The following is a 57671-nucleotide window of genomic DNA, read 5'->3' as shown; positions in this document are numbered from 1 at the left end:
GTTTTCCACCGTACCACCGTATTCGTCGTGGCGGCGGTTATAGTACTTGCTGAAAAACTGGGCGATGAGGTAGCCGTGTGCCCCGTGGAGTTCGACCGCATCGTAGCCTGCTTTTTTGCAGCGCACTGCCGCATCAATGAATTTCTGCTGGATCCGGTGGATATCATCTTTGGTCATCTCCTGCGGTACGGGTTTCCCCGGCGCAATCGGTACGGCACTGGGAGCCAGATTGGGCCGGCCCGTCAGTGCCGGATTGGACGTAGCACCAGCGTGATGGAGCTGGGCTGCGATTTTACAGTCATACATATGGACGGCATCGGTCAGTTTTTCCATTTCCGGGACATGATACTCCCGGGCTATTCTCAGGTTATGAATCGATGGGATACTGTCTATATCATCGACCCCCGTATACTCTTCGATGATCATCCCCACGCCGCCTTTGGCCCGTTCCTGATAATAGCGGATCTGCCGGTCGGTGACGACGCCATGGCGGTCAGCCAGATCGGTTGCCATGGGGACCATGACGGCCCGGTTTTTGAGACGCAGTGGACCAATGGTTCCCGGTGACAGCAATACTTGATAGTTCATAGGAAATCCCTCCCCGTGTAGTCAGATGTTTTTTCACCAGCACCAACGTGTACTGATACCTATACTATATCATCAATAGTTCATTTTTGCTAATAATAATTATCTTATATTAGCTATAATGGAAAACTAGTACAAACGGCATCATTCCTGCCGGGAAATCCGGATAACACCTTTTTCTGAAATGACCAAGTCCATCCGTTCATCGTGATCCTCCATGGGAATCTGACCGGTCATTACCTGATGACGGCATAAGACAGCCCGGGCGAAAGGGCTGTCATGAAGATAGATATCATAGAAACCTCCGCCATAGCCCAGACGCTGGCCTTTTTCATTGCACGTGCAGCAGGGGATAAGGCCCAGGTCGATTGTATGGGCGGCCATGACAGGACAGGTCGTATCCGGTGCCAGTATGCCATAGCGCCCGGGCTTCAGGTCGGACAGAGAGCGGATCTGCCGGACTTCCATCTTTCCCAAGGAAATACAATAGGGTACGCCGACTTCTTTTCCGTCGGAGAGCATCTGCGCAATCAGCGGCAGTGTCTGGATTTCTGATGGCGTACCGGCATAACAGAAAATGCGCCGGGCCTGTCCGTATTCCGGCAGAGACAGTACATACTGGCGGATAGCGGCATCAGATTTCTGGCAATAGTCTTTTGGTAGTTGTGCCACCCGTTCTTTTACCTGCCGTCTGAGAGCCTTTTTTTCTTCACTCACGGTTCTTGTCATGATGGGTTCCTCCTGTGCATTCTATATTCTATATAATATAGGATATCATATTTTTTCCGGAATACCGGCCAATCATTCCACATGTTCCCGCAGTTTTAGTATAAAAAATATTTTTTTCCCGTTCCGTTGCATATACAACGACATTTTTTTGTTTTTTCACTTATACTATAAGAGCAGTCAGGAACTGCCGCAATCAAGATTTTAATTTAGTATTGTATTTGAATAGATACTCAGGAGGTAATGATGATGGAAAATCAGATGTTTTGCTTTCAATGTGAACAAACGGCGCGGGGTACGGGATGTACCGGTTGTGCTGGTGTCTGTGGTAAATCCGCTGCCGAAGCGGGTCTGCAGGATGCTTTGACGGGCGCTCTCGTCGGTCTGGCACGTACCTGTCAGACTGCCGCTCCTACAGCCAAGACGTACCGTGCCATTCTCGAAGGCATGTTCACGACGATCACTAACGTCAACTTCAACACGACGACGACCCAGGCCATGATTGATAAAATCCATGCGGAAGCCGCTGCCCTTTCGTCTACTCCCGCAGCTGACTACGACATGAACCAGATGTGGAACGCCGATGAAGATATCCGTTCCCTCAAATCCCTCATCCTGTTCGGCATGCGCGGCATGGCTGCTTATGCTTACCACGCTCTCATGCTCGGCAAATCGAGTGAAGAAGTCGATTCCTTCTTCGTCAAAGGCTTGTCGGCCATCGGCGAAGACTGGGGCATGGACGAACTCCTTCCGATTGTCATGGAAACAGGTAAAGTCAACCTGACCTGCATGGCCCTCCTCGACGAAGCCAACACGACGACTTATGGCACACCGGTTCCGACAACGGTTCCCCTGACCGTAGAAAAAGGCCCGTTCATCGTCGTCACCGGCCACGACCTGAAAGACCTGGAACTCCTCCTCAAGCAGACCGAAGGTAAGGGCATCAATATTTACACTCACGGTGAAATGCTCCCGGCCCATGCATATCCGGAACTAAAAAAATACAAACACCTCAAAGGCAACTTCGGTACGGCCTGGCAGAATCAGCAGAAAGAATTCGACGGCGTTCCCGGCGCATTCCTGTTCACGACAAACTGCCTCATGCCACCCCGCAAATCCTACATCGACCGCGTCTTCACGACAGAAGTCGTTTCCTTTGACGGCGTAACTCACATCGGCGAAGACAAAGACTTCACGCCGGTCATCGAAAAAGCTCTGGCACTCGGCGGCTACAGCGAAGACCAGCACTTCACCGGCATCAACGGCGGCAGCACCGTAACGACAGGCTTCGGCCATGGTACGGTCCTCTCCGTTGCTGACAAAGTCATCGACGCTGTCAAAGCTGGCGCTATCAAACACTTCTTCCTCGTCGGCGGCTGCGACGGTGCCCGCCCCGGCCGTAACTACTACACGGAATTCGTCAAACAGACCCCGGCTGATACGGTCGTCCTCACCCTGGCCTGCGGCAAATACCGCTTCAATGACCTCGACCTCGGCACCATCGGCGGCTTGCCGCGCATCATGGATATGGGCCAGTGCAATGACGCTTACAGCGCTATCCAGGTAGCTGTCGCTTTGGCAAAAGCCTTCGATTGCGGCGTCAATGACCTGCCTTTGTCCATGGTCCTCTCCTGGTACGAACAGAAAGCCGTCTGCATCCTTCTGACGCTTCTCTCCCTGGGCATCAAGAACATCTACCTCGGACCGACACTGCCGGCATTCGTCTCCAAGAATGTCCTCAACTACCTCGTAGAAAATTTCCAGATTTCTCCGACCAGCACGCCGGAAGAAGATCTGAAGAAAATCTTAGGATAATCTCCCCTACCCGAAACAATCCACCTCTCCTATATACGAAAAGGACTGCCCCCCCAGGCAGTCCTTTTTGTGTTTGAAGTTTGAAGTGTATCGCCGGCGTGGCATCAGAAGGCAAATACAAATTCCGCCCGTGTCTGTTCTTCCGGATCGGCTGCGTTCTTCTTGTTGTCTTTCCACTTGGAAGCGAAGGTCTGATATACGTTGAACTGGGCATTTTTGGCTACGACGTAGCTGCCGCCGACACCCCACGATTCGATGTTTCCCAAAGCTTTTTTATCAAAGCGCCAGCTGTTCGTCGAACCGCCGAGGTAAGCGCCATCTTCGACATTGAGGTATTCCACCCAGGCACTCCATGTACCCGGCTGGGATTTGATGGCTTTGCCATAGGTCAGCTGGGCAATCCAGAGGTTGCCATTGTCGTCATTATTGATGGTCTTGTATCCGTTTGTCAGGTTGACCTTTTCATAGTTGACGAGGAGATTCCATTTGCTTCCGAAATTGTAGGATACGTAAGCGCCCCAGAGGTCATCGCCCATGAAGGAATCACCTCTATTTTTACCACCGGCACGGCTAAAGGCGTTGTAGTATACGCCGACTTTGGAACCATTGCCGAAGAAGCCTTCGATTTCGCCATAGCCGGTCTTTACGCCATCGATTCCCTTATCATCATCACCAGCAAAGGTCTTATCCGAGCCGTTGATTTTAAATTTACCATAGCCGGCAGTGACGGCAAAATTGTCGTTCTTGTATTGTAACTGAGCACGGTCGAAGACATCGCCGTAGTTGAGGCCATAAGCATTACCCATGACATATTTATCCGTACGGCCGGCGTTGATTTTGAAATTCCCCAATTTCGTTTCTACTTCTGCCCGGTCGGTATAAACGTCACCATTGTCACTGCTGGCCGTTTCATTATCCGAGAAAGCAATGGAGTCCGTGCTGAGGCCGTATTTGACCGTCGTTTTGTCATTGACTTTGGCCGTTGCGCGGAGTCGTACACGATAATCCCAGGAATCATCGTTTTCCTTATTGCCCTGCTGATAACGGTAACGGACACGGGCATCACCAGTCAGTTTAACGTTGCCCACTTTCTTTTCCAAATTGGAAACGCGGACGCCGAGGCTGTTGAGTTCATCGGCATATTCGTCAGCCAGTTTATTGATGAGGGCACGCTGTTCGACCGAGGCTTTGTCCATGTGAGCCATAGCCTTGGCAGTCATTTCGGCTGCTTCGTACCGGGTAATATTGCGTTCCCCCTGGAAATACGAGCCATCGACACCCTGGATAACGCCGGCATCGGCCAGTTCGACGACCGACTTATAAGCCCAACTATCAGTCGGTACATCGACAAAGGGATTGGCGGCAAAGGCGCTGGCTGCGCCCAGTGTTAGAACGGCTGCAAAGGCAGCGGCAATTTTAGATTTCATCATGATAGATTCCTCTCTTTCCCAAAAACAACAGGCAGGATCATTGCCCGGGAGAGGCACGCATGACTCAGGCGAGTTTTCCTCGTTTCCTCTCTGAATCTACATTTCGCGCTCTCACAGCAGTCCCGCGCAGACGGATATCCGCCTGCACCGCTAGTATAGAGGAAATGTTTTCTCCTTGTCAAAATACCTATAATCCGCATAAATACGCCACTTATCGAGTCTTTTTACAGAGTGCTTACCCATATTTTTCTCTTTCCATCCCAAACTTTTACACGGCCTTCGCCCTACTGCTTTTGTATCGTATTAAAAGACAAATTACATTTTACTGTTTTATTACCCGTGCGTAACGGTTTGTTTACAGCCCAGAGGTAAGGTTATGACAGAAATCAATTTTGGTAACTGTCGTTACCTTACAGGAGGCATGTTCAACATGAAAATACATCATCCACGAACCTGGAAAAACCACGCAGCCGTACTCATGGCTGTCACCGCACTCTGTACAGCTGCCGCACCATTCACGGCCCTGGCCGCCGGTCCTGTCACAGCTAGTGAAGTCAATATTTCCATAAAAGGCGGCACACGGGGTCTTACCGAATCGGGCATCACGCCGCGGTGCCGATGGCTGGAGTGAAGGAGCGGCTGGCGATACGAATTCCGTCGCTATGGGCGGTGGGCAGGTCGGTTCCATGAGTACGCCAGCTTCCGTACGGGGCCAGAACAGCGTTGCTGTCGGTGCCGGGGCTTCTGTCGATGTCTCGACCAGCCAGAACGATTTCAATTCTGCCAATGCAACGGCTATTGGCGCTGGATCCAGTGTCTCGGCCATGCAGGGCACGGCCGTCGGCTATGGCAGCAAAGTAACAGGGGCCCAGGGGACGGCTATGGGTGAACAGAGTTCTGCCGAAGCTGAAGGTGCTGCTGCATTCGGCGAAGGCAGTCACGCTAAAGCTACTAAGTCAACGGCCATCGGTACAGGAGCAAACGTCGGTGATGGGGCTAATAACTCCGTTGCCATCGGTGCTGGCAGTACCGTATATAACTCTGATTTGAAATCTACGGACAAGAACGGCGTCGTATCCCTCGGCACCGGCAATGCCGAACGACGCATCATCCACGTTGCCGACGGCGTAAACGATAGCGATGCCGCTACAGTCGGCCAGCTTGCCAAAGCCACAGAAAAGAGCAATGCAGCCGTAACCGCCAATGCGAAAAAAATTGGCTCGGCGAACCTTTCCAATGGTTCGGCTGACCTCACGGAAGGTATCAATCTAATACGGCATCAATCCAGCAGAACAGCAACGCCATTACGTCACTGAATACGCACGTACGCAGCCTCGGTCAGGAAATCGACAGTGTCGGCGCCTTATCTGCCGCTCTGGCCGGTCTTCATCCCATCGATTACGATGGCAGCGGTTCCCGTTTCCAGATCAGCGCTGCGGCTGGTACCTATGATGGCAAGCAGGCTGTCGCTCTCGGTGGTTTCTATCATGTAAACCGCGATGTCATGTTCTCTCTCGGTGCCTCCAGCACCTTCGGCAATGACCGCAAGGCCGCCGGCAATTTCGGCGTTACCTTCCGCGTCGGCCCCGGTGCTTCCCAATCTCCATCCCAGACTTCCAGCGACGTAGAAGAACTCAGGGCCGAAGTCGAAGCCCTGAAAGCAGAAATCCAGGCTCTCAAAGCCCGATAATCCCTGCGGCAGACAAACCGGCTTTTTACCGAATTCCTCTGTTATGACACATCGGAGCTATTCGCTGTACTGAATATATCCTGACCGGTCTGCCACGCAGATTGTATACAAAAAGGGACTGCCCCAGCAGGATCAAAAAGATTCTGTTACGGCAGTCCCTTTAAAATGCCCATCTTAAAACAGAGGATATTCCATTACGCATTTGAGGCGTAATGGAATATCCTCTGTCTGTATTATCAGTTCACATTACCGGGCATTGGCTTTGCCACGGAAAATCGTACCGCGGCTGGCATCGACGGTCACGACTTCTCCATTTTCCAGGACATCGGCGGCATGTTCTGCCCCGACGATAGTCGGAATGCCGAAGGTGATGGCTACGATAGCCGATTCACTCGTAAGGCCCGCTTCTTCCGATACGATAGCGCTGGCCCGTTTCATATAGTCTACATATTCCGCACTGGCCGAACGCATGACCAGGATGGCGCCGTCGGTGAAATGAGCCTTCAGATCATCGAGACTCCCGGCTACGCATACGGGGCCTATAGCCGAATTGCGGCCGATGCCGGTACCGCGGAGAAGGACATCTCCTACGACCTGCACGCGCACCATGTTGGTCGATCCGGCTTTGGCCACGGGAACACCTGCTGTGAGGACGACGAGATCGCCGGCATTGATGAGGCCGGCATCAAGAGCGGCGTAAATGGCATTATCGACGACTTCATCGGTCGTATTGCTTTCTTTCCCCAGGATAGCCTGGACACCCCAGTTCATCTGCAGGCGGCGGACAATATTTTCATGCGGGGAGACGGCAATAATTGGGCATGCCGGACGGTACTTGGCTACCATCTGGGCCGTGCCGCCCCGTTCGGTCGAGGCGATGATGGCCGCCGCATGGAGGTCTTCGGCGATTTTGACCGTCGCCTTGCCGATGGATTCGGTCGTCGTCGCCGGGGCCTTATTTCCTTCCTGATGAGCCTGCGGCGGGAACTGGCTTTCCGTGAAGACTGCCACCCGGGCCATAGTCTGGACAGCTTCTACGGGATACAGGCCGCCTGCCGTTTCACCGCTGAGCATGACTGCATCGGTCCCGTCGAGGATGGCATTGGCTACGTCACTCGTTTCGGCCCGGGTCGGACGGGGATTGTTGCACATGGATTCCAACATCTGCGTTGCCGTAATGACCGGTTTGCCGGCCGCCTGGCATTTGCGGATCAGGAGTTTCTGCAGCGTCGGCACTTCTTCCGCCGGTACTTCCACACCCAGATCGCCGCGGGCTACCATGATGCCATCGCTCATGCTGATGATTTCATCGATATTGTTGACCGCAGCCTTGCATTCGATTTTGGAAATAATCTTCATATGGCTGTCGTGATTTTCCAGAATCTTACGAATGGTCAGCACGTCTTTGCCACGCTGGATGAAAGAAGCGGCAATCCAGTCCATATTCATGTGGATGCCAAATTCGATATCGGCTGCATCACTTTCCGATACGGCCGGCAGATTGATGGGAATCCCCGGTACGGCAACGCGCTTGCGGTCACTCATCTTGCCGCTGTTGAGGATTTTCGTGTGGATGTCTTCGCCTTCAATGGACGTGACTTCCAGATTGACCAGGCCGTCCGACAGGAGGATATGGTCACCGGGTTTGACATCCTGGGGCAATTCTTTATAGTTCATAGAGGCGATAGTTTCATCACCTTCTACGTCACGGGCCGTCAGGGTAAAGTCATGACCGGCTTCCATCATGATAGAGCCATTTTTAAACTTGCCCAGACGGATTTCCGGACCTTTTGTATCGAGCAGAAGGGCAATGGGCGTGCCTAATTTCCGGGAAACGGCACGGACCATTTCAATGCGTTTTTTATGTTCTTCATGGCTGCCATGAGAGAAATTGAACCGGGCTACATTCATGCCAGCACGGACCATGCCTTCCAGGATGTCCGGCGTATTTGAACTGGGACCCAGGGTACATACGATTTTTGTTCGTTTCATCAGTTATGCTCCTTTTACAGGTTAAACAAATCAGGCTTTTCATCCAGTGCCGAAAGCAGGATACGGGCACTGGTCACATTGGTAGCAACAGGCACAGAATGGACATCGCAGAGGCGCAGGAACGCCGACACATCCGGTTCATGAGGCTGGGCTGTCAAGGGATCGCGCAGAAAGACGACGCCAAGTACTTCATCGGAAGCGATCATGCCGCCGATCTGCTGGTCGCCGCCCATCGGGCCGGGCTGCATCTGTTTCACTGTAAGTCCCGTTTCGTTTTCAATGCGCCGTCCCGTTTCACCGGTTCCTACGAGGGGATACCGGGATAATACGTTTTTAAACTGTGTTGCCAGTTTGACAATGGCATCTTTCTTGGCATCATGAGCGATGAGTGCAATGTAGGTTCGCATAAAATACCTCCTTGTATAAACTCCATACTGTGTCTGCGTAAGTGCTGTTGCATTTTTGTTCCCAGTGGTACAAAATTTGTCCCACTTGGGGAACATACCATAAAATCCATGGCATGCTCTTCTCCTGTGATTGTATCGTATCACCTGCGATAATGCAAGGGAAAACGATGTCTTTCCCCTGCATTATCTATGTGGACAGGTATTTTACCAAAGTTTTACCCGGTCTTTTTCGGCAATATACATGCCGTCTCCGTCAGTAATGCCATAGGCACCGTAAAACCCGTCCGTAGACGACAGGGCACCATTGACCCGGGCCCGCCCTTCCGGATGGGGATCGAGCATAAGCAGCTGATGGAGAAGCTGATCTGTATACTTGGAGGCGAAAATAGACGCGAAATTACGATACAGGTCCTGGAGGACCGTCTTGTCGCCTGCGGCAATTTCCGTCGCGGCTGAAAGGCCGCCGCAATCGGCGATGGCCTCATTCATGACGAGCTTGCCGTTTTCATACTGCCCCGGTGCCAGCTCATAGCGGCTGTAATAAGGGGCAAAGGCGGCAGCCCGCTCCTGGAAGGCGTCATAGTCGGCTTTCGTCCACCAATCACGGACATTCCCGTCTTTATCGGTATGACTGCCATTTGGGTCAAAAGCATGGGATATTTCATGGCCGATGACGACGCCAATACCTCCCAGATTCGCCCCCCGCGAAGCACGGTCATCGTAGAATGGGGGCTGGAGGATCCCTGCGGGGATGGTGATGCTGTTATTGTCAGAAATATACGCTGCATTGACATCCTGCGGATCGAAGGCGTACCACTTATCGGGGTTGAAATCCGTACCTATCAGTTTCTCTTCCTCCCGGGCAGCCCAGGCATTGCTGGCCAGGATATTGCTGAGCAGGTCGCCTCCTTCAGATTCGGGGATGACGACGTGCATATCTTCAATGGTCGGTTTGTCATCGGCTGCCGGACCTCCGACGAAGACGCGCAGGGCATCGAGCTTTTCTATGGCCTGTGCTCTCGTACGGGGACTCATCCAGGTATTGGCTGCCAGACGGGAGCGATAGACCTTCCGCACTTCATCGATTATGGCCCGCACGTCCTGCACCATATGAGGGGTGCAGCGTTTTTTCAGGTAAATCTGTCCTAATTCGTAGGGCAGCATGTCCTGCAGCAGATAGGAAGCACGTTCCCGTTCCGTCCGGTTCTGTTTGATGCCATAGCGCTGGTTATAATAGGCTTTCGTTATGTCGCGCAGGGGGATGTCGGCAAAAGGCGCCAGCATGTCGTAAGTGCGGGCAATGAAATAATTCCGCATCAGTTCCAGGTTCTCTTCTGTATAGGCTGCATCAATCTGACAGAGATAATCCGGATTGGAGAGGAAAAAGACTTTTTCCCGGGAAAGGCCCCAGTCTTTCAGCAGGCGTTTCCCATCCAGGTGAGGCGTCATTTCCAGGAATTCCTTGCGCGTTACCATCTGGTTCATCACCATAATATCATTTTTTTCCTCGCTGGTCAGCATATGCGGTGCCAGGGACTTTTCATAGGCCAGGATAGCTTCTGCCATCGTATCGGCTTTGTCTTTGGCCGTCCCATCTTCCTGGAGCAACCGGGATATATATTCCGTATGACGTTTCCATGCACCCGGCTGGGGCTCCTTTTCCAGGTCGTAGCGCGACAGGAAAGGATTATGGGGTTCAAAGCGGGCCACATAGCGCCGGCTGTCGGGCAGGCGTTGTTCGTCCATGCTCATGAGCACATTGATGCCATATTTCTGATGGAGTTCTCCTACTGCCTCCGTCAGTTCCTGTGGTGTCTTAGCCGCCTTGATGGGCGCCAGTACGTCCTGAATATGCTTCCGGGCAGTGGCATTGCGCGTTTCCTGGTCGGTAATGCACTGGTACAGGTCGGCGATTTTCTGTTCCGGCGTACCCTTGGCATAGGTTCCCTGATGGCTGGCAATGTCTTCTATTTCCTTAGTCAGGAATTCCTTATTTTCCAGATTCCGTTCGTGGAACCAGGACCACGAGGCTTCCGTCGGCTTGATCTGTTTTTCTCTCAGCGTCTTTTCATTGACCGCCTGATAAAAATCGTCTTTTTCACTGGCTGCCAGGACAACCGCCGGGGAAGAAAAGATTCCCAGTACGGCCGTCAGGGCCAGAGCGGCGCATAAGGCGGCTGTTTTCTTTGCTATCACGTCGCACGTCTCCTTTCGTCGTATGCCGGATTATTTCTTCAGTGCCGGGTCGGGTACACCATTGGCCGCAAAGGCAGCCGCCCGGTCACGGCAGGTCCCGCAGACGCCGCAGGGCGTATCTCCCCCTTCATAGCAGCTCCAGGTCAGTTCGTAGGGAGCTCCGAGGCGCAGTCCTTCTTTGACGACGCCGGCCTTATTCCACGCAAGGAGCGGCGCTTCCAGATGGCAGGTGTGGCCGGACCCTTCATAAATTGCCGTATTCATGGCCTGTTCAAATTCCGGCGTGCAGTCCGGATAGGCCCGGCCGGCAGCATCGTCGGCATGGGCGCCGTAGTAGATGACTTCGGCATGAACACTGACCGCAACGGCGGCGGCAAAGGAAAGGAACAGGCCGTTGCGGAAGGGGACGTATGTTTCTACCGTACCTTCCCCGCCAGCCTGGGCCAGCTGTTCGGCATAGGACATATGGGCAATCTCCTTATCGTTATTGCGTTCCAGGAGCGGGCAGTCACTGTGCACGAAAGCCTGGGCCAGATTGATTTCTTCCTGCTGTACGCCATAATAGGCTGCCACTTTGCGGGCCGCCTGTAGTTCCTTTTCATGGCGCTGTCCATAATACGCCGTCAGGGCCAGTACATTTTCTTTTTTATATTTTTCTACGGCCATAGCCAGACACGTCGTCGAGTCTACGCCGCCACTGAGTAATACGACACATTTCATTTATATCATCCTCCTCTTCGGACTAACATATATATTATACTACATTATGGTACGCCGCTAAAACGGTATGAAAGGATTTTCTTACAGCCCCTGTCCCGTTCGTGTTATAATGAATGCATCCTAACAAAGGAGCCGGTACGTATGATTAAAGCATTGATTCTCCTATATATGATCTGGGGCTACAACTGGGTCGTCATGAAAGTATCGACGGCCTATTTCCCGCCCGTCCTGTTCGTTGCCTGCCGGGCCCTGATGGCAGCCGCCGTGCTGCTTCTGGTCTGCGCGTTCCGCCACACGTTCTGGCCGGAGCGAAAATACTGGCCCTGGATATTTCTCACGGGAGTTTCCCAGATTGTCCTGAATAATGCGGCTATGCAGATTGGCATCGTCACTCTTTCGGCGGGGCTCGTAGCCGTACTCAATTACACCATGCCCGTATTCATGGCCATCCTGGCCCATTTCTTTCTGAATGAACGCCTGACGAAGCGCAAATGCTTTGGCATTTTCCTCTCCATAGCCGGGCTCTGCCTGCTCATGAATATCCATTTCGACAATCACATCGGCGCCATGCTCATCGTCCTCGGCGGTGCTCTGGGATGGGCTGTATCGGGCGTTATCCTCAAGCTGAAACTCGGCGGCTGCGATATGATAACCTGCACGGCCTGGCAGATGGCCCTGGGCGGCATAGTACTCGCCTTCTGGGCAACCGGGAGCGGTCAGACCACCGTCATCTGGAACCTGACCAGTGTATCGGCACTCTTATATAACGTACTTCTGGCCGGTGCCGCCGGATTCTTCCTCTGGAACTACATCCTGCAGCATATGGAAGCGTCCAAAGCCGGCACGGCCATCCTCGTCGTCCCGGCTATCGGTGTACTGAGCGGCATCCTCTTCCTGGGAGAAATGCTCACCTGGAACATCGCCCTGGGCATGATTCTCATCCTCGCCGGCGTCGTCATCATCGTCAGGAAGCACAGCAGCCACATCCTGCACCGATAGGGCCTGTTGTCATAAGCCGGTGTCGTAAAAGCGGCAGTCAGCCGGCATCCACGGTACGAAAAAGGCGCTGCATGCTAGCGGAAATGCTTCATGCAGCGCCTTTTCTTTATACGTCAGGCTGTGCCTGTGGCTTATTTATTTTTCTTGGCCAGTGCTTCTTTACCGGCTTTCAGTGTTTCAATGATCTTATCGACATCGTAGACAGTACCTTTCCATGTGCCGCCGCTGACATCCTGCAGGGCTGCCCAGAGACGGGTATCATCAGGCAGATCGTCGTCTTCGTGGATGGCCGGGTTCGTTTCCCGTTCAGCCAGTACTTTGGCGCCTTCTTCATAGGTCAGCTTGTGGTCTTTCGTGCCGATGAAGTTCAGGCTGCCTTTGAGGTTTACCGTATCGACGATGATTTCTACGACATCACCGTCACGGAGTTTGCCGATAGGACCACCAGCCAGTGCTTCCGGACCTACGTGGCCGAAGCATGCACCTGTCGATACGCCGGAGAAACGAGCATCGGTGATGAGGGCTACGTGTTTGCCGAAGGACAGGTGTTTCAGTGCGGAAGTCAGCTGATATGTTTCTTCCATGCCGGTACCCATCGGGCCGCCAGCCATGACTACCATGATGTCGCCAGCTTCTACGCCGCCGTTCTTAAGAGCTGTAATGGCAGCTTTTTCAGACGGATAGCATTTGACCGGAGCGGTATGACGGTATACGTGATCGTCGTCGATGACGGACGGATCGATAGCTGTCGATTTGACGACCGAGCCTTCGGGAGCGATATTGCCGGTCGGGAAGGTAATGGTCGAACCGATACCTTTGGCTTTTGCCTGTTCCGGGCTGAAGATAACGTCGTCAACGTTGAGGTTATCCAGTTCTTTCAGGCGCTTCTGGCAGGATACACGGCGCTGGGACTGTTCCCACCAGTCGAGGTTTTCACCGAGGGTGCTGCCCGTAACGGTCATGACATCTTCGTGGAGCAGGCCCATCTTGCGCAGGTGGAGCATGACTTCCGGAACGCCGCCGGCCATGAATACGTCAACGGTCGGATAGTTGATCGGACCCATAGGCAGAACGCTGACCAGACGGGGAACTTCTTTGTTGATCCGTGCCCAGTCATGAACGGTCGGTACGTGGCAGCCAGCCATGAAGGCGATAGCCGGGAGATGGAGCAGGAGGTTGGTCGAACCGCCGAAAGCAGCATGGATGACCATGGCGTTTTCGATGGCTTTATCGGTAATGATATCTTTCGTCGTAATGCCGGCTTTATAAAGATCCATAGCGGCAACGGCCGATTTTTTCGCCATGTCGTACCAGATGGGTTCACCCGACGGGGACAGGGCAGCGTGAGGCAGGCAGAAACCAAGGCCTTCGGCTACGACCTGGCTCGTGCCGGCTGTACCGAGGAACTGACAGCCGCCGCCACCACTGGCACAGGCGATGCAGCCCAGACGGCAGGCACGGTCGAAGGACAGTTCTTTATTGGCATAGCGTACGCTGATAGTCTGTACGGTGCCGAGGTCTTCCCCGTCATTTGGCATAAGGGTAGCGCCGCCGGGGATCAGGATCGTCGGCAGGTCATGCATGTTGGCCAGGGCCATCATCATGGCCGGCAGGCCTTTATCGCAGGAAGCGACACCGATGACGGCTTTGCGGGTCGGGAGGGACCGGATGAGGCGGCGCATGACCATAGAAGCGTCATTACGGTACGGCAGGGAATCGAACATGCCCGTCGTGCCCTGTGTACGGCCATCGCAGGGGTCGGTGACAAAGGCAGCCGTCGGTACATAGCCCATATCTTTTAATGTATCAGCCGCTTCTTTTAAGAGGCCGTCCAGTTCGAAGTGACCGGGATGGAGACCGACGGCAACGGTCGTGCCATCGTCTTTTTTGAGACCGCCATAGGTGCTGATCATCATAACATCGCCATTGGCCAGTGTCTTGGGGTCCCAGCCCATGCCGGCATCAATGGTCATGCCAAAAATATTGCCGCTCGGGGAATTACGCAGTGTTTCCGGAGTCAAAGGCAATACGCCATCTGGTCCATCTGCATGTGTGCGCGAACGGAGAATTAAGTCTGATGCATCGTTAGCATATAATTCTTTTACTGACATTCTAATCTCTCCTTTTCTTACAAAACATCCACTAGATAATTCTTTAAATATGAAAATCAACCTGGAACTGTAGTATACCAGTTTGGATTGACAAAAGCCAAACTAAAACCTGGTGAATGTACGTTCATAGTAACGTAAAAATCCGCCTCTGTCAATGAATCAGAGCTTGCAATTATAGGTGTATTCCGCTTTAATTATGCATATTTTGCATAAAAAAGCCGTCTGATTCATTGCTGCTATGAATCAGACGGCAGGAGCGTACCTTATATTATTTTGTTTCTTTCTTGACAGCCTGTTTGTTGTTGCGTTTCATGAGGTTTTCCAGATCAATGCCATCGATGAAGGCCTGGAGTTTTTTCACCGTCGGCGGTCTCTTGGAGAAATGCATGCAGTATTCGCTGACGGGAACCCCCTGGAGGTTGAGAGCTTTCTTGGCAACCTGCGGGAACGGCGTCTTGGACGAATAGATGTACATCAGTCCATTGACTTTTTCCTGACAGTCAAACATGTATTCCCAGTTCTTTTCATTAATGGCCCGGCACCATTCGGAGCAGAGTTTCGGAGCAAAGTTGGACAGGCCGCCGATACAGCCGTTGCCGCCGCTGAGCATGATGTGGACGAGGTTTTCATCATAGCCGGAGTAAACGATGAAGTCAGGGAATTCATCTTTCGTGACTTCAATCAGTTTACGCGTATGGGAAAAGAGTTCAATCGTATCTTTATAGCCGACGAGGTTTTTATGTTTGCGGAGCAGATTGAGAGTAATTTCCGGTGTCACGTCATCGCCCGTTGCGCCGGGATAGTTGTAAATGAAGACCTTGCCCCGGACCTGGGGAAGAACTGTATCATAATAGGCTTCAATATCTTCTGCGCTGAGCGGGAAATAATAGGGGCAGACAATCATGACGGCGTCAGCGCCGGCATCGCAGGCATAGTTGGAAAGTTCTACCGTATCGCGGACGCTCATGCAGCCCGTACCGATCATGCATTTTACTTTCCCTTTGATATAGGGCACGGCAATGTCGATAAGGCGTTTCTTCTGTTCCATAGACATGGCAAAAAATTCACCCGTGCTGCCCATAACGACGATGCCGTCTACACCGCCTTTGATGAGGAAATCATAGACCATTTCATTGCCTTTCTGGTCTATGTTGCCCACGCGGTCAAAAATAGTGACGACAGGCGTTAAATATTCTGCTTTTTTCATGTATATCCCAATCCCTTCTGCACAGTAGTCTTTTTTCGTATATACTAACTTGGTCGTTATTACGAACCATGCATTTATTCTACATGAAATTCTCTGAATGTCAAGGCTAAAAATGCAACATCTTCCGTGTATCCTGCATACAACTATATTCTTTTTTTCACATAAAAAGTCCCATTTTTACGGAAATAAAAAAATATAGAGTATGCTGTTTCCAACAACATACTCTGCACATATATAATAGATATTTTATTTTTTATTCATGAGTGGCAACAAAACCCGGGCATCTGCCACTGTATCGATATCGGAGAGCTCCGTTTCTGATGCATCATATACCCAGCATTGCTTCCCGTATTTTTTCAATAGAACGCCGGCGCCGCAGTCACCGCGGAGGGACATAAGTTCCTGCCGGAACGTACTTCTGAAAACGGCCGGATTTCCTACAATACCCGAGGCCCGCATGGCGCCAACCGGCTGTCCTGAACGGACATATCCCGTCAAAAAACTGGCTATGGTCTGTGCCTGCAGCAGAGGCCGGTCAGCCACAAAAAAACCATAGGCATCACTGTCACGAGTGGCGGTACCAATGCGGATTGAGGCGGCTATGCCCTCTTGACTGGCATCGTTGGGATACACCTGTGCTCCCCGTTCCCGACACCAGTGGCGCAATTCTTCATAGGGTGAAACGACAACGATATCACACCCTATGTTCTCCTGCCGCACAGCTCCTATCCCCTCCCGGAGCTGGAGAAACCCATGCTGATACAGAGGTCTTCCGGCAAAAGGAGTAAGCAGTTTATTTCTTCCAAACCGGCGCCCCTGCCCGGAAGCCATATATACCAGGCTTATATGCACGGAATCCCTTCCTTTCCGGCAAAGGACGTGATGAGCCCTGCAGGAAGATCCATTTCCTGGAAAATCAGGCTGGCAGCGATGCGATGCTGTGGCGTGTCGGCCTGATTCAGTACGGGAAGGACCGGGATATCCCATGCCATGCCGGAAAGGCAGCAGTTCTGCCAGAGCCGGGCAAACAAGCTGATAGACAGCGGTACGGTCCCGTCAGCCGCTTCCTGCGGAAAGGTCCGTCCAAACCGCCGTGCCGCATCAGCCGCCTCATCCCAGCGGAAGCAGACAGCCTGCAAGGACCGTCCCAGTGCCGACAGGCCGGCAATGGACAGTACGGCGTCACACCGGGCGGGAAGGACCGGCTCGTTCGCCCCCGGCACTTTAAAAGGAAGGCGCCGCGATCCATCGGCTTCGACGAGGACGACATCGGCATGGCGCACCGCTGTATGATAGGCCGCATCACCGATATACGAAATCTTGCCGCCATCACAGGGAAGCCCCGCCACGGCAATACCCGTTTCCCGCATCTGCCGGACGATTACGGCGGCATCATCGGTCAGCACGCCATACCGTTCGGGCTGATACATATGGGTCGTCGTCACGACGAGGACGCGTTTGCCTCTGTCCATCAATTCTCGTGCCAGAGCGGCAATACAGGTCGTTTTGCCGCCGGCACCGGTAACGGCCAGTACGACCGGGACATCAGTCCGTGCCAGTTCCGGCAGGATACGGCCTATGCCCTCCCACAGGGTGGATACATGTTCATCCGAATCTTTTTTATATACGACAATGTTCATTCCTATACGCTCTCCAGACTTTGGCATCCTCTTTTTCACGGCCTTCACGGCGGGCCCGGACAGCAATGAGTTCGGCAGCGATACTGACGGCGATTTCTTCCGGTGTCGCCGCCGAAATGGGCAGGCCTATAGGCGCGTGGCAGGCGTCGATGGTATCTGCAGGAAATCCGTCAGCTAATAGTTTGGAACGGACGAAAGCTAATTTTGCCCGGCTGCCGATGACCCCGATGTAACAGGGATGGCAGGAAAGGGCATATTTTTGTGCGTCATAGTCCCCCAGATGGCCACGGGTCATAATGCAGACATAATCGTCGCCTGATACCGGGACATAGTCTGCCAGGTGATGGAAATCAGCTGTAATCCGCGCGGCCGCATCAGGAAAACGGCTGGCAGATACAAATTCGCCCCGGTCTTCGACAACAGTACAGGAAAATCCCAGCCCTGTCAAGAGTGGAACCAGTGCTTTCGCCACATGACCGCCCCCGAAAACGATGACCCGCCGGGGATAGGCCAGTATTTCTTTATATAAGAGATGTCCTGGAAGGGATACTATGGCCGGTATGGAGCTTTTCTGACCCGGTTCTTCATGAAATTGCTGCAAATAGCGGTCATGTCCACAATATATCGGTCCATCATCTGTAAAAAGGGCCATGCCCCAATGCGCCGGATCAGTCAGATCCAAGAAGAGCCGGCAGGCATGCTGCCCCGACAGGCACTGCACCGCCCGGGCCAGCAGGGGCATCAGGGACGGGACAGCCGGATCAAAATACTGACAGAATACGCGCAGTTCACCACCGCATACGGCCCCGATATCTGCTACAGGATCCTTGTGCAGGACCAGTGGCAGTATAAATGACGTTTTTTCTTTCAGAGCCTTCCTGCCCGCTTCACAGGCCAGGTGTTCCTGATAGCCTCCGCCGACCGTTCCCAGCGCCGAGCCGTCTTCCAGAATCAGCTGGTGGCTGCCGGTGCCGCGGGGAGTCGAACCAACCGTATCAATAATCGTCAGTAACACGGCACTGCGCCCGGAAGAAAGTTCTTCGAATAGTTTGGAAAAAAGAGATTTCATCGTATACAGGGTTCCTTTCTTTATGTATGCAGAAGCAGTATATCACGGGAAGATACGCCCAGAGACAATACCCGTGGCGGTTCATGACTCGTTTTATCTACCTGCCACCAGAGAGACGGCGTGTCCTCTTTCTGATTCTGGTAGCGGAATTGTACCAGCCAGGAAAAGGGCCGTTCCAGAATCGTCTCTACCGTAACAGCCTGACCGTTTTCTTCCCGGCCCGGCACAAACGACCGTTCTCCTATGGCTACGGCACACAGGCCCGGCGGGACAGGGCGTTCCGGGTGAAAACGGAGATTCCAGTCCGGCACGACTACTTCATTTTCCAGAAGGCGGGCCGGCGCAATATTCCGGCACCCCGTCAGGATAGCCGCCGCCCTGGTAGGCGGCGCGGAAAAGATGTCCTGTACCTTCCCGGACGAATCGACGCGGCCATCTTCCAGAACGATTATATGCCGGCATAACTGATAGGCTTCGTCCCGGTTATGGGTGACGATCAGGACATCTTTGTCATAGTACGTCAGCAGCTGCTTCAATTCGGCCAGCAGCTGCTCCCTGAGCCATGTATCGAGGGCGCTGAACGGTTCATCGAGAAGGAGGATATCCGGTTCATTGATGAGGCAGCGCGCCAGGGCCGTCCGCTGCTGCTGCCCTCCCGAAAGCTGTCCCGGCTTACGGTCCGAAAGGCCGGTCAGGTGCATCCGTCCGATCATATCATCGACCCGCCGCTGTCGCTCCCGTTTATCCTTGAGATAGCGGATACCACTATAGATATTTTCCTCTACCGTCATATGGGGAAACAGGGCGTAATTCTGGAACAGATAGCCTACATGACGGTCCTGAACGCGCATATCCGTGCGGGAACGGGAATCGAACAGGACGCGGCCGTTGAGCACGATCCGCCCGGCATCGGGTCTTTCGATACCGGCAATGCACTGCAGGGTCTTGCTCTTGCCGCTTCCGGAAGCGCCGAGGATGCCGAGGACACCGCCCCTTGTTTCAAAATGGACAGACAGGGTAAAGGCGCCCAGCTTCTTTTCTATATGGACAGACAGGCTCATAGAAGGCGTCTCCTTTCACGGCCTCTTTTTTCATATACGTTGATGGTGAGCAGCACGACCGCACTGATAGCGATATTGATGAGGACCCAGATAAATGCGTGGTATTCATCATTGGTACGCCAGAGCTGATAGACCGTCGTAGAAATCGTCGCCGTATTGTGAGGGATGTATCCGATGAGCATGGTCGTCGCCCCATATTCTCCCAGTGCCCTGGCAAAGGCCAGCACCGTCCCGGCGATGATACCCTGACGGCAGCAGGGCATACGGATGTGCCAGAAAATATACGTATCAGACAGGCCCAGTGTCCGGCCGCTCCAGGCCAGTGTCTCATCAAAACTTTCAAAGGCCCCGCGGGCCGTGCGGTACATGAGGGGAAAGGCCACTACTGACGAAGCGAGGACACCGCCGTACCAGGTCATGACAAAGCGGATACCCACATCGTTGAGAAACATGCCGACAGGATGCTTCAGGCCGAAGACGAGGAGGAGCAGCCAGCCGCAGACCGTCGGCGGCAGGACCAGTGGCAGCGTGAGGATGACATCGAGGATTCCTTTTAATATGCGGGGCAGGCGGGCAACGTAATAGGCCAGGCAGATGCCGCTGAAAAAGACGAGGATGCAAGAAATGCCGGCAATGCGCAGGCTGTTCCACAGAGGATACCAGTCCATCATACCGCTTCCTTACGAGACGGGACTAAAGCCGACGCTCTTAAAAATCCGCATGGCCCCATCCCCTTTCAGATAGTCCAGGAAGGCCCGGGCTTCCTGTTGATGCTGGCTGTGTTTCATAACTGCTGCCGGATAAATGACCTGTCCGCACATGTCTTTCGTCGCTTCATCGACCGGTTTCAGGCGGGCACTAAAAGCATCGGTCGCATAAATGACGCCACAGTCGGCACTGCCTTCCCTGACCTGGGTCGTCACTTCCTTGACATTGGAACCATACGTGATGCGGCCGGCACGGGCAATAGCCGTTTCATCGAGGCCATAGAATGTCAGGATCTTTTGCGTATACTGGCCGACGGGCACATCACTGTTGCCCATGACCAGACGGATAGAGCCTTCTTTCAATTTAGCCGCCATGTCATGGAAGTTCTGAATGCCACCAGGGTTCCCTTCGGGCGTAACCAGAACGACTTTGTTTTCCAGAAGATTGACCCGGCTGTCGCTCTTGACGAAATCGAGGCCGTCGGGATTAGCTTTTTTATCCCGGGAACCATCGAGCTGATTCATCTGCTTCTGGGCAGCCGAGATGAACAAATCGCAGTCTGCTCCGTTCTGGATTTGCGTTTTCAGTGTACCGGACGAATCGAAATTAAAAGAAATTTCTACGTTGGGATGTTCCTGTTCGTACTCTTGGGCAATCTGGTTCATCGTTTCTGTCATGCTCGCTGCAGCAAACACCGTAAGATGAACCTTATCTTTTCCTCCCGACGCCGTTTCTTTCTGTCCGGTTCCGCATCCGGCCAAGGCAAACACCAACGTTCCCGCCATAATCGCTGCCATTATTTTTTTCCACATACGGTGTCTTATCTCCTTTTTCATCGGTAATCACAGGGTCATGTCCGGGCACAATCCCCGCCTTCGCCGCGCAACAGGTCGAGACCGTGGGGAATCGTATCCAGAAAGACATCCATACATTCCTGACAGGCTTTTTCACTGCCCGGCAGGTTGATGATCAACGTCCGTTTTCGGATAACGCTGACCGCCCGGGACAGCATAGCCCGCGGCGTAATCTTCAGTGAGGCCGCCCGCATGGCTTCGGCAATCCCTGGCACCATGCGGTCGGCAACGGCTGCCGTCGCTTCCGGCGTGACATCGCGGAGAGAAAATCCCGTACCGCCTGTCGTCAGAATAAGATCTACCTGGCGCTGGTCTGCCAGCCGGCAAAGCTGCTGCCTGAGGGGTGCTGCTTCATCGGGAAGAAGCAGCGTTTCCACGACATCATATCCTGATTCCTTCAGTCTGGCCACAATGGCCGGCCCGCTCGTATCCTGGCGTTTTCCCCGACATCCTTTATCGGACAGGGTAATGACCGCCGCCTGATAGGGACGCCGCTCCCGGCGCTCTGCTATGACCAGCTCGTCACCGGCCCGCAGGATGCCTCCACGGACGACCCGGGCAAACACGCCCTCCCGGGGCATGATACAGTCACCTACGGCCTGATAAATCGCACAGTGCTGATGGCATTCCTTGCCCACCTGTGTCAGCTCAAGCAGGACATCGCCGCTTGTAAACAGCGTCCCTACGGGAAGAGCGGAAAAGTCAAAGCCGCGGACGACGAGATTTTCCCCGAAGGCCCCGCTCTGCACATCGGCCCCACGGGCACGGAATGCGTCGATCCGGTCTGCCGAAAGCAGGCTGACCTGACGGTGCCAGTGGCCGGCATGGGCATCTCCCCGGATTCCCCAGTCAGCGACCAATTCTGCCGACTCTACGGGCTGTTTCTGCGTGCCCCGTACTGTACTGATACATATGGCTTCTATGCGTCCCATCTTATCCTCCAATCTGATTCATCGTTTTATGTTCTGTAATCCGGCTGGCATCGGAAAACTGGTGCTGTTCCGGTTTTGCCATTATGGCTCTGGTCACGGCCTGCCGCAGCCGCTCCTGCCGGTCGGGAAGTCCGCTCCGGATAATGTCTTTGACAGATATGCCCTGTTCATAGCACAGACAAGGTTTCAATACGCCCGTACTGGTCAGACGCAGCCTGTTGCAACTATGACAGAACTGGTGCGTATTGGCTCCGATAAAGCCGATATGTCCCGTAAGAGAAGTACTGCCATAATAGACGGCCGGCCCGTTGCCATGGTGGCGGCAGAGGGACAGGTCGGGCCAGACCTGTTTCAGCCGGGAAAAAGCTTCGCCAACAGGGACACCCTTCATCTGCCGGCCACAGCCGATTGGCATGAGCTCAATGAACCGTACGTCCAGCGGCCAGTCACGGGCCAGTTCCGCCAGAGGCAGGATCTGGGACACCGTTTCCTCCAATAACACCGCATTCACCTTAATTCTGACTGGCCGTGTCAGTGCCTGCCGGAGAGCGGATAGAACCACATCGAGCTTCCCGCCGCCGGTCAGGTTTGCATACTGACCGGCCGAAAGCGTATCCAGACTGATATTGATACTGCTCACTCCGACCTGACAGAGAACAGGAAGGGCCTTATTCAGGAGCTGACCATTGGTGGTCAGTGTCACATCACAGACGCCCGGCAGCGCCGTGAGTTTTGATATAAAGGAAAGGGCTCCCTTTCGCACGAGCGGTTCGCCGCCGGTCACTTTAAAACGATTGATGCCCAGTGAAACAGCAGCGTTACAAATTTCCAATATTTCTTCATAACGCAGGATTTCATCGTGCCCAACAGACGGCACGTCAGAGGGCATGCAATAGCGGCAGCGCAGATTGCAGCGGTCCGTCAGGGAAATACGCAGATAATCGATAGTACGGCCCCAAGTATCACGCATGTGGGTCGTCTCCTTTCCCATAGATAAAATGGCCGCTTTTGCCACCTTTCTTCTCTACCAGATGAACCTGTTCGATGTGCATATTTTTATCGACGGCTTTGCACATGTCATACACGGTAAGCAGGGCTATAGAAACACCTGTAAGCGCTTCCATTTCGACACCTGTCCGGCCCTGGCAGCGTACCAGACAGCGGGCCTCGATGGCACGGTCTTCCGGTACGGGAGAAAAGGTTACGGCACACTTGGTCAGTGCCAGGATATGGCACAGGGGAATGAGATCACTCGTTCTTTTTGCACCCATGATGCCGGCAATCTGGGCCACCGTAAGTACATCGCCTTTTTTCATAGTACCGGCCTGTACCATGGAAAAGCAGGTATCGCTCATATAAATCCGCCCAACGGCCACGGCTTCCCGTGCCGTTATTTCCTTCTGACCCACGTCTATCATGCGGGCGTTACCTGCTTCATCGATATGAGAAAAATGTTCCATTCTTTCCTCCTATTTGCCAAATCCGCAGTTCGGGAAGGTACAGACCGGGCAGTTCAGGCAGTATCCGCCTTCTCCCAAAGATGCCAGCTGACCTGCCGTAACAGGAACGCCGGCAATAAGGGATGGCAGGACGAGGTCGAAAATAGTCCGCCGGGCGTACATGACACATCCCGGCAATCCCACGACAGGCCGGCCGTCGGTCATATAGGACAGGAGGAACATCGCTCCTGGCAGGACCGGTGCCCCGTAAGAGACGATGCGGGCTCCCGTGTTTTTGATGGCCAGCGGCGTCTGATCGTCAGGATCGACACTCATCCCACCCGTGCAGAGAACCATGTCCAGGTGCTGTTCCAGCATGCCGTTGATAGTCCGGGTAATGGCCGCCGGATCGTCATCGAGAATGTCGTGGGCTTCCATTACCGCCCCGAATTCCGCCATTTTGGAAACGATGACATCGGTAAACGTATCTTTGATACGGCCGTGGAACACTTCACTGCCCGTCGTCACGACGCCATAGCGGATGTTCTGGAAGGGAACGACCTGCATCAGCGGTTGGGAGCCGGCTGCCTGTTTTGCCGCCTCCATTTTTTCCTTTTCAATGACCAGCGGAATGATCCGCGTCCCGGCCAGACGGTCTCCTTTTCTGACGGCAAATCCGCCATGCCGGGTGGCAATCATCATCTGACCCAGGGCATTAACCCGGTACAGGCCCTGCGTATCGACGAGAAACAGACCGTCACAGTCCGCCGTCAGTTCTATTTTGCCTTCCTTAGGTTCTCCAGCCGCAATATGACTGCCCTGACAGATATCCCGCAGGATGATCGCCGCATCATTTTCATGAAGCATATGTTCATTATTTTCCCAGATATAAATCTGTTCTTTTCCCACCGACAGCAGAACGGGAATGTCTTCCGGCTGGATAATATGCCCCTTGCGGAAGACGGGACCCTTGCTCACGCCACGGATGATCTGTGTAATATCATGACAGAGCACCTGTCCGACGGCATCGACGGTACGCATTTTTTTCATCGTTTCTGCACTCCTTTTTTCTTCTGATCCATCAGGACAGCCGTCAGTACGGCACCGCCCAGGCACCGGGCTTTATCTGAAATGGTGAAGCAGTTTTTCAGTTCTTCCTTCCGGGGATCGATATCTGCAGTCTTAAACCCTGGCGTAACGGGATACCCGTCCCGGATCAGCCCCCGTACCAGACCGGTCAGGCTGGCCCGGATGAGCGACCCTTCCGTACGGATAGAAACGGTATCCTGTGGGGTCCCGGTGATGATGGCTACGGGATCGCCCTGTTCCACCATATCGCCAATCCGCACCAGTCCATACACATATCCTGCGGCCGGGCTGTGCATTACCCGTTCTTTCCCATATCCGGCAATGATGCCGGGAATTCCCGTATTGGCAGCAGCCGTTCCATCGGTGATGATCCGGCCCAGATTATGACCCCGCTTCGTTTCAATGACGTAGTCCACATCGCACCCAGCCGTAAATCCCGGACCGAGTCCGATGACACAGGGCGCCATGTCCCGCGTCGTGCCCAGGTTCTTTTTAGCGAGGATTGCATCGACGACGACAGCCGGCTTAAGATCGGCAATTGCCTTTCCTTCCGGATCAATCATAAGGGGAATCTGATTTTTTTCCCAGGTCTGCTGCACGTCTTCATAGGTATGGCAGCGGACAGCCATCATATCTTCTACCGTACAGCGGCCATCATACACGGCCTCTGACAAGGCTACCTGACGACGGATGGCTGACGGCGCGGCCACTTCCAGGGATACTACGGGGAAACCGGCCCGCCATAACGCTTGTATGACACCAGTGGCCAGATCCCCTCCCCCACGGACGATAATACAATTATGTTGTTTCATGACCTAACTCCTTTAACCGGGCAATTTCACCGGGATTGAATGAACGCTCAAACTCCTGTCTCGCCGTTTCATTTACTTTCTCTTCCAATTTTTCATACCGCTGGAGAAGAATTTCTGCAGCCTTCGTCAGCCGGCTGTGCCCTCCATGGCTGCCGCCGGCCTGTCGTTCTGTCAGGGGAAATCCCCAGATTTCTTCGGCCGCCCGCACGACCGTCCAGGCTTTGCTGTAAGACATGTGCATGGCCTGGGCAGCCCCTTGCAGCGACCCGGTGCGCCGCACACCGGAAAGCAATTCGGCTACACCGGGACCAAAGGCTTTTTCATCGGTCATCATGCGGACCGTGACCTTGCACCGCAGTCTCTTATCCTGATCTCTGTTCATGACGGTCTGCTCCTTTCAGGCGATATGTTTATGTGCGAATAACGCAGGGAGAAAGAAAACCGGCTTGCTGGAACTGCCGGTTTCTTTTTATTTTTTATTATAAGCGATAGCATCCCATCTGAAAAGTACGGCCGGTTTATTTTTTTGCCTGTTTTCTGGCATAGGGCGTGCCTTTCAGGGGAAGTTCCGTCTGAAACTCACCATTCCAGCGGTAGTACGCCCCTGCTACAGCTGGTGCCGTCGGGATAGATGTGATTTCACCGACGCCGATAGCACCGTACGATACGTCTACCCCTTTCTTTTCCAGGGGAATCGCTTCTACGACAGGTGCCTTGTCGGCACGGAATAATCCCAGTGTCCCGTACTTAGCCGTCGGCCTGCCGTGATCAAGAGGATACTGCTCCGTCAGGGCATAGCCACAGCCCATGACGGTACCGCCTTCAATCTGCCCTTCCAGACTCCGGGGATTGACTACTTTTCCTACGTCATGACAGGCTACCATCTTTTTAATCGTGCCATCTTCATTGAGGATACATACGTGAGTCGCATAACCGTAGGCGACGTGGGATACGGGATGTTCCTTGCCGGACGTCCCCATGGCGTCGGTTTTACCATAGTATTCGCCATAGTATTCCGTCCCGTCCAATAATGCCAGGTCTTCTGCCGTAAAGCGTACAGCTGCTGTTTCCGGCGATTCTTCTTCGACCATGACATCTTCCAGATAGGCACTGGGCGTACGGCTTGCTGCATAGGTCAGCCCTTTTCGGGCAAACAAAGCCCGGCGCAAGGCCTTGGCAGCCCGGCGGCCCGCTTCTCCCGTGAGAGTCGTCTGCCGCGATCCGGAAGTCGTTCCCGCATCAGGTGCCGTTGCCGTGCTGGGATTATGCCAGCAGATGTGGCTGACCGGAGCGCCGGCCGCCTGGGACACGATCTGTGTCAGGACCGTACCGACACCCTGGCCGATACAGGAAGCACCGGCATGGATATGGATCGTACCGCCTTCCACGACGAGACGGCAGCGGCCATAATCGGGCAATCCTACGCCGACGCCGGCGTTTTTGAGGGCACAGGCTATGCCCACATAGGGACCGCTGTGATAATACGTGTCCTTTACGGCTTCCAGTGTCTCTGCCAGTCCCGTCGCCGGATCGGCAATCTGCCCGTTCGGCAGCACCTGGCCGGGACGGATGGCATTGCGGTAGCGGATTTCCCAGGGATCAATTCCTACCATTTCCGCCAAAAGGTCGAGATTCCGTTCCGTTGCAAAAATCGTCTGAGTCACACCAAAACCGCGGAACGCTCCTGCCGGCGGGTTATTGGTATATACGGCGGTCCCGTCGATATCGATAATCTGGTAGTTATACGGGCCGGCCGCATGGGTGCAGGCCCGCTGCAATACCGGACCACCCAGAGAAGCATAGGCCCCATTGTCGGTCACGGCTACCAGTTTCATGGCCGTCAGTCTGCCCTGTTCATCACAGGCTGTTGTCAGGTCCATGCTGAATTGATGGCGTTTGGGATGGATGAGGATGCTTTCCTGCCGGGTCAGTTTGCATTTGACAATCCGCTTCGTCTTGTAGGCAATGAGCGCTGCCAGATGCTGGACCGTCACATCTTCCTTCCCGCCGAAGCCACCGCCGACGAGCTTGTTCTCAACGATGACTTTTTCCTGGGGAAGTCCCAGGAGGAGCGCCGTTTCCCGCCGCGTGTCATAGGGGCTCTGATCGGTCGAATAGATATAGACGCCATCGTCAAAGGGCATGGCTACGGCACATTCCGGTTCCAGGAAAGCATGTTCCGTCCAGGGCGTTTCATAATGGCGGGTCACTTTATATTTAGAGGCCGCAATGACCGCGTCGGCATCGCCGCGCACCAGATGTTCGTGGACGAGGATATTGGACCCGTGGGACGGATGGACCAGCGGAGCTCCCTCTGCCAGTGCTTCAACTGCCGATGTAACGGGCTGTAACTCTTCATATTCTACCTCTACGAGCTTTTTGGCTTCAGCCAGGATATCCGGTGTTTCCGCCGCCACCAGAGCAATGGCATCACCGAGGAAATGGGTCGTCTTTCCGACGCCGATAAGAGTATCCCAGTCGGTCTTCAGGTGTCCGACTTTGACAGAACCGGGAATATCATCGGCCGTCAGGACACAGATGACACCGGGCAGGGCCTTTGCCTTTTCCGTATGGATGGCTTTGACGACGGCCCGGGGATACTGGCTGCGTACGGCACTGCCATAACACATGCCCGGCAGATCGACTTCGTCTATATCGTCTGCATACTGTCCCGTTCCCAGTACTTTTCCCTTGACATCGATGCGGTGGCAGGCTGAACCGACCTGGGGATATTCGTCTTCTGCCGGTACGGGAGTTCCCTTATCCAGCATATCCGCAGCCAGAGCGATGGCGTCGATGATTTTTTTATAACCCGTGCAGCGGCAGATATTATTGCGGATAGCCGCGGCTATCTCTACCCTGTTCGGCCGGGGATTGGCATCGATGAGCGCTTTGCCGCACATGACCATGCCCGGGATACAGAAGCCGCACTGCACGGCGCCAGCTTCTCCAAAGGCATAGACGAATACATCTTTTTCCCGCTGTGACAGTCCTTCCACCGTCAGGATACGTTTGCCAGCCATCCGGCCTGCTTTCTGTACGCAGGTTTTCGTCGCTTTCCCGTCGATGACGACGGTACACGTGCCGCAGGCACCTTCACTGCAGCCATCTTTTACCGATTTCAGCCGCAAATCATTGCGCAGAATATCCATCAGCTTCCGTTCCGGATCAACCTCAATTTCTCTGTTGTTAATCCACAATTTACATGTCCTATCCATAACAGTCCTCTTTCCGCCCCTTCAGACTTTCAGTGATATGTCTGTCATGGCTGCCATTTCGCCCAAAAGCGGGAAAGCTCCAGGCGGGGGAAAATACCAGACAGGAACATACGAATATGAAGTTTATATTTTATATTTCTTTCGTGTAACATCAACCATGTCACAACTGCTACATATCTTTCTTATATCATACCCTTACAATGTCTTCATAGGCAATGGTGCGTTTGCGGTGCAGCAGGGTTCCATAGCCTTTCTGGCCTGTAAACGTATTGTCCCTGGCTATGATCTGACCGCGGAGCATGACAAGATCGATGGCACAATCGGTGGTCATGCCGTCATACGGAGAATAGCCGCAGGTTGTATGCAGCGTATCCCTGCCAAAGGTGTGTGTTTTCGCCGGATTGATGAGGATGACGTCGGCATCACTGCCCGGCATGAGAGTCCCTTTCTTCGGGTAGAGTCCGAATATTTTTGCCGCATTAGTGCTGGTAGCCTGTACGAATCGTTCCAGTGAAATCCGTCCTTTCAGGACGCCTTCGCTGAACAGGAGCGGCATCCGTTCTTCCACGCCGGAAACGCCACCGGGACAATTCCGGAAATCAGCAACATTTTCCAGTTTTTCCTTTTCTGTAAAGGGGCAGTGGTCGGTAGCGATGACCTGAACCGATCCGTCGCGCAGTCCCTGCCAGATGGCTTCATTATCTTCTTTCTTGCGCAGTGGTGGCGCCATCATGTATTTGATGGCTTCTTCGGGACCGCCATCGCAGAATTTATCTTCTGTCAGGAGCAGGTACTGGGGGCACGTTTCAACATAAATATTCTTCTGCCCTTCCCTGCGGGCCAGCCGTACCTGATCCAGGCTTTCATGAGCCGAGAGATGGACTACGTATACCGGTGCATCTCCGTCGGCACGGGCGACGGAAAGGAGCATATTGACACTTTCCGCTTCGGCAATGTTGGGACGCGTCAGGGCCTGCCCGATGGGCAGCAATTCATCAGGCTTTAGTTCCTTGCGCAGCGTATTGGTAATGGTGTCATTTTCTGCATGAACCGTGAGCAGACCGTGGTGCTCTTTCATGACCCGCAGGATAGGCATGAGCTGGGGTTCTGTAATGGGAAATCCGTATGTCGTATAGGCTTTGAAGCTGGGGAAGCCTTCATCGATGATATCTCCCAGTTCCTTGAGTATATCGGCATCGACATGCTGGAATACGCCATGGAAACTGTAATCTACCGGGCAGTCTGCCGCCAGTTTCCGGTAGACGTCGAACTGATGATGAAGCGAACATCCTACAGGGCCAAAGGCCATATGGTCGATAATCGTCGTCGTCCCTCCGCAGGCAGCGGCGATACCGCCTGTATAGAAGGTATCGCAGGCCCGGTATTTGGGAGACTGCTGCAAATCCATGTGGGTATGAGGGTCGATGCCGCCCGGGCAGACGTACATACCATCGGCATCGATGACTTCTTCTGAACCGTGATAGATTCCCTTTCCCAGTTCTTCTATGATACCGTCGTTAATTTTCAAATCGGTCCTGACGTGCTGTCCTTCGAGACAAACTATTCCGTTTTTGATGACGTATTGCATGATGAATTACCTCCCAACTTGCAAACCAGGGCGTAGGTAATACAAGCGCCGAGTGTACCAAATACATAGGCATTATTAAAGAGCGGGCTCAGGGCCGGTACCCATTTGCCGGCAAATATGATAGCCGTAAAGATGAGCATGATGACGATAGCCCGGATGTTCCATCCATTAGAATAGAAATATTTGCCCGGTCCTTCAATATAAGCATCGACAATGCTCAGGTCTGTGTGATATTCAAAGAGATAGGCGGCAATGTAAATGCCCGAAATCGGTCCAATCAGTGCGCCCAGGAGCTGGGTGACATCAAAAATCAGATGATAGGCACTGGAAAGAGAATTCCACGGCTGGGCAAACAGGGACAGGAAGGCGACGAAGATAGCCACTTTCCGGTAGCTGAACCGGCCTTTGACATAGGAAGCGACGATGTTGACCGGTGGAATCAGGTTGCCGGCAACGTTGGTCGTCAGGATGGCCATGATAATGAACAGGGAGAAGATAAGCCGGATAATCGGGCTGGGGAAGCAGCCGACGAGGACGGCCGGTTCCCAGATTTCTTTACCGAAGGCCAGCCAGGCACCAGCTGTACCGCAGATGCCGACAAAGGCAATATATCCGGTCATGACTGGGGCGCTGATGATCTGGCCGACAATCTGGGCTCTCTGATTGACGCAGCTTCTCGTAAAGTCCGGCATGGACAGGGCAATACCGCCATCGAAGGCGATCATAGCGGAAAGGGCCGGCCAGAACAGCGTCCAAAAATCCGTATCGCCGCGGGCCTGCACGACCTGGGCACTGAGCAGCGTATCGAGGCTCCATCCGGCCGTCGATAACCCCCAGACGATGACGATCAGGCTCATGGCAATGAGGGCCGGGGCTGAAATACCTTCCAGGATTTTGACGGCTTTATTGCCGGACGCGGCAATGTAGACGTTGAGTGCCCAGAAGATGAGGAAGGAAATAAAGAGTCCCGGAAATCCCAAATCACCCCAGGCAGGAAAAACAGTAGAAATAATAATACTCGTCGCCTGGCCGCCAATCCATGCCTGGACGCCGAACCAGAAAATGCCGAGGATGCCACGGATGATAGCCGGCACGCATAATCCATTCTGACCAAAAATCGCCTTGCCCAGCATGGCATAGTTCATGCCGTATTTGACGCCGTAGTGGCCGATGATCATGGCGACGGCCATGACCAGCGTATGACCCAGGACGATGGTAAGCAGTGCTTCATACCAGGTCATGCCGGCCACGAGGAGGCCGCTGGCTACCTGATAAACGGCAACGGATACGATAATGCCGATCCAGAGATTGGCCATATCCTTCATATGCCAGTCCCGCTTTTCCCGGGGAATCGGTTTCGTCGCATCACTGTAAAAATTTTTGTGAGCCTGAATTTCCTTCACTCCGGCATCGGTCAGGCTGACAATGCCATCGTTTTCTTCCTGATAGAGATTCATAAAAAATCACCTCCGAAAACATATACACTTTTTTGCGCATATACTATATCGCAATTAGAAAAGGATAAACGAGATATCACCGCGCTTACCATAACACATAGGAATAATCACGGAATAATGTATCAATCAATTTCCGTACGGGCTCTTCCAATACAGATGTACCCGATTCACCAACGGTGTACTCTGTTTTCATACCGTCCAGGCGGACGAGGAAACGGCCCGTCTCAGGCTGAATCAGGAGGATGCCCGGATTGGTGCTGTCATCCATATCGGCCTGCGTCCGGAATATCGTCAGTTTATCTTTATACGGAGCCCCCTGCCAGGGACAGAACGACCGGCAGTTCCCGCATTCATTGCAGAGGGCATCGAGATGGATAATCTGCCGGTGCAGGAATCCCGGCACCTGTACGGCCATATTGGCCCGGTTAGGACATACTTCGGTGCAGACTTCACAGACAGCATCACACTGCAGGCAGCGTCGGTCACACCCTGCTTCAGGAGCCATGATGAGCTGACCCCGCTGGGAATAGACGGCTTCTTCATCCGCTGCCAGTTCCGTATCGACACTGACCGGCATGTTCAGGATGGCTTCAGCTGCCCGTTTTCCATCGGCAATACATTCTACGACAGACGTCGTCTTTCCATAGTGACCGTCCCCGATGACAATCAGTCCCGGAATATCTGCCGGTCTGGCAGCGCCCACAAGTCCCCTGACGCCACAGGCCGCCAGCACATAATCAAAATCAGCCAGCTCATCGTACTGCCCGATGCCGTGATCCGTTTCGATATGGACGCCCATTTTTTCAACAAGGGAAATATCCTTATCAATCGCATCGGCTGTAATCTGTCCTTTTTTATCACAGAGGAAGGAGCGGACCATGCCGCCGGCCGCATCATTTTTTTCAAAAACCGTGACATCGACGCCACCACGGGCCAGGAAATACGCGGCTGACAGCCCCGCCGGGCCTGCACCGATAACAGCCGCCTTTTTGCCGTTTCCTGCTGGCGGCACGAGTTCTGCCATGACGGCGTCGTATCCGTTTTCTGCCGCTATGAGCTTATTACGCCGTATTTCCACCGGACTTTCATAGAAATTGCGGGTACAGCTGTTCATGCATGTATGATAACAAATCGTGCCGGTGATAAAAGGCAGGGGATTCTTTTCCAGGATGACTTCCAACGCTTCCTTGTATTTACCTTCCCTGACGAGAGTCATATAAGCCGGGATGTCCTGATGGATGGGACAGGTATCGCTGCAGGGAGCCATAAAGCAGTCCATGACCGGCAGAGGCTGGTCATTCTTGCGTTCCTGGCGCACCCGGGGCATCGGTCTGTAATACGCATCTTTCCGGGCGCGGTCCAGAATATTTCGGATCTTTTCTCCATCGACACCGCAGAAAGAAGGTGCATCGTCTCTGTGTAACCCGCCCGCTATCTGGGACAGTCGTTCATAGCCGCCAGGTTTTAACAGGGTAGTCGCCACCGTAACCGGCCAGATACCGGTGTCTACAATATCCTTTATATTGAAGGCATCGGCACCGCCACTGTAGGAAATACGCAGGCTGCCAGAAAAATCATCTGTCAGCTTTTTCGCTACATTCATGGAAAGGAAGAACAGAGGCTTGCCGGACATATACATTTCTTCGCCCGGTAATTCTCCCCCTTTGATGTCCACGGGAAATGTATTAGTCAGTTTAACACCGAACAGGAGTCCTTTATCTTTTCCCAGTTTCTGCAGGCGCTGCAGCATCGGTACGGCATCGCTATAAGCCAGGTCATCCTGGAAATGACGGTCCGTAAAGGCCATGTGGCTATATCCCAGCTCATCGATAGTCTTCCGGACGAAATCATATCCCAGAAGCGTCGGGTTGCATTTGACGAACGTATTGAGATGTTTTTCCGTCAGGAGATAGGTCACAATCCGTTCGATTTCTTCCGGCGGACAGCCATGCATGGTGGAAACGGTCACGGAATTGCAAATAGTTCCGGGAATCGCCTGTACGTCTTCGGCCGTCAGATTCTGGAACAAATGGATATGACCCAGGAGCCAGTCCCGGCATTCCTGAAAGATTGCCGTCTGGGATGCCTCTTTTAATCCTTCAATGAATGCATCAATCTTAGGGCTGCTGATTCCTTCCAGATTATATCCGACAGACATATTGAACTGGAACCCATCCGCAGATCCCAGGCCGTATTCTTTGGCCAGGACATGGAGGAGGAACCAGGCTTTGACATATTCTTCAAAGGCCTTGGGCACTGTCAGTTCGGTAGACCATTCAACATTGTAGCATTCATCGTCGGCGTGGATACACGGTTTAGCCACAGGCAGGTCTTCCCCGTCGAGAGTCTGTACCGTTTTGAGTTCGAAGAAACGGGCACCTGCCGCATAGGCCGCGGCTATATTCTGGGCCAACTGTGTATGGGGGCCGGCCGCCGGACCGAACGGTGTTTCCAGTTTGCGGTCAAATATCGTATAGGTACGGGACGGATCAGCCTTATATAAATGATGTACGCCGTACACAGTTTTAACATGACGCTCTCCCAAGAGCCATTTCATAAGATGTTCAAAGGGCAGTGAATACATTCTGTCGCTCATCATCTTTCTCCTTTCGTTGTCATCCATTGATCCGCCGGGCAAGTTCAGCTGCCCCCGTGCGGATTTTATCCATCATTTCCTGTTCATCACAAACGAGTAACTCTCTGTCCTTCATGAGGACTCTGCCACTAGCTATGGTCGTCACGACATGGCGACCGTTCATCCCAAAGAGGATGTGACTGTTGACATTGTCTGCCGTAAGCGGTGTCGGCGGTATGTAATCGACGACAATGGCATCGGCCGCCGCGCCTTCTCGTAAGACGCCAAGAGGCCGTTTAAAATACCGGGATGCGATTTTCGGGTTATTTTCAAACAGCATCTGTGGCACTTCTGTCCAAGCTGCATTGGCATCACAAAGATGATGTTTGTGCAGTACATTAGCCACTTTATACGATTCAATCATATCGTGAGTATACCCATCCGTACCCAGACCGGTCAGGACGCCGCGATGTACCAGTTCCATCGTCGGTGGACATCCGCAGGCATTTCCCATGTTAGATTCGGGATTGTGCACCACCATCGTATCCGTATATTTCAGAAGGTCCATTTCATGAGGATTGATATAAATGCAATGCCCCAGCAGGCTGTGCGGTCCCAGGACATCCCAGTCATAGAGCCGGTCCACAATGCGTTTGCCATATTTTTTCAGGCAGTCCTGCAAATCTTCAATGCCTTCTGCCACGTGGATATGGTATCCTGCCCCGGATGGTTTATGATTTGCTGCCAGTTCCATCGTCTCGTCGCTGATGGTGAACTGGGCATGCATTCCCATCATGCCGGCGAGCATGTCTGTCGTATCTTTCTGGGCATACCGGATCCAGGCTTCATTTTCCAGCACCGCTTCTTTTGCCTTGTCCCTGCCGTCCCGGTCGGAAATTTCATAGCACAGGCAGGAGCGGACGCCCATCTTCCGGGCTGCATCGCCAATCGTAAACAGACTGTCCTTGATTTCACCATAACTGGCGTGGTGGTCAAAAATCGTCGTCACGCCGTTTTTGATGCATTCCATATACGTTTCTACGGCACTCAGCCAGGTCAGGTCATTGGTCAGATGCCGGTCGATATTCCACCAGAGACCATCGAGAATGTCGAGGAATCCCCTGGGCGCATATCCATTGATAGCCAGGCCGCGGGCCATGGCACTGTAAATGTGCTCATGGGCATTGATAAAAGCCGGCATGATCAGTCCGCCATGGGCATCTATATAGTCAGCCTGTTCATACTTCTGCCGCATCGCCGGCAACGGTCCGATATCACAGATGATACCGCCGTCCATAACTACGGCTCCATCATGAATCAGTCCACGTTCTTTCGTACGCGTCACAACCGTACCATTTCCAAGAAGTAACATATCGTATCCTCCATTCCGGCTGCCCGGCATCCCTTTATCCGGACAGCTCTTGTATTCTATATGCATTTTTATAATAGTACATTTGCCGTTCCCGTATCTAAAAACATATTAGCATTTTATTTGTATGTGTGTCAAATATTTTTTAGATTATCTAACATTTATTTAGCAATCTGTATAATTCACACGAAATCATGCATTTAGGGCATAAAAAAAGCACGGCCTGGACGGAACGATGATCCGGCGCCAGTGCCGTGCAATGATATTATTGATATTTTCTGCCATAGGCAGCCCATCCATAGGGAATAGACAAAAAGAAAACCGCCCCGGCTATATTGCCCAGTGTCACCCAGAACAGATTATACCCGTATCCGGCCAGGGTAATATCCGGCGCAGCCGGCAGCAGCATCGCCAGCGTCATGACAGTCATGTTGGCAATACAGTGTTCAAACCCCAGTGTATAAAATACGTACAGGCACCAAAACGTCATAATCAATTTACCTGCATCGGAATGACAGCGGAAACTGCTCCAGATGGCCAGGCAGACGAGAATATTGCAGAGGATACCCCGGAAAAAAAGTTCCAGCGGCGGCAGGCTCATTTTCATGACTGCTGCTTCGGTAATCGCCTCCGCCGTCGTGCCCGTATCATAACCGGCACCATAAAACAGCAGGGATAATATAACCGCTCCCAGCCAGTTTCCGCCGTAACAGACCGCCCAGAGGCAAAGGACATCTTTAATAGAAATCAATTTACGCCTCAGGCCATTGTACAGGACAAAGGCATTTCCCGTAAACATTTCTGCTCCGCAAATGATGACCAGGCTCAGGGCAACGCCAAAAGATGCTCCCATAATGATATGCCGTGCCGGCCAGTCTCCAAAAAAACCGCTGATCGTATAGGTCAGCAATATACCAAATCCCAAATAGGCTCCGCCCAGAAGGGAAGCCATCACGTATCCTATAGGATTGTCTTTTAAAAACCGTACCTTGGCTGCCGCACTTTTTGCTGAGGCATCATACGTTTCCTGAAACACCGTATCACCTTCACACCATCAAGATAGTTTTATTATACCACAACCGCATCAGTTTACACGGTCAAAAAGTGCCCCTTTGCGGCCGGAACCATAACGGGACACCTTTGTCTTTTCTTATTTGATTTCTTTAGGTATGAGGAGATTGAGCGTAATAGCTATAAGGGATGCCGCTACGACAGGAGCCTTGCCAAAAATCGTCGTCACCCAGGCCGGGAACAGCGCTAATGTGGCCGGCGCTGCCGAAAGTCCCATTCCCATAGCCACGGCCAGTCCGATAATAGCCGTATTGCGCGGACTGGTCCCTTCTGAAAGGGCCAGTTTGATACCGGTCATGGCAATAGAGGCAAATACAGATACGGTCGCCCCGCCGAGGACTGCATAGGGAATCGTCGTCAGGAGCGCAGAAAATTTCGGGAAAAGGCCGGCAATGAGAATAATGAAGGCTGCCATGCCCAGGACGTGACGATTGATGACCCGCGTCGTCGTAACGATGCCGACATTCTGTCCATAGGTAGACGTAGGCAGGAACCCAAAGAAGGCCCCCAGGATGTTCGTCGCGCCCAGCCCCAGCAATGCGCCGTGCAGTTCCTGCGTTTCTGGCAGGCGGTTCATGGCCCCCGATGTAGTTGCCGAAAAGTCACCGATAGCCTGGATAGAATTGATGACGAACAGGATGGCGATAGCGACGATGGCTGACACATCAAATTCGATGCCGAAGTGCATGATCCGCGGCACCTCAAAATAACCGGCGTTGGCTACGTTGGTAAAATCTACCATGCCCAGTACGAGAGAAAGGATGTACCCGGATCCCATACCGACGAGAATGGATGCCAGCTTCAGGCTTCCTTTGCCGAAATGGGTGAAAAAGGTGACGACGCCCAGCGTAAACAAGGCCACGACCCAGTTCTGCCATTGGCCATAGGTCGGTTGTCCGATTCCGCCGGCCATATAATTAATAGCGATAGGATATAATGAGAGTCCGACTGTAAAAACGACCGTTCCGGCTACGAGAGGAGGAAAGAAATGGCGGATCCGGCGGATGCAAAGCCCCACCAGAATTGCGACCAAGCCACCGACGACCTGTGCACCGAAGATAGCAGCAATACCAAATTCTTCTGTAATAGCCTGCATACTCGGTACGTAGGCGAAACTGACGCCAAAGATGACAGGCAGTCCCGCTCCCAGATGAATCCCGCTGCGCGGTCCGATGGGAAATAACTGCAATGCTGTGCCAATAGCTGCCGCAATAAGGGACGCCTGAATCAGAATGACACTGTCTGCCGGCGACAAATGAGCGACACCGGCAATGATAATGGCCGGCGTGACACAACCGACAATCATGGCAATGACATGCTGCAGGGCAATAGGCAGAGCAACGCGGAAAGGCGGCCTGCCGTTGAGTTCGAATAAGGCGAGTGCACGCTTTTTAGAGTCCGGTTCTGGCATGATAGTCCGCCCTCCTTATCCCATATGGATATGCGTACCCGTTTTTCCAAGGATGCCGTCTTTTGCCTTTTCCAAAAGAGTGATAAGGGCCGTACGACCTGGTTTGGATTCGGCAAAACGGACAGCCGCTTGTACTTTGGGCAGCATGGAACCAGGAGCAAACTGGCCTTCCTGTATATAGCGGCGCGCATCGGTTGTCGTCAGATCGTCCAGCCATTGTTCGTCCGGTTTTCCAAATTGGATTGCCACTTTTTCAACGGCTGTGAGGATAATCAGATAATCGGCATCAAGATTTTCTGCCATAAGTTCACTGGCAAAATCTTTATCGATGACGGCGCTGGCACCTTTCAGGTGATTTCCCCGGCACATGACAGGAATCCCGCCACCACCACAGGCAATGACGACCTGCCCCGATTCGACGAGAGTCCGGATTGCCCCAATTTCAATGATTTCCTGTGGCTGGGGAGAGGCAACGACGCGGCGGTAGCCGCGGCCGGCGTCTTCTTTCATGATATAACCGTAATGTTGTTCTGCGAAATCAGCCTGTTCTTTTGTCATAAAATGACCAATCGGTTTGGATGGATGCTCAAAGGCCGGATCCTTTTCGTCAACCCGTACCTGAGTCACCATAGTAGCAACCGGAATATCTTTGATTCCCCGGTTATGTAATTCTTCCCGTAAGGCATTCTGCAGGTCATAGCCAATATAAGCCTGGCTCATGGCGACACAGACTGACAGCGGCGTATTGGGCTGGGCCGGGTTTTCACGACTGAGTGCTGCCATGGCATTATTGATCATCCCGACCTGCGGGCCATTGCCATGAGATACAATGACTTCACAGTTTTCTTCAATAAGATCGACGATTGCCTTGGCTGTAATCTTGACAGCCTTCATCTGTTCGGGGAGCGTATTTCCCAGGGCATTGCCGCCCAGGGCGATGACGATCCGTTTCTTTTTCTGTTCCATATCGTTCCTTCCTTTATATATAAAAGTATCACACCGGTATATTCTTCACTTCCTATGGGGCCTCAGGCCTGAAGCGGAATTTGTACACTTCGCTTTACGCCTGATGCCCAATAGGACAGCCTGAAAAGACAGATGAGGTGCCGGTCCCGGATGGATCGGCACCTCATCAGGCTCACAAAGCAACAAACAGGCTTATTTCATTTTTCTCGGCGTATTGCGTTTTGCCAGTGCTTCCAACGTTTCTACAGGATTCTGGAATTTGGCAAGCATAATCATAGCGGCAATGATGTACGGTTTGTAACTGGCTTCTTTGTAAAGAGGATCGCGATAACGGTCGAATACGGACGCTTCGACTTCCCCATCTTTGCAGCTGACGCCATTGATATCGGCAGGCAGGCAGTGCAGATAGAGGGCCTTGCCGTCTTTGGTCGTCTTCATGAGGTCTTCCGTGCAGCACCAGTCTTTATGCTGTGCATTCTGGGCCAGCAGTTCTTTTTCCAGGGCATCGATACCGGCCTGATCTCCATCGGCATAGAGTTTCGTCCGTTTTTCCATGGCTTTGAAAGGAGCCCAGCTCTTGGGATATACGACATCGGCATCTTTGAATGCGTCGGCCATGTCATTGGTTACACGGAACGAACCGCCAGAAGCCTGGGCATTTTTCTTAGCCACTTCTTCTACTTCCGGCATGACTTCATAACCTTCCGGATGAGCCAGCACGACGTCCATGCCGAGACGGGTCATGAGGCCGATGACACCCTGCGGTACCGAAAGAGGTTTGCCATAGGACGGAGAGTACGCCCAGGTCATGGCAATTTTCTTGCCTTTCAGATTCTGGATACCGCCAAAGGTATTGATGATGTGGGCAGCATCTGCCATGCACTGCGTCGGATGATCGATATCACACTGGAGGTTGACCAGCGTCGGTTTCTGTTCGAGGATGCCGTCTTTATACCCCTGGGTAACGGATTTGACAACTTCTTCCTGATATGCATGGCCTTTGCCGATATACATATCATCACGGATGCCGATGACATCGGCCATGAAGGAAATCATATTAGCCGTTTCGCGGACGGTTTCGCCATGGGCAATCTGGCTCTTCTTTTCATCCAGATCCTGTACCTGCAGACCGAGGAAGTTGCAGGCCGAAGCAAAGGAGAAGCGGGTACGGGTCGAGTTATCGCGGAAAATAGAGATACCCAGGCCACTTTCAAACACGCGGGTCGAAATATTGTGCTGACGCATATAGCGAAGTGCATCGGCAAGGACCCAGACGGCTTTCAGTTCATCATCGGTTTTGTCCCAGGTAAGGAAAAAGTCGTTTTCATACATATCCTTGAAATTGAGGGCTTTAAGCTGGTCTAAATAATACTGTAAGTTCTTTTCCATAGTGATACTCTCCTTTTGGCAAATACTATAATAATAGACACTGTATAGTATACATCAATTAGTCTTTGGTATAGACACTGGGAAGGGCTGCATAAAGAGCGGCGCAAGTGACGAGATCCTGTTTCCATGTCTTTTCATTAGGCGCATGAGCCTGTGCTTCTGCGCCAGGGCCGAAGCCGATGACGGGGATGCCGTTGCGGCCCATAATGGTGACACCGTTCGTCGAGAAGGTCCATTTATCGGTCAGTGGGCGTGCTTTCCGTTCTGCTTCCGTTTCAGCCGATCCGATACGCGTCGTGCCGAAGAGGTTCGTATAGGCTTCTTCCATGGCTTTGGTCACCTTGTGGTCTTTAGGGATGACCCAGGTCGGGAAATAGCATTCAATAGGATAAGTCAGGCCCGTATAGCTCGGACGGGAGTATTCATACATGCTGACTTTGACATCATCACCGTATTTTTTGACGCTGGGCAGTGCCCGGATTTCATCGAGGCAGCTCTGCCATGTTTCACCAGCGGTCATGCGGCGGTCCAGCGATACGGCGCAGGAGTCAGCAACAGCACAGCGGCTTGGCGATGTGTAGAAAATCTGGGAGCACGTAACAGTGCCACGGCCGAGGAAATTAGCTTCTTCGTATTCAGGATTGTACTTTTTGTCGAGCATTTTGACCAGGCCTTTGATTTCTGTACTGTCAGCAGCGTCGTTTTCGTTGAGAGCCCGTACGTCCTGAAGGATATCGGCCATCTTATAGATAGCATTATCACCTCGTTCAGGAGCGCTGCCGTGGCAGGATACGCCCTGGACATCGATGCGGATTTCCATACGGCCCCGCTGACCGCGATAAATGCCGCCATCTGTCGGTTCAGTCGATACGACAAATTCCGGGCGGACGCCGTCTTCTTTGATGATATACTGCCAGCAGAGACCATCGCAGTCTTCTTCCTGTACAGTACCGGTAACGAGAACGGTGTATTTATCAGACAGGAGACCCAGGTCTTTCATGATACGGGCGCCATAGACAGCCGATACAATACCACCGCACTGGTCAGATGTACCACGGCCACCGATTTCCGTTTCCGTTTCAAAACCCTTGTACGGATCAAATTCCCAGTTGTCCTTGTTGCCAATGCCTACCGTATCGATATGAGCATCAAATGCGATGAGTGTCTTGCCGCTGCCCATGTAACCGAGGACATTGCCCATGGGGTCGATTTCTACTTTATCGAAATCAAGAGCCCGCATTTCCTGTGCTATCCGGTCGATATGAGCTTTTTCATCGCAGCTTTCACCGGGATACTGTACGATTTCCCGTAAGAATTTTGTCATGTTTTTTTCGTAGCCCTTTGCGGCTTCTTTGATTTTGCTGTAATCCAGTGCCATGTTGTACTGCTCCTTTTCATGAAAATATAGGTCTATCCTGTATACTATGTTTCACTCGTTATTTATCGAGGCCTTTCCAGACAATGTTTTTATACCGCTGTGGATCCGTATCACCTTCGGTGGAGAAGACCAGGACATTGGCTGTTTCATCCAGTCCCAGTTCTTTGCGGACATCGGCACAGTCATCGCTGGTCATGAGAACCGACAAAGCTCCAAAGGGAGCTGCGCCGGACTCACCGGATGTGATGGCCGGATCGCCTTTAATCGGGGCTCCCAGCATGCGCATCCCCTGGGCTGCCACCCAGTCAGGCGCTGCAACGAACATCTTGACGTGATTCTTGAGGATATCCCAGGAAATAGTATTGGGTTCCCCGCAGGCAAGCCCTGCCATAATGGTCTGCATGTCCCCATCGACGATGCGCGGTTTGCCATCACCGGCTGCGGCACCTTTGTAAAGGCAGGCCGCTGCTTCGGCTTCGACGACGACGAATACGGGCGGATTATCTTTATAGAGGTTGGAGAAGAATCCGACGACAGCACCGGCCAGCGAACCGACACCAGCCTGGACGAATACGTGGGTCGGCCGGTCTATTCCCTGTTCATTTAACTGCTGGGCAGCTTCCATGGCCATCGTGCCATAACCCTGCATGATCCACGAAGGGATTTCTTCATATCCGTCCCATGCCGTATCCTGTACGATGACGCCCCGCGGCGTTTCTGCCGCTTCTTTTGCAGCCTGACGTACACAGTCGTCGTAATTGAGATCAAGGATATCGACTTTGGCACCGAGTTTCCTGATATTTTCCAACCGGGTCTGTGTCGTCCCCTTCGGCATATGTACGACAGCGTTCTGACGCAGTTTATTCGCTGCCCAGGCTACGCCCCGGCCGTGATTTCCGTCTGTTGCCGTAAAGAACGTGGCCGTGCCAAATTCATCGTGGAGCTTATCTGATGTCAGTACATCGTAGGGCAGTTCCGATACATCTTTTCCCGTTTCTTTGGCAATATATTTTGCCATGGAATAGGACCCGCCCAATACTTTGAATGCGTTGAGGCCGAAACGGTACGATTCATCTTTGACGAAAAGAGAACCGAGGCCGAAATATGCAGCCATCTTAGGAAGTTTCGTCAGCGGCGTTTCCTTATACTGGGGAAAGCTCTGATGAAAGGTCCGTGCTTTTTTGACTTCTTCAACGGACATAATGGGAAGATTTTTATCTTCCGTCTTGGGCATGTGGTTCATGACCCATTTCATGGTATCTGCCATGGTATTCATCCTCCTTGTCGTGCTATCTGTTCCTGAAAGCCCATTTCTTTTACTAAAAATATTTTTGCTCATCAAAAAGTTTTTGTATACTTAGAAGTATATCATGATTTTCCATTTTTGCAAGATGTTAGCTAAATTTTTTTTAGGTTAAATATATTTTTTTGTCGCATTTAGACAATGTATCCATGATTTTTTATCAAGACCCGGCCTGACCGGGCATCCGTATGAGTACCGTGGTCCACAGTCAATGCGCCATTTACATAGACCTGCTCTATGCCTTCCGGAAATTGGACAGGTTCAGTAAAGGTCGCCCTGTCCCGGATAGTGCCGTCCTTAAAAATTATCAGGTCTGCTGCCTTTCCGGCGGCCAGCACGCCCCGGTCACGCAGGCGGAATGCCGATGCCGCTTTTCCTGTCATCTTGTGTATTGCTTCTTCCAGCGAAAAGACCGGATTTTCCCTTACATATTTACGCAGCACATAGGGAAACGCACCATACAGGCGTGGATGAGGATGACTGCCATACAGCCCGTCTGTACTCAGATTCATTTCCGGCCGTTTCATGAACTGCAATACGTGATTTTCCTGACAATAAAAATCAATCATCCGTACATCATTTTTTTCTTCATACAGTAAATCAAAGACTGCGTTATACGGATCTTTTCCCCGTTTTTCTCCCAGTTCAATGAGATTGAGGCCGACGGCATCCTGATTTCTTTCGCTCCCGACGCTGGAAACATAAATCTGGTCGGGACCGGCAAAATCGATGAAGTCATCCCAGCCGGGAATACCCTTCTGGATGTCAGCAATCATTTTCTGCCGCAGCGTCCGATCAGAGAGGCGCCGGAGTACGCAATCGGTACCGCCTTCCATGACCCACGGCGGCAGAATGGCGCTCATCATCGTACTGCCTGCCGTATAAGGCGTCTGGTCAAAACTGATATTTATCCCCTCGGCTTCAGCTTCATCGAGAAGGCGGAGTACCTGGGGGATATACTGCCAGTTTTTCCGGCCACAGACTTTAAAATGGGAAATATGAAGATGGACGCCGGACTGACGGGCAATGTCGATGATTTCTTTCATAGAGGCGACAATCGTATCAGCCTCGCTCCGCTGATGGACGACAAAGCATCCCTGGTACTCTGCCACGACCCGGCACATGGCGATGAGTTCTTCTTTCCCGCCATAAACGCAGGGAAGGTAAATGAGACCAGAAGACAGACCTACAGCGCCGCCTTCCATTTCTCTCCGAGTGATATCGGCCATCTTCTGCAATTCTGCATCTGATGGCTGCCGGTTTTCAAGTCCCATCGCTTCCATCCGGATATTGCCGTGTGGTACGAGATAGCATTCGTTGATTCCCGGCCGCGCAGCCCGTATCCGGTTCAGATACCCGGCTGTCGTATGGTAATGCCAGTCTATGCGCTCTGAATCCTCACCGATACCGGCCAGGTTATGGCGCCACGTCGCAATGTAAGTTTCCGGCAGGGGGGCTACGGATATGCCATCCTGTCCCAGGATTTCTGTCGTTACCCCCTGCATGACCTTTGGCAGGACGCGGCTGTCCTGCAGTACTTCGATATCACTGTGGCTGTGGGTATCAATGAATCCTGGCGCTACGATACACCCCGATGCATCAACACAGGACATTCCTTCAGACGGTTCGATGTGACCGATTGCCCCGATACGGTTCCCATCGATGAGAACATCCGCTTTATACCGTTCCGTTCCCGTACCATCTACAATAGTCCCATTTTGAATGAGAATACTCATACACATACGCCCCCTTTACCTGGCAGGAACCGTTCCTGCAACAGGGCCCCCATTACTGCCACATAGCAGGTAACAGCGCCGGTAAGCTGGGAAAGTTCTATGTATTCATCTACTGTATGAGCCAGGTCTTCCCGGCTGGGTCCCAGTCCGATTGTGGGAATGTGGGCTTCACCGGCATAGTGGCTGCCATTGGTGCAAAAGTTATACTGGCGGATAGCCGGTGTGAATCCGGCCTGTTTCATCGCGTCAGCTGCTGCCTGAACAAAGTCAGCCTGTTTATCGTACAGCCAACCCGGGAAAAAACGTTCTCCTTCTATATCTGCACCAGTATAGCACCGTTCTCTGCCTACGGCATAGGACAGGCGGTAAGACGCCTCTCCATCTTGTTCCATCAAGGTGTGGAGTGCCTGTTTCAGCGGTGCCAGGACGGATTCCTTTGTTTCCCCTGTCAGCAGACGACGGTCGTACGTAGCCCGGCAGTAATCGGGAACGACCGAAGCCCCGGGATAAGGTGAAGATTTGATATCAGTCAATTCCAGGATTCCTTTTCCCAGTACGGGATGAACGGGAGCCGGTACCTGCTGCAGACATGCAATAGCCTTACACATTTTGTATACAGCATTGACGCCTTTTTCCGGATTGGCAGAATGACAAGACTTCCCTTTTGATTCAAGGACAATTTCAGCCCGCCCGCGCTGGCCTACTTTAAGATCGAGGCCGGAAGCTTCTCCGATGATGACATAGTCGGGACGGATGGCCTGACTGATGGCGCGGGCTGCGACGCCTTCAAAGCATTCTTCATGAACGACGGCAGCGATATACAGGGTACCGGCAAACTTCTTTTTTGTCTGTCTGGCAAACTGTACTGCCCCGACCGTCATGGCGGCCAGTGCGCCTTTCATATCGCTGGCACCACGACCATACAGACGGTTTCCATGTATATCTCCGGCAAAGGGAGGGTAGGTCCAGGCTGTTTCATCTTCAACGGGAACCGTGTCGATATGGCCATCAAAGAGTACGACTGGTCCCGGCCGGTCTCCCTTGATAGAAGCCAGCGTATTCCCATAGTCATCTACCTGAATCGTATCAAATACACCTTGCTCTTTCATATACGTCTGCAGTACGAGACTAGCGCCTTTTTCCTGTCCGGACAAGCTTGGCTGGCGGATCAGTGCCTGACACAGTTTCCGGACTTCTTCACAAGATATGGTTTCCACGCCACATTCCTCCTTTATGTTATCAATGCAGCCAGGGGATATTCCCCTTTCTTCTTTGTTATGGTACGCATAATCTAACTTTTTGTCAATATTTTATATAAAAACTAAAAAACATTTTTGTATTTATCTTGACAAATATCTAAAAGATACGTATTATTATATGCACTACAGTAATACTATTTTAGAGAAGGATGATTTATATGAATACATTAGTGCAAAAAACAGGGCGGGCCGCCCGTCTGGCCATCCAGGCAATCTATACCATCAATCGTCTTCTGGCACTTCCAGCGACTCATCAGAACTAATGACATGTATCATGCCCAAAGGGGGCTGTCGCATACCGTACGGCATGTGACAGCCCCCTTTCTGTCCCTAAACGGGTGCATCATCATCATTACTGCTGTCAATATAACTGTACAGCGTATACTTGGAGATGCCAAAGTATTTGGAAATTCTATCCCCCGCTTTGGTAATCAGCAGGGCTCCATGGTCATTGAGGAATTTAATCGCCCGGATTTTATCATCGCGCGTCATGAGCGGCACAGGTTTTCCTACCTGACGGGTCGATTCTTCAATAAGTTCCTGCAGAAGTTCCGTTACATTGTGCGGAATACTGCCCGTTTCACCCTTCTGCGACGTAATAGATACCAGCGGGTTAATGGCATTGCTGACCATCATCAATTCAGTAATATCAAAATTGAGAGAAAAAATACCGATGATTTTCTGCTGTTCATCACGGATGTAAATAGTCGTCGATTTCAGGATACGCCCATCCTTTGTCTTTGTCAGGTAACTGCCATCGGTGTGCAGTTTTTCCGGTTTGCCGCTCAATGCCTCCAGAACAGCCATAGACGGACCATCTCCTACTTTCCGGTGCGTAACATGCCCATTTTCAATGGCAACAATGGAATGTTCCGCATTGTCCCCACTGAGGTCATGGACGACGACTTCACAGCTGGGCCCGAACTGCTGTGCAATACCCCGGGCTAATTGTTTCAAAAAAGTAAGCATATTTTCTTTCATCGGTCAACGACTCCGTTTCCTAATATACACGAGCAAAAATTTGTTTTTCAGTCATGACAAATTTTCATTATCACCTTAATTTACTATACCATATTCTGCTCCGTAAAAGCAAAGTAAAATCGCATAAAACCGAAAAAGAACTACTTTACAGCCGAATCAGGATTCGTGTTCATCATAAGCCAGTTCTGTCGTTTTTTCTTTCGGCGGCATCAATTTGGAGAAAATGATAAATGCTATGAAGCTCACAACCAGACCCGGCAGGATAGGCTGGCCGAACTTAATACCAAAAATGACACCGTGGGTAAACTGTTCCAGATACACGACGACAATCGTACCGGCAATAAGTGATGCCATCGTCCCTGCAAGAGATGCGCCTTTCCAGTATAAACCGATGACATATGGGAAGAAAGCACCGGCTGCACGGAGCGAGAAGGAAAACATAAGAATCGTAATAATGCTCGATGTATTGAATAATGCAACGAGCAGGGAAAGCAATCCTGCCAGGACCATGACAATCTTGGCAACTTTCATAACCTCTTCATCGGTCGCTTCCGTTTTAATGTACTGGCGATAAATATCATTGGCAAAAATAGATCCGGCTCCCAGAAGGTCCGAACTGGCACTGGACATCGTTGCCGAAATGACACCAGCAAAGAGGATGCCACAAACGAGAGGCGGCATAGCCGCTACGGCCAGAACCGGCAGGGCATAGCGTGAACCGACACTTTGGAACTGGGTCGCATCAAAGATGCCCATATTAATGAGAGCCAATACGATGACGCCCAGTGTCGCCGGAATAAATCCATAGATGAAATTGATGATAGCAGCCATGACAGACCCTTTCTGGGCAGTCCGCCCGTCACGGGCTGCATAATACCGTGATACTGCTTCTTGTCCTACCGTAAAGGTAGTAATATACATGACAGTCAGGGCAATGACATCGATGACACTGTAACCGGAAAAGAGATCCAGTGATTCTGCCGGTACATTGGCTACGACATTATCCCATCCTCCTGCCAGATTGAGAGCGTAAGGAAGAGCTACGGCCATACCAAATACGATGAAAAAGACCTGTACAAAATCGGTAAGCGTAACAGACCAGAGACCTCCCATGACAGAATAAATCGTAACGATGACACAAATAGCGATGACGGAGACTTTAAAGCTGATACCCATCATCGTCGAGAGAATGACGGCTGATGCAATCATTTGCCCTGCCGTCAGGCCAATAAGGGGCAGAAACATGACGATAGCCGTAATGATGCCCGGAAGCCGGCCATAGCGGCGGCGGAAATATTCCGGTACGGTCTTGACTGTCGATGCCCGGAATTTTGGAGCCAGGAAAGTCAGGATGACAAAGGCGAAACCCATGGCAATGACATACCAGGCCGCGCTGATACCGTATTTTCCCATGCCCTGCTGGACAACGCCCAGCGAACTGCCACCACCGATTTCCGTGGCAGCCAGCGTCCCTGCCATCAGAATGGGTCCCAGACGGCGGCCGGCAACCATAAAGTCCGCATTGCCGGAAATCATGTGCTTGGAGTACCAGCCGATGAAAAGCATAAATGCCATGTATGCGATGACAACGGCGGCTACAATAATAGATCCACTCATACAAATCCCTCCTTAATGATATGATAGTAACAAGTAGTGGTTATGTTTTTATCATATCTACAAACTAAATTTTTGTCAATTATTCAAAATATTTTTCATCTCCCGCCGCCTTTCTTTTATGACCGATGCATCTTGCATTTCTTCTTTCTCTTTCGTATGATATACCTATCAATATGAAAAGGAGACGATATGGTATGAGTTATCAGGCAGCATTCATGTATATTGCCCCGGGAAATGATCCGGAAAAGCAGAAAGCCGTCATCCCTGGACCCGGTCTCGACCTGACCGTAGTCGGTGTCAAATCCTATGAAGAAGCCGTCAAAGAAGCAAAAAAACTGGTAGAAAACGGAGTAGGTGCCATTGAATTATGCGGTGGCTTCGGCGTAGAAGGGACGGCCATGATCAAGCAGGCCGTTGCCGGCAAGGCCTCAATCGGCGTCGTCCGCTTCGATATCCATCCTGGCATGGGCAATAAGAGCGGTGATTCATTTTTCATCAAGAAATAACAATACAGTGGCAAGCAATACATAGTATTAAAAAAGCGGTGTGTACAAATCATTGTACACACCGCTGTGTTTATGTCATTCTATTGTTACTTGACAATAACCGACACGCCATCGGGAATGACCGTAACTTTCGGGTCAGCCACACCTTTTGCCGCCAGAAGCTTCTTCGCCATAGCAAAGGCTTCGTCAATATTCGCCGCATATTTCAGATGCATAGCTTCTACCATATCTTTAGGGGCATCGGTTACCATTATGATATCAAAATGGAGCAATAAACGCAATAGTATCTGCGATTCCCACTGGTCAAAGATCGTTTCATTCCGATCGCGGGCCAGGATTTCATCCATGGCCTTCTGCAGATCATCGGCCTGTTTCAGCGTATTGAAGAAATCTTCACCGCCGTGTCCGTCACTGCAGCTGGAGCAGTCGATAATGACGCCGCCATCTTTACAGGTTGCTTCTGCCGCCGTCATGCCTTTGACAGACTGGTAGATATTCTGATCGAGAGGATAACCGCCATTCGTCGTTACGACAATATCAGCCGGAACCGGTTTGACACCGGCCAGTTTCATTTCAAATTCTACCCCTTTATAATGGGCCTCTTCCCGGTCACCGGCAAAGGCGGCGATGACTTTTTTATCGGCATCGATGACGACGTTGCAGATAAATGCCAGTTTAGCCGCTTTAGCTGCATAAAGCATATCTTTATGGATGGGATTGCCTTCGAGAATGCCTGTACGGGCATAGGGGCTGTTAATGAATTCCGAGCAGTGGTTAGCCAGGACCGTAATCTTGCTGGCAATACCTGGCAGAACAGATTTCCGGCCACCGGACATGCCGGCAAAGAAATGCGGTTCGATGAATCCTTCTGAAATCAGGAGATCCGTATTAACGGCCGCCTTATTAATCAGGCATTCTCCACCGGAAGGCAGCGTACCGATGCTGACCATGTCGTCGTCATTACGGCTGACGTGAATGATGAACTTTTCCTTTTCAGCGATTTCTTTTCCGTATTTGGCAACCAGTTCTTCATGAGTAGTCGGACGATGCATCCCTGTTGCAACCAGAATGGTAATATCAATATCCGGATTGCCCTTGCGCAATTCTGCCAGCAGCTGTGGCATGATGACATGGCTCGGTACCGGACGGGTATGGTCACTGGAAATAATGGTACACGTCTTTTTCCCTTTGGCCAGTTCGCTCAGACGAGGACTGCCAATCGGATTAGCCAGTGCATCCGCAACGAGTTCTTCTTCTGATTTGGGCGCTTTATATTCATGGGCATGCGAAAGCAGTACACCTGCTACTTGTTCATCAGGCAGTTCAAAATAAATATGTCCCTTACCAAAAGGGATGGAAAATTTCTGCATATATATCCCAGCCTTTCTGTGTTATGAACGAAACATGACGCCTTACCACATATTCTGCCCGGTACAGCAAAGAGGCTGTCACTACAAGAACAGCCTCTTTACATCAACAGAGTATCAGATTTCAGACGATACATTCAAAGAATTCTGCATCTTTTTCGGCTGTACCGGCAGACGGTATGATTATTCTTCTACAGGAACTTCGTCGTTAATGCTGATTACTTTGCCCGGATTCATGATATTCTTCGGATCCAGTGCTTTCTTCACGGCTTTCATCAGTTTGACTTCTACAGGGTTCGTGTATTTTTCAAGGAGAGCCTCCCGTTTATAGCCAATGCCGTGTTCACCGGAGAGGCGGCCACCCAGGCTGTATACGAGAGCGTAGATTTCGCCCTGGATCTTCGGCAGCATTTCTTCCCATTCTTCCTGAGTGCGGTCATCTTTCAGGATATCAATATGGACGTTGCCATCGCCGCAGTGGCCGGCGCAGTGCATAGCGACATCGTATTTTTCGGAAAGGCGGGAAATCTGCTGTACAGCGCCAGGGATTTCTGTCATGGGAACGACGATATCTTCCATGGAGAATACGAGGCTGCGGGCACGGTCGGCTTCCAGATATGCTTTACGGGATTTCCAGATAACTTTCGGGTCAGCGACGAGGGAGTCGATGGCTTTATTTTCTTCTGCAATTTCAACGATTTTTTCTGTCTGTTCATCGAGAACGTCTTCATTGTCACCGGCAATCTGAATGATGATATAGTTACCATTGTCAGAATGAGGCAGTTTTTCATCGAGGAATACTTCTACCTGTTTAATAGAGGCATTGTCCATGAATTCTACGCAGACCGGAGTAATACCGGCATTCATGACTTTCGGTGTCAGGGCGATAGCATCGTCGAGATTGTCGAATATGAGCAGCAGGTCAGCCTGATATTTAGGCAGGGAAACGAGTTTCAGATAAATCTTGGTAATGATGCCCAGCGTCCCTTCAGAACCGATATAGAGGTGCATGAGCATATAACCCGTTGCATTTTTACGGAATTTACCGCCCAGTGTGACTACTTCGCCCTGCGGGGTAACGACTTCAATGCCCATGACCTGGTCACGGGTTACACCGTATTTAACGGCCCGGTTGCCGCCGGCATTGGTTGCTACGTTACCGCCGATGAAGCAGGAGTCCCCGCTGCAAGGGTCGCCGCCATAAAACAGGCCTTCTTTTTGTACTTCTTCCTGCAAGACAGCCGTCGTAACGCCCGGTTCTGTGACGCATACCATGTTCTGTTTATCGATTTCAAGGATTTTGTTCATCCGTTCGATAGAGATGATGACACCGCCGAATGTGGCGACGGCACCGGCAGCCAGGCCTGTACCAGCAGCACGGGGAACCATGACCGTGTCGTTGTCATAGCAGAGCTTTACGACTTTGGCTACTTCTTCCGTATTAGCCGGCAGGACGACGACCTGCGGTTCTCTCATATAATGAGGATCCGTTACTTCGTCATGGGAATACGGTTCCAGTTTGTCTTTATCGGTATATACATACTTTTCACCAACGATAGCCTTTAACTGTTCAATAAGTTCCGGTGTAACAATACCTTTAGCCATAATAAAATTCCTCCTCTAAATACAAAACACTTTACATGTTGTATAAAACCGGCAGAAAACCGGTGCATAGCCACTAATTACATTACAAAGTCAGGAAACTGGGGATGATAAATGTCAGGATACCGGCAATGACCAGCAGACACAGGCAGTATCCGGCTGTCCCGCGCATAATTTCCCCTTCTTTTCCTTCTGCCAGAGCTCCGACAGCACCGACGCCGAGAGCAATGCTCTGGGGTGACAGCATCTTGCCTATACAACCACCAAGCGAGCTGGCACCGGCCATCCATGCCGGGCTCATGTCCAGAGTAGACGCAACAGAAGTCTGGAGCGGTCCGAATAGTACGTTGGCATTGGTGCAGGATCCGGTAATGAAAGCACCGATAGCACCCACAAAGGGAGCAAATACAGGATATGCATTGCCTGTCGCAAAGACCAAAGCATCGGCAATCTCCTTAGTCATACCGGAATACGTCATGACCTTGGCTACGATAACGACAGTGATAATCGTCAGGAATGTATATCTCAGGCCGACAAAGTTATCAACAAATACGCTCCATATCTTTCCAAAAGAAGCCCCCTGGATTTTACCACCAATGATAGACGCAATCAAAATCATGATACCTGGCGTTGCCACCCAGACGAATGTATACGGTTTGGCACCAGCACCGGCATAGATAGGAACAGATGTCTTGATGGAAGCCAACGGACCGTTGATGAACGGAATGAGTTTGGATGTAAACACGAGGAGCACGAAAATCAAAATGAAAATCATTGCCGCCCGGACACCTTCGCCGAAGGAAACAGGCTGGATATCTTCTGTCTTTACATCCAGTTTATAGTCGGGATCATCGATCTTGACGGCCCGGGAATACAGTACGATGACCGCCATGATAATTACAGAAGACACCATGACCGGGAGCTCTGCCCCGATAGTCATAGAAATCAGCAATTCAGGGATTGCCAGTGCCAGGCCGGAAAGCAGTGTGATAATGCCGACACCTTTCAGGGCTTTCACCCCGCCACCGATGCAGATGACCATTAAAAACGGGGCAATCAGATCGGGAATAAAGGATACAACCGAAACGTTCGTTGCCAGCGTGACGGCATCGATGCCGGTTATAGCAGCCATTGTCGATGTCGGAATGCCAATAGAGCCAAAAGATGGTGCTACGGCATTAGAAATAAGGCAGGCAATGATCGTCCGTATGGGCGGATATCCCAGAGCAACCAGCATAGCCGCCGGGATAGCTACGGCCGTACCAAATCCGGCCATCCCTTCCATGAAAGTCCCAAAGCCCCAGGCAATGAGCAGAAACAGCACACGTTTATCTTCACTAACCGTAGTCAGCATCTGCTTAATTGTATCAAAACTGCCTGTAGCAACTGTCAGTTTATAAGCAAATAAAGCCATAATGATGACAAGTAAAATCGGCCACACCGCCAGGGCTACCCCTTCCAGTGCCGCAGAAACAGCAATGCCCACAGGCATATCAAAGGCAAAGACAGCAATGACAAATGCAATGATTGCCGCAATCGGGCACGCTTTCCACCCAGCCATCTTCAAAAATCCCAATGCTACAATCAGAAATAGTATCGGGAGCAAAGCAAGCAGAACCATTCAAACCACCCTTTCATCAAACACCATGTTTCATGCCCCTAACAGGCAGGTGGCTCATTCATAGCCAGAATCATGAATAAGACCAGTTCTTTTGTGATTATCTCCGGAGTCAATCTCATGATTTAATTATACAACGGAGACGCAGGTAAGTAAATTACATTTATACATATAATCTATATGTATTTCACAACGTATCAATGCCTAAATTGATAATTCTGCATGATTGTTTTATTAATTTAATTTATTATATATTTTTTTTAATATTATTAATGTCGTTCAACAATTCACATACATGCTATGATTTTTTATAATACCTAAATGGAATTATGTGTTATTCCGTTTAGGTATATAACATAAAAATAACCGGTTTACAAAACACATTTTGTAAACCGGTTGTCCTATATGCGGTGTTAACGTTTAACTTTAACTACAAGTTCTTGTTTTTTTCAGCAGACGCAATAACGGCATTCATCGCCGCAGCACGGAACCCACTTTCTTCCAGAACGCGTACAGCTTCGATAGTCGTACCGCCGGGAGAACAGACATCATCTTTCAGCTTGCCCGGATGTTCCCCTGTTTCAAGGACCATCTTTGCCGCTCCCAGAACAGTCTGCGCGGCAAAAGTATATGCCATAGGCCGGAACATTCCTTCCCGCACCCCGGCATCAGCCAGCGCTTCAATGAACATATACACAAAAGCCGGACCACTCCCGCTCAGGCCACAGACAGCATCGATAAGCCGTTCTTCCACGACTTCGGCCTTGCCGAAACTGCGGAAAATAGCGACGGAATCATCCTTTTCATCATCTGTTACAGCTTCATTAAAACAAAGGGCCGCCATACCTTCTCCTACCATAGAAGGCGTGTTTGGCATGACGCGGACGATTTTTGTTCCTGCCGGCATGGCATCAGCCAGGCGCTGCAGGGTAAGGCCGGCAGCGATGGAAATCATCACTTTGTCCGGTGTTACTGCCTGATAAATGTCCTTCAGGACACCGGGCATGATAAACGGCTTGACCGCCAGGATGACCGCCTGGGACTGCTGCACTAATCCGGCAGCCGAATCAACGACAGCGGCACCGGTTTCATCAGCCAGGCGCTGGGCCTTTTCCGTATGGATATTGTACAATATGAGCTGTTTCCCTTCGATCAGGCCGGACCGGACCAGCCCCATAGCAATGGCCCGTCCCATATTCCCTGTCCCGATAATGCCGATTGTTTCAAACATAGGATATCCCTCCCCTATACAGCAAACGATTACTGCACAATGCCAGCTGCATCGACGGCCGCCTTTACCTTGGCTGCCAGACCGGCAATCTTCTTTTTGGATACAGAGCAGACGGCCAGGCGGATACCTTTTTTCAGCGGAACAAGGTAAATATGTTCTTTTTCAAGGGCGGCACATACCTTATCCGAACCAATCATGGGAATAGTAATGAAGAAACCTGACAGATATGGCAGGATTTTCAGACCACAGTCAGCCGCTTCTTTCATAAATATGTCTGCCCGTTCTTTAATCATCTGGAAATACTGTGCCCGTTCTGCATCAAGGCGGGCTACTTTTTCCGGATCTTTCGTAATTTCTATCATCGTCCACATAGCAGAGCTGGTCGGATTGGACCAGGTAGCACGGGCGGTGTACTTATTAATAGCCGTAAATTCATCAGCTACGTCTTCACTGGAGGTGATTCCGATCATCGCACCCATACGCTGGCCATACAGGGTAAAGCCCTTAGAACAGGTATATGCGACGATAGGAAGGATATTAGCCGGCAGATTCCCAAACTTTTTGAAGAAACGGCGGCATTCCTGTTTTTCCCCACTGTAGTCGAGATACGCTACATCAGAAACGAGGATAATATTTTTATCTTTTCCTTCGACAGCTGATTTAATAAAAGAAAGGACGGCATCCCATTCATCCAGATTCAGTCCGAATCCTGTAGGATTATTGGCAGGAGAATTAAGGATAATGACTGTATTATGCTGTTTATTGACGAGGTCCTGCAGATTTTCAGAAAAACTCTTCATATTGAATTTTCCATCATCCGTCAGCAGTTCAAATTCGCGGAGGACGCGGTTGTCGTCACGGATAATATTGCGGTATGCTCCCCAACACCAATCTGTCGTGAGTACTTCATCACCCGGTTCAGAATAGTTGTGAACTGCCGTATGGATAGCGCCGGAGCCGCCAGGTGTGGCAATAGCGCGGATATACCCTTCCGGGCGGGAATCACAGAAGCACTGGTCGATAGCCGCATCGAGATATTCCGGGAAGCCCGGAATCGGTGCATAGGCTACAATCTGATTTGGTGTCAGTTGTTTCAATGTATCCTTTACAATCTGCAGTACGACGAGATCGCCATTTTCATCAATAATGGAACCAATCGTACCGTTTATGACAGCATCAGCCCCATTTTTCTTGACATCTTCTGTGCAACGTGCCGCAGCGGCCATAATAGCATCAGCAGCAAACTTACCTTTTGCATGATTAGCAGCAACACTCATACCCATGTAAAATCAACTCCCCTTTTTTAGTTACCTATTCATTTATACCACATATGCATGGGACTGACAAGAAAAGGGTAACCGTTTTACATATGTATTTTGAATACAAAAGAATATAAGCCCTGCTGTTCATGGTATACTATACGTAGTAAAAGATTAACAGGAACTATGACGAATATAAGGGGAATGCTCTATATATCTGATAAAAACCATATGAAAAGGAGTATCCTGCCATGAAACAATGTCATCCTATACTACGCATGTTATTTTCCCTGATGGTCCTATGTATAGTCTGTGTATCATCCCAAGCCGCCACGACAGCCCAGGACCAGGTATGGTGTCGCGATGTCTATGCCGAGCGACAGGAAAAGGAAGAAATAATCATCAGTGCAGAAGATTCCCTTCCTCATTCCTTTTATGGCATAAAAATAGGAGATAAAAAAAATACAGTTCTCCCAGCACTCAGGCCTGCGTTTTCATTTATGTATGAATTAAAGGAAATCGGCCATGCTTATCTTCTGTCCGATAAAGTATATCCAGATTATTATCTGACCGTCCTCTTTGACGAGCAGGATCAGGTATGGATGATACAATATCAAAGAAACTATAAATACGAATTAGCATAGCCGCAGAAAGGGTAGCCGTTAGCATGCAGCAGCCAGCGTCTATCCACTAGCAGGCAGCCATCTAATGAACAGGACACCAGTCGTATTGGGCTGGTGTCCTGTTTTCTTCACTTCCCACTAATCACGAACCATAAAAAAAAGCACTAGCATAAGCTAGTGCTTTTTCCCACAATCAGCGGCTTCCTATCCTCCCAGGGGGCCTCCCCCCAAGTACTTTCGGCGTTTGCGGGCTTAACTGCTGTGTTCGGCATGGGAACAGGTGGATCCCCGCAGCTATCGCCACTGAATTCTCTTGTCAGGGCCGTGCCCTGACAACTGTATAGAAAACGTATTCCTTACCTTACCTTTTAAGTCAAGTCCTCGGTCTATTAGTACCGGTCCGCTCCGTACATCGCTGTACTTCCACTCCCGGCCTATCTACCACATCGTCTCTGTGGGACCTTACTTACTTGCGTAATGAGAAACCTCATCTCTAGGCTGGTTTCACGCTTAGATGCTTTCAGCGTTTATCCGTCCCCGACGTAGCTACCCAGCTGCACAACTGGCGTCATGACTGGTACACCATTGGTCGGTCCACTCCGGTCCTCTCGTACTAGGAGCAGCCCCTTTCAAGTTTCTTCCGCCCGCGATGGATAGGGACCGAA

At 51.6% G+C, this 57671-nt stretch carries 47 protein-coding genes and 2 rRNA genes (1 of these 49 running past the window's edge); 6 read left to right on the top strand and 43 right to left on the bottom strand.

Going from position 1 to position 57671, the window contains the following annotated elements:
• Both B2U90_RS00405 and B2U90_RS00400 read right to left on the bottom strand, forming a co-directional pair.
• Window positions 1–588: the 5' end (the start) of an FAD-dependent oxidoreductase gene (locus B2U90_RS00405; protein WP_292016818.1), read on the bottom strand. The gene continues 1368 nt to the left of window position 1, outside the view; 588 of the gene's 1956 nt are visible here — the first part of the coding sequence; its start codon is at window positions 586–588; the stop codon falls past the left edge of the window.
• Between the two features lie 141 nt (window positions 589–729).
• A complete protein-coding gene (locus B2U90_RS00400) occupies window positions 730–1314 on the bottom strand; it encodes a 5-formyltetrahydrofolate cyclo-ligase (RefSeq protein WP_292016817.1) in 585 nt (194 codons plus the stop codon).
• Window positions 1315–1554: 240 nt separating this feature from the next.
• On the opposite strand from B2U90_RS00400, the gene hcp reads away from it, so the two are divergent.
• Window positions 1555–3126 carry a hydroxylamine reductase gene (hcp, locus tag B2U90_RS00395; RefSeq protein WP_292016816.1) on the top strand — a complete coding sequence of 524 codons (1572 nt, stop codon included), beginning with the start codon at window positions 1555–1557 and terminating at the stop codon, window positions 3124–3126.
• Between the two features lie 104 nt (window positions 3127–3230).
• Here hcp and B2U90_RS00390 read toward each other — a convergent pair whose 3' ends face one another.
• Window positions 3231–4553: an S-layer homology domain-containing protein gene (locus B2U90_RS00390; protein ID WP_292016822.1), complete on the bottom strand. Its 1323-nt coding sequence runs from the start codon at window positions 4551–4553 to the stop codon at window positions 3231–3233.
• Between the two features lie 433 nt (window positions 4554–4986).
• On the opposite strand from B2U90_RS00390, the gene B2U90_RS00385 reads away from it, so the two are divergent.
• Genes B2U90_RS00385 through B2U90_RS12525 form a run of 3 tightly spaced genes read left to right on the top strand, consistent with a single transcriptional unit; the run spans window position 4987 to window position 6246 of the window.
• On the top strand, window positions 4987–5187 hold the full coding sequence (locus B2U90_RS00385; protein ID WP_292016815.1) for a hypothetical protein: 201 nt from the start codon (window positions 4987–4989) through the stop codon (window positions 5185–5187).
• Window positions 5188–5242: 55 nt separating this feature from the next.
• Window positions 5243–5872 (top strand): hypothetical protein, encoded by a 630-nt coding sequence (locus tag B2U90_RS00380; protein WP_292016814.1) that lies wholly within the window; start codon window positions 5243–5245, stop codon window positions 5870–5872.
• Entirely contained in the window at window positions 5839–6246 is a 408-nt protein-coding gene (locus B2U90_RS12525; RefSeq protein WP_349678588.1) for a YadA-like family protein, read from the top strand. Before B2U90_RS00380 ends, B2U90_RS12525 begins: the two co-directional genes overlap by 34 nt.
• Before the next feature lie 246 nt (window positions 6247–6492).
• Here the strand turns inward: B2U90_RS12525 and pyk are convergent, their stop codons facing one another.
• The 4 genes from pyk to queC all read right to left on the bottom strand — a co-directional run bounded on the left by pyk (window position 6493) and on the right by queC (window position 11561).
• Window positions 6493–8238, bottom strand: coding sequence for a pyruvate kinase (gene pyk, locus B2U90_RS00365; RefSeq protein ID WP_292016812.1), 1746 nt, complete (start codon window positions 8236–8238; stop codon window positions 6493–6495).
• Window positions 8239–8252: 14 nt separating this feature from the next.
• A complete protein-coding gene (gene mgsA, locus B2U90_RS00360) occupies window positions 8253–8645 on the bottom strand; it encodes a methylglyoxal synthase (RefSeq protein WP_059076445.1) in 393 nt (130 codons plus the stop codon).
• A gap of 204 nt (window positions 8646–8849) precedes the next feature.
• Window positions 8850–10841, bottom strand: coding sequence for a M13 family metallopeptidase (locus B2U90_RS00355; RefSeq protein ID WP_292016811.1), 1992 nt, complete (start codon window positions 10839–10841; stop codon window positions 8850–8852).
• Window positions 10842–10871: 30 nt separating this feature from the next.
• Complete coding sequence (queC, locus tag B2U90_RS00350) at window positions 10872–11561, bottom strand: 7-cyano-7-deazaguanine synthase QueC (RefSeq protein WP_292016810.1); 690 nt, start codon at window positions 11559–11561, stop codon at window positions 10872–10874.
• Between the two features lie 141 nt (window positions 11562–11702).
• Here queC and B2U90_RS00345 point away from each other — a divergent pair, with 141 nt between their 5' ends.
• The gene (locus B2U90_RS00345) at window positions 11703–12560 is read left to right on the top strand and encodes a DMT family transporter (protein ID WP_292016809.1); all 858 of its coding nucleotides are present in this window, start codon (window positions 11703–11705) and stop codon (window positions 12558–12560) included.
• Window positions 12561–12691: 131 nt separating this feature from the next.
• Here B2U90_RS00345 and B2U90_RS00340 read toward each other — a convergent pair whose 3' ends face one another.
• From B2U90_RS00340 to B2U90_RS00200, 29 genes are all read right to left on the bottom strand, one after another.
• A complete protein-coding gene (locus B2U90_RS00340; protein WP_075581658.1) occupies window positions 12692–14671 on the bottom strand; it encodes a YjhG/YagF family D-xylonate dehydratase in 1980 nt (659 codons plus the stop codon).
• Window positions 14672–14939: 268 nt separating this feature from the next.
• The gene (locus tag B2U90_RS00335) at window positions 14940–15878 is read right to left on the bottom strand and encodes a dihydrodipicolinate synthase family protein (protein WP_292016808.1); all 939 of its coding nucleotides are present in this window, start codon (window positions 15876–15878) and stop codon (window positions 14940–14942) included.
• 246 nt (window positions 15879–16124) lie between these two features.
• A complete protein-coding gene (locus tag B2U90_RS00330; protein WP_170087081.1) occupies window positions 16125–16730 on the bottom strand; it encodes a nucleotidyltransferase family protein in 606 nt (201 codons plus the stop codon).
• The gene (gene yqeC / locus B2U90_RS00325; protein WP_292016807.1) at window positions 16721–17518 is read right to left on the bottom strand and encodes a selenium cofactor biosynthesis protein YqeC; all 798 of its coding nucleotides are present in this window, start codon (window positions 17516–17518) and stop codon (window positions 16721–16723) included. Before yqeC ends, B2U90_RS00330 begins: the two co-directional genes overlap by 10 nt.
• Window positions 17499–18587: an XdhC family protein gene (locus tag B2U90_RS00320; protein WP_292016806.1), complete on the bottom strand. Its 1089-nt coding sequence runs from the start codon at window positions 18585–18587 to the stop codon at window positions 17499–17501. The genes yqeC and B2U90_RS00320 overlap by 20 nt, the downstream gene beginning before the upstream one ends.
• 20 nt (window positions 18588–18607) lie before the next feature.
• Window positions 18608–19648: a sulfate/molybdate ABC transporter ATP-binding protein gene (locus B2U90_RS00315; protein ID WP_292016805.1), complete on the bottom strand. Its 1041-nt coding sequence runs from the start codon at window positions 19646–19648 to the stop codon at window positions 18608–18610.
• A complete protein-coding gene (gene modB, locus B2U90_RS00310; RefSeq protein ID WP_292016804.1) occupies window positions 19645–20319 on the bottom strand; it encodes a molybdate ABC transporter permease subunit in 675 nt (224 codons plus the stop codon). The genes B2U90_RS00315 and modB overlap by 4 nt, the downstream gene beginning before the upstream one ends.
• Window positions 20320–20328: 9 nt before the next feature.
• Window positions 20329–21168, bottom strand: a complete 840-nt coding sequence (gene modA / locus B2U90_RS00305) for a molybdate ABC transporter substrate-binding protein (RefSeq protein WP_292016803.1) — start codon at window positions 21166–21168, stop codon at window positions 20329–20331.
• A 38-nt stretch (window positions 21169–21206) separates the two neighbouring features.
• The gene (locus B2U90_RS00300; protein WP_292016802.1) at window positions 21207–22142 is read right to left on the bottom strand and encodes an MOSC domain-containing protein; all 936 of its coding nucleotides are present in this window, start codon (window positions 22140–22142) and stop codon (window positions 21207–21209) included.
• Window position 22143: 1 nt separating this feature from the next.
• A complete protein-coding gene (moaA, locus tag B2U90_RS00295; RefSeq protein WP_292016801.1) occupies window positions 22144–23112 on the bottom strand; it encodes a GTP 3',8-cyclase MoaA in 969 nt (322 codons plus the stop codon).
• Complete coding sequence (moaC, locus tag B2U90_RS00290) at window positions 23105–23602, bottom strand: cyclic pyranopterin monophosphate synthase MoaC (protein WP_292016800.1); 498 nt, start codon at window positions 23600–23602, stop codon at window positions 23105–23107. The genes moaA and moaC overlap by 8 nt, the downstream gene beginning before the upstream one ends.
• Before the next feature lie 9 nt (window positions 23603–23611).
• Window positions 23612–24631 (bottom strand): molybdopterin-binding protein, encoded by a 1020-nt coding sequence (locus B2U90_RS00285; protein WP_292016799.1) that lies wholly within the window; start codon window positions 24629–24631, stop codon window positions 23612–23614.
• A complete protein-coding gene (gene yqeB / locus B2U90_RS00280) occupies window positions 24628–25482 on the bottom strand; it encodes a selenium-dependent molybdenum cofactor biosynthesis protein YqeB (protein WP_292016798.1) in 855 nt (284 codons plus the stop codon). Before yqeB ends, B2U90_RS00285 begins: the two co-directional genes overlap by 4 nt.
• The gene (locus B2U90_RS00275) at window positions 25469–25864 is read right to left on the bottom strand and encodes a winged helix-turn-helix domain-containing protein (RefSeq protein WP_292016797.1); all 396 of its coding nucleotides are present in this window, start codon (window positions 25862–25864) and stop codon (window positions 25469–25471) included. Before B2U90_RS00275 ends, yqeB begins: the two co-directional genes overlap by 14 nt.
• A gap of 136 nt (window positions 25865–26000) precedes the next feature.
• The gene (xdh, locus tag B2U90_RS00270; RefSeq protein ID WP_292016796.1) at window positions 26001–28700 is read right to left on the bottom strand and encodes a selenium-dependent xanthine dehydrogenase; all 2700 of its coding nucleotides are present in this window, start codon (window positions 28698–28700) and stop codon (window positions 26001–26003) included.
• A 187-nt stretch (window positions 28701–28887) separates the two neighbouring features.
• A complete protein-coding gene (hydA, locus tag B2U90_RS00265; protein ID WP_292016795.1) occupies window positions 28888–30288 on the bottom strand; it encodes a dihydropyrimidinase in 1401 nt (466 codons plus the stop codon).
• Window positions 30261–31745 carry an NCS1 family nucleobase:cation symporter-1 gene (locus tag B2U90_RS00260; RefSeq protein ID WP_113856459.1) on the bottom strand — a complete coding sequence of 495 codons (1485 nt, stop codon included), beginning with the start codon at window positions 31743–31745 and terminating at the stop codon, window positions 30261–30263. The genes hydA and B2U90_RS00260 overlap by 28 nt, the downstream gene beginning before the upstream one ends.
• A gap of 85 nt (window positions 31746–31830) precedes the next feature.
• The gene (gene ygfK, locus B2U90_RS00255) at window positions 31831–34344 is read right to left on the bottom strand and encodes a putative selenate reductase subunit YgfK (protein WP_292016794.1); all 2514 of its coding nucleotides are present in this window, start codon (window positions 34342–34344) and stop codon (window positions 31831–31833) included.
• A gap of 16 nt (window positions 34345–34360) precedes the next feature.
• Window positions 34361–35692 carry a putative aminohydrolase SsnA gene (gene ssnA, locus B2U90_RS00250; protein ID WP_059076424.1) on the bottom strand — a complete coding sequence of 444 codons (1332 nt, stop codon included), beginning with the start codon at window positions 35690–35692 and terminating at the stop codon, window positions 34361–34363.
• 262 nt (window positions 35693–35954) lie between these two features.
• Window positions 35955–36725: a formate/nitrite transporter family protein gene (locus B2U90_RS00245; protein ID WP_292016793.1), complete on the bottom strand. Its 771-nt coding sequence runs from the start codon at window positions 36723–36725 to the stop codon at window positions 35955–35957.
• A gap of 114 nt (window positions 36726–36839) precedes the next feature.
• Complete coding sequence (locus B2U90_RS00240) at window positions 36840–38171, bottom strand: uracil-xanthine permease family protein (RefSeq protein WP_113856463.1); 1332 nt, start codon at window positions 38169–38171, stop codon at window positions 36840–36842.
• Window positions 38172–38186: 15 nt separating this feature from the next.
• Entirely contained in the window at window positions 38187–39137 is a 951-nt protein-coding gene (gene arcC, locus B2U90_RS00235) for a carbamate kinase (protein ID WP_059076421.1), read from the bottom strand.
• Window positions 39138–39329: 192 nt separating this feature from the next.
• Window positions 39330–40526 (bottom strand): knotted carbamoyltransferase YgeW, encoded by a 1197-nt coding sequence (gene ygeW, locus B2U90_RS00230; protein WP_059076420.1) that lies wholly within the window; start codon window positions 40524–40526, stop codon window positions 39330–39332.
• Between the two features lie 58 nt (window positions 40527–40584).
• Window positions 40585–41898, bottom strand: a complete 1314-nt coding sequence (locus B2U90_RS00225) for a YgeY family selenium metabolism-linked hydrolase (protein ID WP_200817445.1) — start codon at window positions 41896–41898, stop codon at window positions 40585–40587.
• A 64-nt stretch (window positions 41899–41962) separates the two neighbouring features.
• Window positions 41963–43171 carry a diaminopropionate ammonia-lyase gene (gene dpaL, locus B2U90_RS00220; RefSeq protein WP_292016792.1) on the bottom strand — a complete coding sequence of 403 codons (1209 nt, stop codon included), beginning with the start codon at window positions 43169–43171 and terminating at the stop codon, window positions 41963–41965.
• Between the two features lie 170 nt (window positions 43172–43341).
• Complete coding sequence (locus tag B2U90_RS00215) at window positions 43342–44943, bottom strand: N-acyl-D-amino-acid deacylase family protein (protein ID WP_292016791.1); 1602 nt, start codon at window positions 44941–44943, stop codon at window positions 43342–43344.
• Window positions 44940–46160: a YgeY family selenium metabolism-linked hydrolase gene (locus tag B2U90_RS00210; protein ID WP_292016790.1), complete on the bottom strand. Its 1221-nt coding sequence runs from the start codon at window positions 46158–46160 to the stop codon at window positions 44940–44942. The genes B2U90_RS00215 and B2U90_RS00210 overlap by 4 nt, the downstream gene beginning before the upstream one ends.
• Window positions 46161–46532: 372 nt before the next feature.
• A complete protein-coding gene (locus B2U90_RS00205; protein ID WP_292016789.1) occupies window positions 46533–47183 on the bottom strand; it encodes a helix-turn-helix transcriptional regulator in 651 nt (216 codons plus the stop codon).
• 156 nt (window positions 47184–47339) lie between these two features.
• The gene (locus tag B2U90_RS00200) at window positions 47340–48800 is read right to left on the bottom strand and encodes a sodium:solute symporter family protein (protein WP_059076415.1); all 1461 of its coding nucleotides are present in this window, start codon (window positions 48798–48800) and stop codon (window positions 47340–47342) included.
• Between the two features lie 194 nt (window positions 48801–48994).
• On the opposite strand from B2U90_RS00200, the gene B2U90_RS00195 reads away from it, so the two are divergent.
• A complete protein-coding gene (locus tag B2U90_RS00195) occupies window positions 48995–49306 on the top strand; it encodes a DUF6506 family protein (protein ID WP_059076414.1) in 312 nt (103 codons plus the stop codon).
• A gap of 86 nt (window positions 49307–49392) precedes the next feature.
• Here the strand turns inward: B2U90_RS00195 and larA are convergent, their stop codons facing one another.
• From larA to B2U90_RS00160, 7 genes are all read right to left on the bottom strand, one after another.
• Window positions 49393–50676, bottom strand: coding sequence for a nickel-dependent lactate racemase (gene larA / locus B2U90_RS00190; protein WP_292016788.1), 1284 nt, complete (start codon window positions 50674–50676; stop codon window positions 49393–49395).
• A 180-nt stretch (window positions 50677–50856) separates the two neighbouring features.
• Entirely contained in the window at window positions 50857–52278 is a 1422-nt protein-coding gene (locus B2U90_RS00185) for an FAD-binding oxidoreductase (RefSeq protein WP_292016787.1), read from the bottom strand.
• Between the two features lie 82 nt (window positions 52279–52360).
• On the bottom strand, window positions 52361–53896 hold the full coding sequence (locus B2U90_RS00180) for an L-lactate permease (RefSeq protein WP_075581679.1): 1536 nt from the start codon (window positions 53894–53896) through the stop codon (window positions 52361–52363).
• A gap of 427 nt (window positions 53897–54323) precedes the next feature.
• On the bottom strand, window positions 54324–55124 hold the full coding sequence (proC, locus tag B2U90_RS00175) for a pyrroline-5-carboxylate reductase (RefSeq protein ID WP_075581680.1): 801 nt from the start codon (window positions 55122–55124) through the stop codon (window positions 54324–54326).
• Window positions 55125–55153: 29 nt separating this feature from the next.
• Window positions 55154–56407, bottom strand: a complete 1254-nt coding sequence (locus B2U90_RS00170) for a pyridoxal phosphate-dependent aminotransferase (protein WP_059076409.1) — start codon at window positions 56405–56407, stop codon at window positions 55154–55156.
• A 790-nt stretch (window positions 56408–57197) separates the two neighbouring features.
• Window positions 57198–57314 (bottom strand): 5S ribosomal RNA (gene rrf, locus B2U90_RS00165).
• Window positions 57315–57375: 61 nt separating this feature from the next.
• Window positions 57376–57671 (bottom strand): 23S ribosomal RNA (locus B2U90_RS00160); the annotation flags it as partial.

This window comes from Megasphaera sp. UBA4233 (assembly GCF_002395615.1).
GTDB lineage: Bacteria > Bacillota > Negativicutes > Veillonellales > Megasphaeraceae > Megasphaera > Megasphaera hexanoica.
Note: the sequence above shows the minus strand (reverse complement) of the source record. Positions and strands in the feature narration are given on the sequence as shown.

Bases quoted from the DNA above. Each gene is read 5' to 3' on its own strand.
- B2U90_RS00400 (WP_292016817.1), bottom strand. From the start codon at position 1,314: ATGACAAGAACCGTGAGTGAAGAAAAAAAGGCTCTCAGACGGCAGGTA.
- hcp (WP_292016816.1), top strand. From the start codon at position 1,555: ATGATGATGGAAAATCAGATGTTTTGCTTTCAATGTGAACAAACGGCG.
- B2U90_RS00390 (WP_292016822.1), bottom strand. From the start codon at position 4,553: ATGAAATCTAAAATTGCCGCTGCCTTTGCAGCCGTTCTAACACTGGGC.
- B2U90_RS00385 (WP_292016815.1), top strand. From the start codon at position 4,987: ATGAAAATACATCATCCACGAACCTGGAAAAACCACGCAGCCGTACTC.
- B2U90_RS00380 (WP_292016814.1), top strand. From the start codon at position 5,243: ATGAGTACGCCAGCTTCCGTACGGGGCCAGAACAGCGTTGCTGTCGGT.
- pyk (WP_292016812.1), bottom strand. From the start codon at position 8,238: ATGAAACGAACAAAAATCGTATGTACCCTGGGTCCCAGTTCAAATACG.
- mgsA (WP_059076445.1), bottom strand. From the start codon at position 8,645: ATGCGAACCTACATTGCACTCATCGCTCATGATGCCAAGAAAGATGCC.
- queC (WP_292016810.1), bottom strand. From the start codon at position 11,561: ATGAAATGTGTCGTATTACTCAGTGGCGGCGTAGACTCGACGACGTGT.
- B2U90_RS00345 (WP_292016809.1), top strand. From the start codon at position 11,703: ATGATTAAAGCATTGATTCTCCTATATATGATCTGGGGCTACAACTGG.
- B2U90_RS00340 (WP_075581658.1), bottom strand. From the start codon at position 14,671: ATGTCAGTAAAAGAATTATATGCTAACGATGCATCAGACTTAATTCTC.
- B2U90_RS00335 (WP_292016808.1), bottom strand. From the start codon at position 15,878: ATGAAAAAAGCAGAATATTTAACGCCTGTCGTCACTATTTTTGACCGC.
- yqeC (WP_292016807.1), bottom strand. From the start codon at position 17,518: ATGAACATTGTCGTATATAAAAAAGATTCGGATGAACATGTATCCACC.
- B2U90_RS00320 (WP_292016806.1), bottom strand. From the start codon at position 18,587: ATGAAATCTCTTTTTTCCAAACTATTCGAAGAACTTTCTTCCGGGCGC.
- B2U90_RS00315 (WP_292016805.1), bottom strand. From the start codon at position 19,648: ATGAGCCTGTCTGTCCATATAGAAAAGAAGCTGGGCGCCTTTACCCTG.
- modB (WP_292016804.1), bottom strand. From the start codon at position 20,319: ATGATGGACTGGTATCCTCTGTGGAACAGCCTGCGCATTGCCGGCATT.
- modA (WP_292016803.1), bottom strand. From the start codon at position 21,168: ATGTGGAAAAAAATAATGGCAGCGATTATGGCGGGAACGTTGGTGTTT.
- B2U90_RS00300 (WP_292016802.1), bottom strand. From the start codon at position 22,142: ATGGGACGCATAGAAGCCATATGTATCAGTACAGTACGGGGCACGCAG.
- moaA (WP_292016801.1), bottom strand. From the start codon at position 23,112: ATGCGTGATACTTGGGGCCGTACTATCGATTATCTGCGTATTTCCCTG.
- moaC (WP_292016800.1), bottom strand. From the start codon at position 23,602: ATGGAACATTTTTCTCATATCGATGAAGCAGGTAACGCCCGCATGATA.
- B2U90_RS00285 (WP_292016799.1), bottom strand. From the start codon at position 24,631: ATGAAAAAAATGCGTACCGTCGATGCCGTCGGACAGGTGCTCTGTCAT.
- yqeB (WP_292016798.1), bottom strand. From the start codon at position 25,482: ATGAAACAACATAATTGTATTATCGTCCGTGGGGGAGGGGATCTGGCC.
- B2U90_RS00275 (WP_292016797.1), bottom strand. From the start codon at position 25,864: ATGAACAGAGATCAGGATAAGAGACTGCGGTGCAAGGTCACGGTCCGC.
- xdh (WP_292016796.1), bottom strand. From the start codon at position 28,700: ATGGATAGGACATGTAAATTGTGGATTAACAACAGAGAAATTGAGGTT.
- hydA (WP_292016795.1), bottom strand. From the start codon at position 30,288: ATGCAATACGTCATCAAAAACGGAATAGTTTGTCTCGAAGGACAGCAC.
- B2U90_RS00260 (WP_113856459.1), bottom strand. From the start codon at position 31,745: ATGAATCTCTATCAGGAAGAAAACGATGGCATTGTCAGCCTGACCGAT.
- ygfK (WP_292016794.1), bottom strand. From the start codon at position 34,344: ATGATGAGCGACAGAATGTATTCACTGCCCTTTGAACATCTTATGAAA.
- ssnA (WP_059076424.1), bottom strand. From the start codon at position 35,692: ATGTTACTTCTTGGAAATGGTACGGTTGTGACGCGTACGAAAGAACGT.
- B2U90_RS00240 (WP_113856463.1), bottom strand. From the start codon at position 38,171: ATGCCAGAACCGGACTCTAAAAAGCGTGCACTCGCCTTATTCGAACTC.
- arcC (WP_059076421.1), bottom strand. From the start codon at position 39,137: ATGGAACAGAAAAAGAAACGGATCGTCATCGCCCTGGGCGGCAATGCC.
- ygeW (WP_059076420.1), bottom strand. From the start codon at position 40,526: ATGGAAAAGAACTTACAGTATTATTTAGACCAGCTTAAAGCCCTCAAT.
- dpaL (WP_292016792.1), bottom strand. From the start codon at position 43,171: ATGGCAGATACCATGAAATGGGTCATGAACCACATGCCCAAGACGGAA.
- B2U90_RS00215 (WP_292016791.1), bottom strand. From the start codon at position 44,943: ATGAGTATTCTCATTCAAAATGGGACTATTGTAGATGGTACGGGAACG.
- B2U90_RS00205 (WP_292016789.1), bottom strand. From the start codon at position 47,183: ATGAAAGAAAATATGCTTACTTTTTTGAAACAATTAGCCCGGGGTATT.
- B2U90_RS00200 (WP_059076415.1), bottom strand. From the start codon at position 48,800: ATGAGTGGATCTATTATTGTAGCCGCCGTTGTCATCGCATACATGGCA.
- B2U90_RS00195 (WP_059076414.1), top strand. From the start codon at position 48,995: ATGAGTTATCAGGCAGCATTCATGTATATTGCCCCGGGAAATGATCCG.
- larA (WP_292016788.1), bottom strand. From the start codon at position 50,676: ATGCAGAAATTTTCCATCCCTTTTGGTAAGGGACATATTTATTTTGAA.
- B2U90_RS00185 (WP_292016787.1), bottom strand. From the start codon at position 52,278: ATGGCTAAAGGTATTGTTACACCGGAACTTATTGAACAGTTAAAGGCT.
- B2U90_RS00180 (WP_075581679.1), bottom strand. From the start codon at position 53,896: ATGGTTCTGCTTGCTTTGCTCCCGATACTATTTCTGATTGTAGCATTG.
- proC (WP_075581680.1), bottom strand. From the start codon at position 55,124: ATGTTTGAAACAATCGGCATTATCGGGACAGGGAATATGGGACGGGCC.
- B2U90_RS00170 (WP_059076409.1), bottom strand. From the start codon at position 56,407: ATGGGTATGAGTGTTGCTGCTAATCATGCAAAAGGTAAGTTTGCTGCT.